The 43,147-nt window shown below is 62.5% G+C and carries 41 protein-coding genes and 1 tRNA gene; 22 read left to right on the top strand and 20 right to left on the bottom strand.

All coding sequences use genetic code 11. The features are described 5' to 3' along the window. From N3C64_RS14780 to N3C64_RS14825, 10 genes are all read right to left on the bottom strand, one after another. Positions 1 to 103, bottom strand: a 103-nt coding sequence (locus N3C64_RS14780; RefSeq protein WP_260013898.1) for an FAD-dependent oxidoreductase, incomplete at its 3' end; no start/stop codon positions are given. Positions 104 to 134: 31 nt separating this feature from the next. Continuing rightward, positions 135 to 1,934, bottom strand: a complete 1,800-nt coding sequence (locus tag N3C64_RS14785; RefSeq protein WP_260015039.1) for an acyl-CoA dehydrogenase — start codon at positions 1,932 to 1,934, stop codon at positions 135 to 137. 17 nt (positions 1,935 to 1,951) lie between these two features. Continuing rightward, positions 1,952 to 2,860, bottom strand: a complete 909-nt coding sequence (locus tag N3C64_RS14790; protein WP_260015040.1) for an electron transfer flavoprotein subunit alpha/FixB family protein — start codon at positions 2,858 to 2,860, stop codon at positions 1,952 to 1,954. After that, positions 2,860 to 3,618 (bottom strand): electron transfer flavoprotein subunit beta/FixA family protein, encoded by a 759-nt coding sequence (locus N3C64_RS14795; protein WP_218631619.1) that lies wholly within the window; start codon positions 3,616 to 3,618, stop codon positions 2,860 to 2,862. The genes N3C64_RS14790 and N3C64_RS14795 overlap by 1 nt, the downstream gene beginning before the upstream one ends. Positions 3,619 to 3,672: 54 nt before the next feature. Then, positions 3,673 to 4,596: a branched-chain amino acid ABC transporter permease gene (locus tag N3C64_RS14800; RefSeq protein ID WP_260015041.1), complete on the bottom strand. Its 924-nt coding sequence runs from the start codon at positions 4,594 to 4,596 to the stop codon at positions 3,673 to 3,675. A gap of 13 nt (positions 4,597 to 4,609) precedes the next feature. Then, positions 4,610 to 5,500: a branched-chain amino acid ABC transporter permease gene (locus N3C64_RS14805; protein ID WP_218631318.1), complete on the bottom strand. Its 891-nt coding sequence runs from the start codon at positions 5,498 to 5,500 to the stop codon at positions 4,610 to 4,612. 73 nt (positions 5,501 to 5,573) lie between these two features. Next, the gene (locus tag N3C64_RS14810) at positions 5,574 to 6,779 is read right to left on the bottom strand and encodes an ABC transporter substrate-binding protein (protein WP_218631319.1); all 1,206 of its coding nucleotides are present in this window, start codon (positions 6,777 to 6,779) and stop codon (positions 5,574 to 5,576) included. A gap of 37 nt (positions 6,780 to 6,816) precedes the next feature. After that, a complete protein-coding gene (locus N3C64_RS14815) occupies positions 6,817 to 7,515 on the bottom strand; it encodes an ABC transporter ATP-binding protein (protein ID WP_446033356.1) in 699 nt (232 codons plus the stop codon). Between the two features lie 50 nt (positions 7,516 to 7,565). Beyond that, a complete protein-coding gene (locus tag N3C64_RS14820) occupies positions 7,566 to 8,324 on the bottom strand; it encodes an ABC transporter ATP-binding protein (protein ID WP_218631321.1) in 759 nt (252 codons plus the stop codon). A 67-nt stretch (positions 8,325 to 8,391) separates the two neighbouring features. Continuing rightward, complete coding sequence (locus tag N3C64_RS14825) at positions 8,392 to 10,032, bottom strand: acyl-CoA synthetase (protein ID WP_260015042.1); 1,641 nt, start codon at positions 10,030 to 10,032, stop codon at positions 8,392 to 8,394. A gap of 189 nt (positions 10,033 to 10,221) precedes the next feature. Between N3C64_RS14825 and N3C64_RS14830 the strand changes: the two genes are divergently transcribed. The 5 genes from N3C64_RS14830 (at position 10,222) to N3C64_RS14850 (ending at position 16,683) form a co-directional block, all read left to right on the top strand. After that, positions 10,222 to 12,213: a hybrid sensor histidine kinase/response regulator gene (locus N3C64_RS14830; protein ID WP_260015043.1), complete on the top strand. Its 1,992-nt coding sequence runs from the start codon at positions 10,222 to 10,224 to the stop codon at positions 12,211 to 12,213. Further along, a complete protein-coding gene (locus N3C64_RS14835) occupies positions 12,210 to 12,926 on the top strand; it encodes a response regulator (protein ID WP_218631324.1) in 717 nt (238 codons plus the stop codon). The genes N3C64_RS14830 and N3C64_RS14835 overlap by 4 nt, the downstream gene beginning before the upstream one ends. 127 nt (positions 12,927 to 13,053) lie before the next feature. Then, complete coding sequence (locus tag N3C64_RS14840) at positions 13,054 to 13,785, top strand: hypothetical protein (RefSeq protein ID WP_218631325.1); 732 nt, start codon at positions 13,054 to 13,056, stop codon at positions 13,783 to 13,785. Between the two features lie 49 nt (positions 13,786 to 13,834). After that, on the top strand, positions 13,835 to 15,694 hold the full coding sequence (locus tag N3C64_RS14845; RefSeq protein WP_260015044.1) for an MFS transporter: 1,860 nt from the start codon (positions 13,835 to 13,837) through the stop codon (positions 15,692 to 15,694). After that, positions 15,691 to 16,683, top strand: a complete 993-nt coding sequence (locus N3C64_RS14850) for an ABC transporter substrate-binding protein (protein ID WP_260015045.1) — start codon at positions 15,691 to 15,693, stop codon at positions 16,681 to 16,683. Before N3C64_RS14845 ends, N3C64_RS14850 begins: the two co-directional genes overlap by 4 nt. Positions 16,684 to 16,687: 4 nt before the next feature. Here N3C64_RS14850 and N3C64_RS14855 read toward each other — a convergent pair whose 3' ends face one another. Beyond that, the gene (locus N3C64_RS14855; protein ID WP_260015046.1) at positions 16,688 to 17,863 is read right to left on the bottom strand and encodes an aminotransferase class I/II-fold pyridoxal phosphate-dependent enzyme; all 1,176 of its coding nucleotides are present in this window, start codon (positions 17,861 to 17,863) and stop codon (positions 16,688 to 16,690) included. Between the two features lie 253 nt (positions 17,864 to 18,116). On the opposite strand from N3C64_RS14855, the gene N3C64_RS14860 reads away from it, so the two are divergent. Both N3C64_RS14860 and N3C64_RS14865 read left to right on the top strand, forming a co-directional pair. After that, positions 18,117 to 19,268, top strand: coding sequence for an aminodeoxychorismate synthase component I (locus N3C64_RS14860; RefSeq protein ID WP_260015047.1), 1,152 nt, complete (start codon positions 18,117 to 18,119; stop codon positions 19,266 to 19,268). Continuing rightward, on the top strand, positions 19,223 to 19,879 hold the full coding sequence (locus N3C64_RS14865) for an aminotransferase class IV family protein (protein ID WP_260015048.1): 657 nt from the start codon (positions 19,223 to 19,225) through the stop codon (positions 19,877 to 19,879). Before N3C64_RS14860 ends, N3C64_RS14865 begins: the two co-directional genes overlap by 46 nt. A 161-nt stretch (positions 19,880 to 20,040) precedes the next feature. Here N3C64_RS14865 and N3C64_RS14870 read toward each other — a convergent pair whose 3' ends face one another. Then, positions 20,041 to 21,072 (bottom strand): AraC family transcriptional regulator, encoded by a 1,032-nt coding sequence (locus N3C64_RS14870; RefSeq protein ID WP_260015049.1) that lies wholly within the window; start codon positions 21,070 to 21,072, stop codon positions 20,041 to 20,043. A 115-nt stretch (positions 21,073 to 21,187) separates the two neighbouring features. On the opposite strand from N3C64_RS14870, the gene N3C64_RS14875 reads away from it, so the two are divergent. Together N3C64_RS14875 and dmdD are read left to right on the top strand one after the other, a co-directional pair. Beyond that, positions 21,188 to 22,954: an acyl-CoA dehydrogenase family protein gene (locus N3C64_RS14875; protein ID WP_260015050.1), complete on the top strand. Its 1,767-nt coding sequence runs from the start codon at positions 21,188 to 21,190 to the stop codon at positions 22,952 to 22,954. A 51-nt stretch (positions 22,955 to 23,005) separates the two neighbouring features. Then, complete coding sequence (gene dmdD, locus N3C64_RS14880; RefSeq protein ID WP_260015063.1) at positions 23,006 to 23,806, top strand: methylthioacryloyl-CoA hydratase; 801 nt, start codon at positions 23,006 to 23,008, stop codon at positions 23,804 to 23,806. Positions 23,807 to 23,988: 182 nt separating this feature from the next. Here dmdD and N3C64_RS14885 read toward each other — a convergent pair whose 3' ends face one another. Beyond that, on the bottom strand, positions 23,989 to 24,414 hold the full coding sequence (locus tag N3C64_RS14885) for a MarR family winged helix-turn-helix transcriptional regulator (protein ID WP_218631332.1): 426 nt from the start codon (positions 24,412 to 24,414) through the stop codon (positions 23,989 to 23,991). 76 nt (positions 24,415 to 24,490) lie between these two features. On the opposite strand from N3C64_RS14885, the gene N3C64_RS14890 reads away from it, so the two are divergent. Further along, positions 24,491 to 24,946 carry a hypothetical protein gene (locus N3C64_RS14890; RefSeq protein ID WP_260015051.1) on the top strand — a complete coding sequence of 152 codons (456 nt, stop codon included), beginning with the start codon at positions 24,491 to 24,493 and terminating at the stop codon, positions 24,944 to 24,946. Between the two features lie 78 nt (positions 24,947 to 25,024). On the opposite strand, the gene N3C64_RS14895 is transcribed toward N3C64_RS14890, so the two are convergent. From N3C64_RS14895 to N3C64_RS14910, 4 genes are all read right to left on the bottom strand, one after another. Beyond that, positions 25,025 to 27,406 carry a thiamine pyrophosphate-binding protein gene (locus N3C64_RS14895; RefSeq protein WP_260015052.1) on the bottom strand — a complete coding sequence of 794 codons (2,382 nt, stop codon included), beginning with the start codon at positions 27,404 to 27,406 and terminating at the stop codon, positions 25,025 to 25,027. A gap of 47 nt (positions 27,407 to 27,453) precedes the next feature. Beyond that, positions 27,454 to 28,005: an OsmC family protein gene (locus tag N3C64_RS14900; protein ID WP_218631335.1), complete on the bottom strand. Its 552-nt coding sequence runs from the start codon at positions 28,003 to 28,005 to the stop codon at positions 27,454 to 27,456. After that, positions 27,998 to 29,320 carry a trans-sulfuration enzyme family protein gene (locus tag N3C64_RS14905; protein ID WP_218631336.1) on the bottom strand — a complete coding sequence of 441 codons (1,323 nt, stop codon included), beginning with the start codon at positions 29,318 to 29,320 and terminating at the stop codon, positions 27,998 to 28,000. The genes N3C64_RS14900 and N3C64_RS14905 overlap by 8 nt, the downstream gene beginning before the upstream one ends. A 71-nt stretch (positions 29,321 to 29,391) precedes the next feature. Beyond that, positions 29,392 to 30,594 (bottom strand): methionine gamma-lyase, encoded by a 1,203-nt coding sequence (locus N3C64_RS14910; RefSeq protein WP_260015053.1) that lies wholly within the window; start codon positions 30,592 to 30,594, stop codon positions 29,392 to 29,394. 95 nt (positions 30,595 to 30,689) lie between these two features. Between N3C64_RS14910 and N3C64_RS14915 the strand changes: the two genes are divergently transcribed. Then, the gene (locus tag N3C64_RS14915) at positions 30,690 to 31,169 is read left to right on the top strand and encodes an Lrp/AsnC family transcriptional regulator (RefSeq protein ID WP_218631338.1); all 480 of its coding nucleotides are present in this window, start codon (positions 30,690 to 30,692) and stop codon (positions 31,167 to 31,169) included. An 80-nt stretch (positions 31,170 to 31,249) separates the two neighbouring features. Beyond that, positions 31,250 to 31,576: a DMT family transporter gene (locus tag N3C64_RS14920; RefSeq protein WP_218631339.1), complete on the top strand. Its 327-nt coding sequence runs from the start codon at positions 31,250 to 31,252 to the stop codon at positions 31,574 to 31,576. A 105-nt stretch (positions 31,577 to 31,681) separates the two neighbouring features. On the opposite strand, the gene N3C64_RS14925 is transcribed toward N3C64_RS14920, so the two are convergent. After that, a complete protein-coding gene (locus tag N3C64_RS14925; protein WP_218631340.1) occupies positions 31,682 to 32,374 on the bottom strand; it encodes a nitroreductase family protein in 693 nt (230 codons plus the stop codon). A gap of 311 nt (positions 32,375 to 32,685) precedes the next feature. Here N3C64_RS14925 and N3C64_RS14930 point away from each other — a divergent pair, with 311 nt between their 5' ends. The 10 genes from N3C64_RS14930 (at position 32,686) to N3C64_RS14975 (ending at position 42,110) form a co-directional block, all read left to right on the top strand. After that, positions 32,686 to 33,843, top strand: a complete 1,158-nt coding sequence (locus N3C64_RS14930) for a Gfo/Idh/MocA family protein (RefSeq protein ID WP_260015064.1) — start codon at positions 32,686 to 32,688, stop codon at positions 33,841 to 33,843. Next, a complete protein-coding gene (locus N3C64_RS14935; RefSeq protein WP_260015054.1) occupies positions 33,840 to 35,933 on the top strand; it encodes an FAD-dependent oxidoreductase in 2,094 nt (697 codons plus the stop codon). Before N3C64_RS14930 ends, N3C64_RS14935 begins: the two co-directional genes overlap by 4 nt. Then, on the top strand, positions 35,930 to 36,886 hold the full coding sequence (locus N3C64_RS14940) for a sugar kinase (protein ID WP_260015055.1): 957 nt from the start codon (positions 35,930 to 35,932) through the stop codon (positions 36,884 to 36,886). Before N3C64_RS14935 ends, N3C64_RS14940 begins: the two co-directional genes overlap by 4 nt. A 34-nt stretch (positions 36,887 to 36,920) precedes the next feature. Beyond that, entirely contained in the window at positions 36,921 to 37,478 is a 558-nt protein-coding gene (locus N3C64_RS14945; RefSeq protein WP_260015056.1) for a site-specific integrase, read from the top strand. Positions 37,479 to 37,649: 171 nt separating this feature from the next. Beyond that, positions 37,650 to 38,375 carry a hypothetical protein gene (locus N3C64_RS14950; RefSeq protein ID WP_260015057.1) on the top strand — a complete coding sequence of 242 codons (726 nt, stop codon included), beginning with the start codon at positions 37,650 to 37,652 and terminating at the stop codon, positions 38,373 to 38,375. An 84-nt stretch (positions 38,376 to 38,459) separates the two neighbouring features. Continuing rightward, positions 38,460 to 38,705: a helix-turn-helix domain-containing protein gene (locus N3C64_RS14955; protein WP_233677866.1), complete on the top strand. Its 246-nt coding sequence runs from the start codon at positions 38,460 to 38,462 to the stop codon at positions 38,703 to 38,705. Positions 38,706 to 38,827: 122 nt separating this feature from the next. After that, positions 38,828 to 39,061, top strand: coding sequence for a hypothetical protein (locus tag N3C64_RS14960; RefSeq protein ID WP_260015058.1), 234 nt, complete (start codon positions 38,828 to 38,830; stop codon positions 39,059 to 39,061). 186 nt (positions 39,062 to 39,247) lie between these two features. After that, the gene (locus tag N3C64_RS14965; protein WP_260015059.1) at positions 39,248 to 40,396 is read left to right on the top strand and encodes a hypothetical protein; all 1,149 of its coding nucleotides are present in this window, start codon (positions 39,248 to 39,250) and stop codon (positions 40,394 to 40,396) included. Positions 40,397 to 40,671: 275 nt separating this feature from the next. Then, the gene (locus tag N3C64_RS14970) at positions 40,672 to 41,904 is read left to right on the top strand and encodes a hypothetical protein (RefSeq protein WP_260015060.1); all 1,233 of its coding nucleotides are present in this window, start codon (positions 40,672 to 40,674) and stop codon (positions 41,902 to 41,904) included. Between the two features lie 11 nt (positions 41,905 to 41,915). After that, positions 41,916 to 42,110, top strand: a complete 195-nt coding sequence (locus N3C64_RS14975) for a hypothetical protein (RefSeq protein WP_260015061.1) — start codon at positions 41,916 to 41,918, stop codon at positions 42,108 to 42,110. Positions 42,111 to 42,328: 218 nt separating this feature from the next. Here the strand turns inward: N3C64_RS14975 and N3C64_RS14980 are convergent, their stop codons facing one another. Next, positions 42,329 to 42,838 (bottom strand): hypothetical protein, encoded by a 510-nt coding sequence (locus N3C64_RS14980; RefSeq protein WP_260015062.1) that lies wholly within the window; start codon positions 42,836 to 42,838, stop codon positions 42,329 to 42,331. 190 nt (positions 42,839 to 43,028) lie between these two features. Next, positions 43,029 to 43,105: transfer RNA gene (locus N3C64_RS14985), tRNA-Met, on the bottom strand. Positions 43,106 to 43,147 lie beyond the last annotated feature (42 nt).

The following is a 43,147-nucleotide window of genomic DNA, read 5'->3' on the forward strand; positions in this document are numbered from 1 at the left end:
CCGGGTCGATCTGCTTGAGACGGATCGCCGCCGAAAGACCCGCAGGACCCCCGCCAACGATCACTACATCATATTCCATCGACTCGCGGACGATCTCTGACATCAATGCGCTCCTTAAGGCTGGAGGTGGGGCCTCAGGCAGAGACCCCCAGATCGGCGGCATCAAACGCCATTACTGCGTCGGCCCCAAGCGTGACCTGCGCCAGAAGCGACGGCGCCTGTGCGGCGATCTGCGTGCGGTAGAACTCGGCGATGCGCAACTTGCTGCGCAGGAAGGCAGCACTGTCGCCGGCGGCGATGCGCGCCGAGGCTGCCAGCACGCTGTCGGCCATCGCCCAAGCGCCAAGGCAAACACCGGCGAGGTCAAGCATGGCACAGGCCGAAGCCTGCGGCAGTTCCGAATGGCTTGCGGCCTGATCGACGATCCAGTTGGTCGCGGCGCGCAGGGCGGCGGTCGCCTCGGTCAGCGACTTGGCATAGCCTTCCCAGTTCACGCCCGCGCCCGAGGCGGCGCCAAGGCGCGCGGCGGTATCGTCCATATCCGCCAGCAGCTCGGCCATTGCATAGCCCTTGTCGCGGCTGATCTTGCGTCCGATCAGGTCAAGCGCCTGGATGCCCGTCGTGCCTTCATAGATCGTGGTGATCCGCGCATCGCGGAAATGCTGCGCGGCGCCGGTTTCCTCGATGAAGCCCATACCGCCATGCACCTGCACGCCCAGCGAGGCCGAGACATTGCCCATCTCGGTCGACCAGCCCTTGACGACCGGGATCAGCAGATCGAGACGGCGCTGCGCCTTGGCAGCCACATCGGCATCCGTGCTGCGCGACGCGATGTCCGAGGCCGCCGCGGCGCGATAGGCCAGAACCCGCGCGGCCTGCGTGCGCGCCTGGATCAGACCGAGCATCCGCTTGACGTCGGGATGTTCGATGATCGCGACCGAGCCCGCGCTGCCCGGACGGCCGCCCTGCTTGCGCTCGGCGGCATAGGCCGCAGCGTGCTGGCCCGCGTGCTCGGCGATACCGATGCCTTGCAGGCCAACGCCAAGACGCGCCGAGTTCATCATCGCGAACATATAGGTCAGGCCCTGGTTCGGCTCCCCCACCAGATAGCCGATCGCGCCGCCGTCGTCGCCGAAGCTCAGCGTGCAGGTCGGCGAGGCATGGATGCCCAGCTTGTGCTCGATCGACACGCAGCGCACGTCATTGCGCGCGCCAAGCGAACCATCGGCATTCACCATGAATTTCGGCACGACGAAAAGCGAGATCCCCTTCACCCCCGCCGGGGCGTCGGGCAGACGCGCCAGCACGAGATGGACGATGTTCTCGGTCATCTCATGCTCGCCATAGGTGATGAAGATCTTCTGCCCCGAGACACGGTAGTGATCGCCCTCGGGCGCAGCCTTCGAGCGGATCGCGGCAAGGTCCGAGCCCGCCTGCGGTTCGGTCAGGTTCATCGTGCCGGTCCACTCACCGGTCACCAACTTGGGCAGGTAGGTTTCCTGAAGATCGCCCGAGGCGTAATGCGCGATGGCCTCGATCGCGCCCTGGGTCAGCAGCGGGCATAGCTGAAACGCCGTGTTCGCGCCGTTGAACATCTCCTGGATTGCGGCGTTGACCGCGAAGGGCAGGCCCATGCCGCCATGCTCGGGCGAGGCAGCGGGGCTGTTCCAGCCCATCTCGACGATCTGGTCATAGGCTTCTTGCCAGCCTTCGGGAACGATCACGCGCCCGTTGTCAAACCCAAGCCCCGCTTCATCGCCGGACCTGTTCAATGGAGCAAGAACCTGTCCGGCGAATTTCCCGGCCTCCTCCAGGATCGCCTCGACCGTTTCGGGCGTGGCGTCTTCCAGACCGGGCAACTGCGACAATTCGGCCAGCCCGCACAGGTCGGTCAGCACGAAGGTCATATCCTGAAGCGGGGCTTGGTAGCTCATCTCATTCTCTCCTGAGATCAGATTGTCTGGGTGAACGCGGGAACCGCGTCGAACAAATCGGCGACGAGTCCGAAGTCTGCGACCTGGAAGATCGGGGCTTCTTCGTCCTTGTTGATGGCGACGATGATCTTGCTGTCCTTCATGCCCGCGAGGTGCTGGATCGCGCCCGAGATGCCGACGGCCACATACAGTTCCGGCGCCACGACCTTGCCGGTCTGGCCGACCTGCCAGTCGTTCGGGGCAAAGCCAGAGTCCACCGCAGCGCGGCTTGCGCCGACAGCAGCGCCGAGCTTGTCGGCAAGCGCCGTGATCAGTGCGAAGTCGGCTTCCGAGCCCACGCCACGGCCACCCGAGACCACGATCTTGGCCGAGGTCAGCTCGGGGCGATCCGAGGCCGCCACCTTGTCCTCGACCCAAGCCGACAGGCCCTTGTCACCGGCGCTTGCCGCGGCCTCGATCGGGGCCGAACCACCCGCGCCCGCGGCTTCGAACGCCGTCGCGCGGATCGTGGCCACCTTGACCTTGTCCGACGATTTCACCGTCTGGATCGCGTTGCCCGCGTAGATCGGGCGCTCGAAAGTGTCTGCGTCAACCACGCCGACCACATCCGAGATCACCATCACATCCAGAAGTGCCGCAACGCGCGGCAGGACGTTCTTGGCCTCGGCCGTGGCAGGCGCCACGATATGGGTGACGCCACCGGCGAGCGAGACGACCAGATCGGCCAGCGGCTCGGCCAGGCCATGCGCATAGGCTGCGTCATCGGCGGTCAGCACCTTGGCCACACCGTCGAGCGCCGCGAACGGTGCCGCATCCACGCCCGCACCGGCCACGAGCACCGTCACCGGGCCCATCTTCTTGGCCGCGCTCAGCGCTTTCGAGGTCGCGTCGAGGCTGTTCACCTCAGCAATCAGAAGAACCGACATCACAGAACCCCCGCATCTTTCAGTTTCGCCACCAGCTCGTCGACCGAGCCCACCTTGATGCCAGCCGAACGGCCCGCCGGCTCTGCGGTCTTCACGACGCTCAGGCGCGGGGTCACGTCGACGCCGTAATCGGCGGCGGTCTTCTCATCGAGCGGCTTCTTCTTCGCCTTCATGATGTTCGGCAGCGAGGCATAGCGCGGCTCATTGAGACGCAGGTCGGCGGTCACGATCGCCGGCAGCTTGACCGAGATGGTCTGCAAGCCGCCATCGACCTCGCGCGTCACTTTCGCGCTGTCGCCGGCAATCTCGATCTCCGAGGCGAAGGTCGCCTGACCCCAGCCGAGCAGCGCCGCCAGCATCTGGCCGGTCGCGTTCATGTCGTTGTCGATCGCCTGCTTGCCCGCGATCACCAGACCCGGGGCCTCTTCCGCGACCACTTTGGCCAGGATCTTGGCCACGGCCAGCGGCTCGATGTCCTGATGCACGTCATCGGCGGCAACAACCAGGATCGCGCGGTCCGCGCCCATCGCCAGCGCCGTGCGCAGCGTCTCTTGCGCCTGCTTCACGCCGATCGAGACCACGACGATCTCGCTCGCCGCGCCCTTCTCCTTCAGACGGATCGCCTCTTCCACCGCGATCTCGTCAAACGGGTTCATCGACATCTTCACATTCGCAAGATCGACACCGCTTCCGTCCGCCTTCACGCGAACCTTCACGTTGTAGTCAATCACCCGCTTAACAGGCACCAATACCTTCATGGGAACACTCCTGTGGGCAGAAGAGGCCGGGGCCCCGATGGGCCCCGGACAGGATCAGAACGAGCGGCGCAGGAACTCACGCAATTCGCCGACGACACCGCGGCGGAACGAGAGCACGCAGGCCACGAAGATCACGCCAAGCACCACCGGCACCCAGGCGGCCAGCGGCCCCGAGGCAAGGTAGTTTTGCAGCGTCACGATGATACCCGCGCCCACGGCCGGACCGGCAATGGTGCCAAGGCCACCGAGCAGCGTCATCAGCACCACCTCGCCCGACATGTGCCAATGCGCGTCGGTCAGCGAGGCCAGCTGGAACACCACCGTCTTGGTCGCACCGGCCAGACCCGCCAGCGTCGCCGAAAGCACGAAGGCCAGCAGCTTGTAACGCTCAATGTCATAGCCAAGCGAACGGGCGCGGTCTTCGTTGTCGCGAATGGCGCTGAGCACCTGGCCGAAGGGCGAATGCACGGCGCGCGCGATCAGCAGGAAGCCGGCCAGGCAGATCGCCAACACGAAGTAATACATCGAGCGGTCATTCGTCAGGTCGATCATCCCGAGCGCCATGCCACGCGGCACGCCCTGAAGACCGTTCTCGCCGCCGGTGAAGGGCGAGGAGATGAAGACGAAGTAAGCCATCTGCGCCATGGCCAGCGTGATCATGGCGAAGTAGATGCCCTGACGACGGATCGCCAGCGTGCCGATCGCAAGCCCGAGGACACCGGCAGAAAGCGCGCCGACAAGGATGCCCAGTTCAGTCGGCAGGCCCCAGACCTTGAGCGCATGGCCCGAGATATAGGCTGCGCCACCGAAGAAGGCCGCGTGACCGAAGCTGAGCAGACCGCCATAGCCCAGGATCAGGTTGAAGGCCGAGGCGAAGAGTGCAAAGCACAGCAGCTTCATCAGGAAGACGGGGTAGATGAAGAGCGGCGCTGCCAGCGCGATGGCCAGAACGATGAGATAGCCGAGAAACTTGTTCATTGTCAGTATCCTCTCACGCGGGCTTGCCGAACAGCCCTGCCGGGCGCAGCACCAGAACGATGGCCATGACAACGAAGATCACGGTCGAAGACGCCTCGGGCCAGAACACCTTGGTCAGGCCTTCGATGACGCCCATGCTCAGACCGGTCACCACCGCGCCCATGATCGAGCCCATGCCGCCGATCACGACCACGGCGAAGACGACGATGATCAGGTTCGAGCCCATCAGCGGGTTGACCTGGGTGATCGGCGCGGCGAGCACACCGGCGAAGGCGGCAAGTGCGACGCCATAGCCATAGGCCAGCGTGGTCAGCAGCGGCACGTTCACACCGAAGGCCTGCAGCAGGCGCGGGTTTTCCGTGCCGGCGCGCAGATAGGCACCGATCTTGGTGCGCTCGAACAGATACCAGGTCGCCACACAGACCGCGAGCGAAGCCACCACGACCCAGCCGCGATAGAAGGGCAGGAACATGAAGCCGAGGTTCACGCCGCCTTGCAGCGCTTCCGGCGTGGGATAGGGAATGCCCGAGGCGCCAAAGAGTTTGACGAAGGTTCCCTCGATCACCAGCGCAAGACCGAAGGTCAGCAGCAGGCCGTAGAGGTGGTCGATGCCCGACAGGCGGCGCAGCAGCACGCGCTCAAGCCCGACACCGATGGCACCGACGATCAGCGGCGCAAAGATCAGCGCGCCCCAGTAGCCGATGCCCAGATATTGCGTCAGCCCCAGCGTGGCGAAAGCGCCCAGCATGTAAAGCGCGCCATGAGCGAAGTTGACGATATTGAGAAGGCCAAAGATGACGGCCAGGCCGAGCGAAAGCACCGCGTAGAACGCGCCGTTGATGAGGCCCAGAAGCAATTGGCCGAAAAGCACTTGCGGGGGAAAGCCCAGCAGATCCGTCAGCATAGGTTATGTCCTTGTTTGCATTGCCGGATGCTCCACCGGATGCCACGAAGGCACCCGGTGGTCGCATCTCGCATTACTTCGTGGGGCAGGTGCTTTCGGAAAGAGGGCCGAAAGCCTCTTCACCCGGAATGGTCCGCACGATTTTGAGGTAGTCCCAGGGCCCGGAGGAGTCGGCCGGAGATTTGACCTCTGCGAGATACATGTCGTGCACCATGCGGCCGTCGGTGCGCAGCACGCCACCGTTGGCAAACATGTCCTCGACCGGCATTTCGCGCATCTTGGCCAGAACGGTATCGGTGTCATCCGAGCCGGTGGCTTCGATGGCCTTCAGGTAGTGACGCACGGCCGAGTAGGTGCCAGCCTGGATGCCCGTCGGCATCTTGCCGGTCTTCTCGAAGAAGCGTTTCGACCACTCGCGGGTCTCGTCGTTCATGTCCCAGTAGAAGCTCACGGTCATCTGCAGGCCCTGCGCGGTGTCGAGGCCAAGCGCGTGGACGTCCGACAGGAAGACCAGCAGACCGGCGATCTTCTGACCGGCTTCGACGATACCGAATTCCTTGGCGGCCTTGATCGCGTTGATGGTGTCGCCACCCGCGTTGGCCAGGCCGATGACCTTCGCGCCCGAGGCCTGCGCCTGCAGCATGAAGGACGAGAAGTCAGACGCCGGGAACGGATGCTTGACCGAGCCCAGAACCTTGCCGCCAGCGGCCTCGACCACTTTCGACACGTCGCCCTGAAGCGCCTCGCCAAAGGCGTAGTCGGCGGTCAGGAAGAACCAGCTGTCGCCGCCCTCGGCCACAACGGCCGAACCGGTGCCGACGCCGAGCGCGCGGGTGTTATAGGTCCAGTGCAGGCCAGTCGGGATGCAGGCGTCGTTGGTCAGCGGCGAGGAGGCCGCACCCGACACGAGCGCGATCTTGTTCTGCTGCTTGGCCACTTCGAAGACCGCCATGGCAACCGAGGTGGTCACGAGTTCCGCGAAGGCGTCGACCTTCTCGGTGTCGCCCCACTGGCGCGCCTTGTTGGCCGAGATGTCGGCCTTGTTCTGGTGGTCGGCCGAGACCAGCTCGATCGGTGCGCCGGCGACGGTGCCGCCGAATTCCTCGATCGCCATTTCGGCTGCGGTGATGGTGCCCGGGCCCGCCACGTCCGAATAGGTGCCCGACATGTCGGTCAGCAGGCCGATCTTGACGACCCCATCGCTGATTTCGGCGCTTGCACCGCTGGCGAGCATCGCCAGAACCGAGGCGCTGGCCGCGAGTTTCTTGAACAGTTTCATTAAGTTCCTCCTCCTAGGATGATTTCCGGCGTCCTCCTCAGACGCTCAGATATTGGTCGAAAATGTGCTGCTTGCTCTCCAGCTCGTCGGCCTTGATGGTCGCGACGATCTTGCCGTGATCCATCACGAAGTGACGGTCGGCGAGCGGGGCTGCGAAGCGGAAGTTCTGCTCGACGAGAACGACGGTGTAGCCGCGCGTCTTCAGCTCAAGCAGCACCTCGCCCAGCTTGTCCACGATGACCGGGGCAAGGCCCTCGGTGATCTCATCGAGCAGCAGGATATTGGCGCCGGTGCGCAGGATGCGGGCCATGGCCAGCATCTGTTGCTCGCCGCCCGACAGGCGGGTGCCCTGGCTGCGGCGACGTTCGGCAAGGTTGGGGAACATCTCGTAGAGTTCCTCGACCGACATGCCGCCATCGGCCACGCGCGGCGGCAGCATCAGGTTTTCCTCGACCGAGAGGCGCGAGAAGATGCCGCGCTCTTCGGGGCAGTAGCCAACGCCCAGATGCGCGATGGAATGGGGGGTCGCGTGGATCACCTCTTCGCCCTTGAGCATGATCGAGCCGGTGCGGTGGCCGATCAGACCCATGATCGAGCGCAGCGTGGTGGTGCGCCCCGAGCCGTTGCGGCCCAGAAGCGTGACCAGTTCGCCCTGATAGACCTTCATGTCGATGCCGTGCAGCGCATGGCTTTCGCCATAGAAGGCGTGCAGGTCCTGGATGCGCAGCTCCTCGATATGCTCCGAGACGTGCTGGCCGCCGATGTCGTGGTTCTCGATCACGTCGCTCATGCCGCTTTCCCCATATAGGCTTCCTTCACGCGCGGATCGGCCGAGACCTCGGCATAGGTGCCCTCGGTCAGAACGGCGCCGCGCTGCAGGACGGTGATCTGGTCGCAAAGCGTCGAAACGACGCCCAGGTTGTGCTCGACCATCAGGATCGTGCGGTTCTTCGAGACCTTGCGGATCAACTGGGTGATCAGTTCGACATCCTCGCGGCCCATGCCCTGGGTCGGTTCGTCGAGCAGCATCATCTCGGGTTCAAGCGCGAGGGTCGTGGCGATCTCCAGCGCACGCTTGCGGCCATAGGGCAGATCGCCGACCATCGCGTCGCAGAAGCGCTCAAGCCCCACCATGCCGAGCAATTCGTCGGCGCGGTCATTGAGCTTGTGCAGCGTCTTTTCCGAGCGCCAGAAGTGGAACGAGGTGCCCAGCTTGCGTTGCAGCGCCACGCGGACGTTTTCGCGCGCGGTCATATGCGGGAAGACGGCCGAGATCTGGAACGAACGCACCACGCCCATGCGCGAGATTTCTGCGGGCTTGGCATTGGTGATGTCGCGCCCGTTGAACGCGATTGAGCCGCGCGTCGGGATCAGGAACTTGGTCAACAGGTTGAAGACCGTGGTCTTGCCCGCACCGTTCGGCCCGATCAGGGCGTGGATGGTGTGGCGGCGGATACGAAGGTCAACCTCGCTCACGGCGGTGAAGCCCTTGAACTCCTTGGTCAACCCGCGGGTTTCCAGAATGAAATCGTCGGATTTGCTCATGACACTCGCTTTGCAGAAAGAGGGCGGCGTGCGGGGCAAGCCCCGCAACGCCTCCAGTTCAGGGGGGTCATTTTGACGTGTTCAGCGCCTTGGCCTGCTCGCGCAGGACGAACTTCTGAACCTTGCCGGTCGAGGTTTTCGGGAGAGACCCGTAAACGATCGTCTTGGGCACCTTGAAATGCGCCATGTTCTGGCGGCAGAAGGCGATCAGGGCGGCCTCGGGCAGCTCTTGCCCGGTTTTCAGCTCGACGAAGGCGCAAGGCGTCTCGCCCCATTTCGGGTCGGGGCGGGCGACAACGGCCGCCTCCATCACCGCGGGATGCTTGTAAAGCACGTCCTCGACCTCGACCGACGAGATATTCTCGCCACCCGAGATGATGATGTCCTTCGAGCGGTCCTTGAGCTCGACATAGCCATCGGGATGCATCACGCCGAGATCGCCCGAGGCGAACCAGCCGCCGTTGAACGACTCGTCCGTGGCCGAGGGGTTTTTGAGATACCCCTTCATCACGTTGTTGCCGCGCATGAAGATCTCGCCCATCGTCACGCCATCCGAGGGAACCGGCTCGAGCGTGCTCGGATCGGCGACCATCAGCCCCGACAGCGCCACGTTCTTGACGCCCTGACGGGCCTTGAGGCGCGCGCGCTCTTCGGGCTTGCGATCGTCCCAATGGCCTTTCCAGGCGCAGACGACCGAGGGGCCGTAGGTTTCGGTCAGACCGTAAACATGGGTGACCTCGACGCCCATGGCTTCCATCTTCTCGATCACGGCGGCCGGCGGCGAGGCCCCGGCGGTCATCACCTTGACCTTGTGCGAGAAGTCTTTCAGTTCATCAGGCGCGTTCGCCAGCATATTCAGAACGATCGGCGCGCCGCAGAAATGGGTGACCTTCTCGGTGCGGATCGCCTCGTAGATCGGCTCGACACGGACCGAGCGCAGGCAGACGCAGACACCGGCATTGGCCGCGATGGTCCAGGGGAAGCACCAGCCGTTGCAATGGAACATCGGCAGCGTCCAGAGGTAGCGCGAATGATGAGCCATGCCCCAGGTCATGATGTTCGACATCGCGTTCAGCGCGGCGCCCCGGTGGTGATAGACCACGCCCTTGGGATTGCCCGTTGTGCCCGAGGTGTAGTTCAGGCTGATCGCATCCCATTCGCTGGCGGGCGGATCGTAACGGAAGGCCGGATCGCCCTCGGCCAGCAACTCGTCATAGGTGACCGAGCCGATACGGTGGCCGCCCTCATAGGTGGCGTCCTCAATGTCGATCACCAGCATATCGCGGCGGCCGCTGATCTTGATCGCGCGTTCGACCACATCGCTGAATTCGGGGTCGACCATGACCGCCTTGGCCTCGGCATGGGCGAGGATGAAGGCGATGGCCTCGGCATCCAGACGGGTGTTGACGGTGTTCAGCACGGCGCCAACCATCGGCACGGCGAAATGCGCCTCGAACATCTCGGGGATGTTGGCGGCGATGACCGAGACGGTGTCGTCCTTGCCTATGCCGCGCTTGGCCAGCGCGCTGGCAACACGGCACATGCGCTCATAGGTTTCGCCCCAGTTGCGGCGCAGATCGCCGTAAACGACGGCCGTCATCTCGGGATAGACCGAGGCGGTGCGCTCTGCAAAAGACAGGGGCGTCAGCGTGGCATAATTTGCCGCATTCGCATCCAGTCCACTTTCGTAGATGCTGTGCTTGTTCATGATGTAAGTCCCTCCGCTCGACCCGGAACCCCTCCTGCTCCGAGTCAATGCGCAAAACTTACACACGGGCATATTGCCCAATTTTCCGCGAAATGTATCCAATTGTGACATGCCGGGAATTTGGCTTGGGAAACCCGGCCCGCTGTCGCATCGTAGGATGTGCCAAGCCAACGCCCAACGGACGACATGATGCGAGACGCGCCAAATGATCTCGGCCTTTCCGGCCTCGTCCTGGAGGGGCTTGGCAAGCTTGACCAGGGCATCACCATCTTCGATCAGCACCTGCGCATGATCGCGTGGAACGACCAGTTCCTTGAGATGTGCGACTACCCCGCGCATCTGGCCTTTCAGGGCGCGGATTTCGCCAGCTTCATCCATTACAATGCCGCGCGCGGTGAATATGGCCCCGGCGATCCCGATGCGCTGGTGGCCGAGCGCGTCGAGAAGGCCCGCCGGTTCGAGCGCCACCAGTTCGAGCGCGCGCGCCCCAACGGACGCGTACTGGAGGTGACCGGCTCGCCCCTTCCCGGTGGCGGCTTCGTGACGATCTACACCGACGTCACCGAGCGCCGGAACCAGGAGGCGCGACTGCAACAGTTGGTCGAAGAGCGGACCCATGCGCTGCAACTCAGCGAGGCGCGGCTCAAGCTGATCGCCGACGAGGTGCCCGCCGGCATCGCCCATATCGCCCGCGACATGAAGGTGCTGTACGCCAATCGTCGCTTTGCCGGGGCCTATGGGCGCACGCCCGAAGAGGTGATCGGCCTCTACGCCTCGGACATCCTGCATCCGCGTACCCTGAGCGAGTCTGCGCGGTTCTTCGAACAATCGCGGCGCGGTGCGCTTGTGGACTTCGAGATGCGCATCGAGCTGCCCGATGGTCGTTTCAAGGATATTCGCACCCTGTTGCGCCCCGAGACGCCCTCGTCGGGCGAGGTGATCGGGTTCTACCTTCTGTCGATCGACGTGACGCGCCGCAAGGCCACCATGTCGGCGCTGATGGGTTCGCAGAAGATGGATGCGCTTGGTCGTATGGCCAGCGGCATCTCGCATGATTTCAACAACCTGCTGACGATCATCCTGGGCAACCTCGTGCCGTTGGCCGAGGAATTGGGCGAGGGGGAACTGGTCGCGGATTACCTTGCCCCGGCGATCTCGGCGGCCCGGCGCGGCTCGGCGCTGACGCAGCGGCTGCTGACCTTGGCGCGGCGCGAGCAATTCGCCCCCGAACCCACCGATATTGTCGGCGCCGTGGAAGAGATCCACACGCTGCTGCGCTCATCCCTGCCGCGCAGCCTAGAGATCGTGCAGGAGTATCGCACCGATGTACCCTCGGCCCTTGTCGACCGGGCGCAGCTGGAGATGGCACTGCTGAACCTTGCGATCAATGCCAAGGATGCGACCGGTGGCGTCGGGCGGATCGAGATCGAGGTGGCACCCTACGACCTGCCCCCCGAAGAGGCCGAACTGCTGCACCTTCCGGTGGGCCATTACGTGCGCATCCGCTTCTCGGATGACGGCTGCGGCATGTCGGCCGAACAGACCGAGCGGGTGTTCGAACCCTTCTACACCTCGAAGGCCGCGGGGGCAGGGTCGGGCCTCGGGCTGTCGATGGTCTATGGTTTCGTCAAACAGTCGAACGGCGCGATTGCGGTGGACAGCGCACCGGGGCAAGGCGCGCGCTTCACCATCCTGCTGCCGGGGGTGGAACTGCGTGCGCCGGCCGAACCCACCCCCACCGCAGAGACCATCCCCGAGGCGGGTGCGGCCGAGTTGCTTCTGCTGGTCGAGGATGACATGCAGGTGCGGCGCACCATCCGCCGTCAGATCGCGGCGCTTGGCTATCCGCTGATCGAGGCCGAAACCGGGGACGAGGCATTGAACCTGCTGGATCATATCGAAGAGGTCGGCATCGTACTGACCGATATCGACATGCCAGGCAAGACCGACGGCTTCGCGCTGGCCCAGCATCTGGCCGCCACCCGCCCCGAAATCGCCGTCCTGCTGATGAGCGGTCAGGCCAGCCTGACCCAGCCCGATGATGGCGCGCTGTCCGATATTCCCGCATTACGCAAACCCTTTACCGATGCGCAGCTGACCGACGCGCTTTCCAAGGCGCGCCAGCGCGCGCGCCGCGATATTTCCCGTGGAATGTCCATTGCAGAGAGATCGAGCAAATGAGCACGCTTGTGTACCTTCTCGAGGATGATCTGGATATCAGCCGGTTGATCGAACGCAGCCTCGTGCAGCAGGGCTTCACCATGCGCAGCTTCCGCCGCCTGGCCGAGTTCGAGCGCGAATTGCGCCGCCAGACACCGGACCTTTGCCTGATCGACCTGTCGCTGCCCGATGGCGACGGGCTGAGCCTGATCAACGGCAATACCCTGCCCGAGAACATGCCGCGCGTGATCGTAACCGGGCGCGGTTCGGTCACCGACAAGGTCGTCGGGCTTGAGATCGGCGCGGATGACTACATCGTCAAACCCTTCGAGCCGCGCGAACTGGTAGCCCGCCTGCGCGCCGTCCTGCGCCGCAGCCGCAAGAGCCGCGAGGCCGCCGAGAGCGATCCGCATTCGGTGGCCAGCTTTGGCGGCTGGACCGCGAACCTCAAGGCCTGCACCCTGACGCATACCGATGGCCACCAGGTCACGCTCAGCTCGTCGGAGAACAGCCTGCTCGAGGCCTTCCTGCGCGCACCGGGCCGTGTGCTGAGCCGCTCGAACCTGCTCGATGCGACGCAGGGGCGCTCGAACGAGCCCTTCGATCGCAGCATGGACGCCCGCGTCTGCCGCCTGCGTCGCAAGATCGCGCGCGCGCCCGACGATGGCGAAGTCATCCGCACGGTCTATGGCGCGGGCTACATCTTCAGCGCCGAGGTGGACTGGAGCGACTGAAGCCGCTCACGGTTTTTTTCGAAATCGCTACGCGTTATGGCATGCTGTGTGTCGGAATCCGTAATCGAACGAGAGATCACTCCGTGCCAGTCCCGACCCCAACCATCGCTAGCCGGAGCCGGGGCTAGTGGCGGTCTTCCTCCGGCTCTGGGCCGTTGCGGTGGCCACGCTGGCGCTGGTGCTGGCGCTGTTCGTCGGGCTTGCGATCCTGAACTTCAAGCAGATCCAGACCGACCTGCTCAGCGGGCGGCTGGCGGTTCTGGCCGAGATGACGGCAGAACCCTTCGAGGCGGCGGCGCGGATCGGGTTGCCGTTGGCCAGCGTCCGCAATTCCGCCGCACTCCTTGAACGCGCGCGCCAAAGTGACGATGCCATCGCGGGCGTCTATGTCATTGACGCAGACGGGGCGGTGATCCGCGCCACGGGTGGGGCAGGTCTGCAGATGCCCGCGCGCCGGGCCGAGGACACCCGCTGGAACTGGTCGGATGGCGCGCACCTGTTCAGTGCCGTGCAGATCGTCGGCGCGACGGGGCACCCCTTGGGAGCCGTGGTGGTCGAGATCGACCGGCGCGAAAGCACCATCCTCGTGCGCGCGATGGCGGCGGAACTGCTGACCTCGGCACTGGCGATCTGGGCAGTGATGTCGGCCCTGTCCGGCGCCGGGATCTGGCTGTGGCTGCGCCCGCAGATCGCGGCCTTTAGCAGCGCCGAGGCACAGATCGAAGCGTTCGAACAGGATGTCTGGTCTGGCCGCGTGACGGCCGGAGTGGCAAGCACGAACGGTCTCGGCCAGGCGCTGAGGGCGGTCTTTGCGGGTTACCGGCAGGCCCTGCGCGACCGGGGTGACGAGCATGGCTGAGGGGGCGGATATTACAGGAACGCAGCGGATCCGGGGCCGGATGCTTACCATGCTGGCACTGCTGATCGCTGCAACCGTGCTTGCCTTCAGCTTCGTCACGCTGGTTTCGTTCGACCGCGCCGTCGCCCCCGAACTGCACCAGCGCACCCGGCTGATCGGCGAGATCATCCGCTCCAAGGTCGAGCAAAGCGTCGCATCGGGCATCCCGATCGACTCCATCGCCGGGCTTGAGGGCTATCTCGCCGCCACCATCGCCCAATTCCCCGAGGTTCAGCGCGTGTCGCTGGAAACCCGGCGCGGCGAGACCATCGCCGAGGCCGCGAATGAGGTCAGCCTGACACTGCTGAGCCGCACCGGCCTTGACGTCCGGCTAGGCGTCGAGGCGACGGGTTTTGCCCTGCCGATCCTCGTGCGCAACGACATGGTGGGTACCGTTCGGGTCGAAAGCTCGGCGCAGTTTGCCGAGACGAAGCTGCGCGGTGTACTGCTTGACGTATCGGTGCTGGCCATCGCGCTTCTGCTGATCGGGGTCGAACTGGCGCTGGCGGTCGTAGCCGCATCGATCTGGAAACCCCTGCGCCGTATTCAGGGGCTGCTCGCGCTGCAACAGGCCAGAGATTATTCGCGCGCCATCCGACCCACTGGCATCGCGCTGTTCCGCCGGCTTGCGCGGTGCCTCAATGCATTCTCGGCGGCGGTTACCCGTCAGGCGGCAGACGCGCTTCCCCGCCTGCGCTATGCCGAGATCATCGACATCCGCTTTGCCCTCTTCGTCTTCGTCGCGGGGACCGAGGTCTCGGCCTCGTTCCTGCCGGTCTTTGCCCGCGCCGAGGGGCGGCCCGAGTGGCTTTCGGCCAATCTGGCAGCAGCCCTGCCGTTGTTGTTCTACCTGCTGGCGGTGATGACCCTGTCGCCCTTCGGCGGGCGCATGGCCGAGCGGTTCGGCGCGCGGCGGCTGTTCGTGGCCTCGGCGCTCCCGGCGGCGCTTTCACTTCTGGTCATGGCCGTGGCGCGCGATGTCTTCGTGATCGCCCTGGCACGCGCGGGCGTCGGCATCAGCTACGCGCTGGCCTCGATCGCCTGCCAGGAATATGCGCTGCGCGCCGAGCGCGGGGCCGCACTGTCGCGCACCTCGGGTACCTTCATCGCGATGATCTTCGGCGGAACCTTCTGTGGCTCGGTTCTGGGCGGGGTCATGGCACAGCATTTCGGCTACGGCTTCGCCCTGGCGGTCGGTGCCGCGCTTGTCCTCGGAGCGGCGATGATGGGCCAGCTAACCATGGCGTCCGACACCCCGGCCGACACCGCCTCGGTGGCAACGGCGCCGGGAAGACGAGAACCTCTGGCACCTCTGCGCTACGCCGCGCTGACAGTTGGCATCGCGATCCCCCTCAACCTCGTGACGGCGGTCTTTGTATGGTTTCTGGCGCCGATGCAGCTTGCGGCGCTTGGGGCGGACACCTCGGAAACCGCACGGGTCGTCATGCTCTACTACCTCGCGCAGATCCTGCTGGGCGGCACCCTGAGCGGCCTGGCACGCGGCCGATGGGCCGCCGTGACGCTTGGGGCGATGGTCACTGCCGCAGCGCTTGTCGCGCTGTCGCGCGATATGGGGTTCGTGACCATGATCCTTGCGACCGCTGGCATCGGGATCGGCCACGCGCTGATCCGCGGGCCGCTTCTGGCCCTGATCACCGAAATCGCGCAGGCGGCGGGCCTGAGCCTTTCCGGCCTGCGCATCGCCGAGCGCCTCGGCGCGCTGGCAGGGCTGGCGCTGACAACGCTGGCCATGAGAACACTGCCCACGGGATCGATTTTGGAAATGCTTGCACTGTTGGTAGTCTTGGGAGTCGTGGGCGCGGGCGGCATCGCATGGGCTGGCCGCGAGAAGGGAGAGCGCAGGCCATGAGATCGAAGATTGCCACCGCCGCACTGGCTGTCGCTCTGGGGGTCGGGACGGCGACTGCCGAGACCGCGAATATCATGATCGTGACATGGCGTGGCTGCGAAGAGGCTTGCGCGGGCTTTCAGGATTACCTCGCAGCCAGCGGGCACGACGTCACCTTCACCCTGCGCGACGCCGCACAGGACAAGACCCGCCTGCCCGGCTTCCTCGACGAGGCGCGCCAGAGCGGGACCGGGTTGATCCTGACCTGGGGCACCAGCGCCACCATCGGCATCGCCGGAACGCTGGCCGATCTGGAGGCACCGCAGTTCAACCACACGATCCCGCAGATCTTCATGATCGTGGCCGACCCGGTCGGCGCGGGCGTCGTGCAATCGCTTGAGGAGACCGGCCGTGCGAATATCACTGGCACCTACAACCGGATGCCCGAGACTGTCACCCTCCAGACCATCCGCAGCTACATGCCCGCCTTCGCCCATCTGGGCCTTCTGTTCAACGCGGATGAAAAAAACTCGGTCGTGAAGCGCGATGAGATGGCCGCGCTTGCCGCCGACCAGGGGATCGCCTTCACCGCCGTCGAACTGCCGCTTGGCGAGGATGGCCACCCCCGCGCGCAGGATATCGAGGCCGGCATGGCCGCCCTGAAAGCGGTTGGCGCCGAGTTTGTCTATGTCGGAAGCTCGTCCTTTCTACAGGCCGAAAGCGAGGCGCTCCACGCGGCGGCCCTTGCCACGAAGATGCCCGTCATCAGCCCCTATGAAGATATGGTGCGCAAGGGCCACGCGCTGATCTCGGTCGCGGCGCGTTACGGCGACGTGGGCAGGCTTGCAGGCCGACTGGCCGAGCAGATCCTGTTTGAGGGCGCCCTGCCCGGCAGCCTGCCCGTAGCGCGGATGCAGGATTTTGCCATCACCATCGACACGAACATGGCGCGCAAGATCGGAGTCTACCCACCGCTGGAACTGCTCGACATCGCTGAAACGGTCGAGTGACGCCCTAGACCTGCGCGGCCGCCTGAAACGCGGGCAGTGCCGCTGTAATCATGTCATCGGTCGCGGTCAGGCAGATGCGGAAATCCGTGGGCCGGTCGAAGATGGTTCCGGGCATCACGTAGATCCCGCTCTGGGCCAATACCTCGGCAAAGGCCCCGCTATCGTCGCCGGGTGCGCGGCCCCAAAGATAGAAGGTGCCCTCGGGTCGGGTCATCCGGTAGCCCCAGTCCGACAGCGCCCCCAGCATATGGTCGCGCCGACGCGCAAGCGCGCCAAGGTCGATGCTGAGTGTTTCCAGATCGGGCAGCGCATAGATCAGCGGCGCGTCCGGCACGTTCCAGCCATCGGCCATCTGCACGGCAAAGCGTAACGCGCGCAGCTCATTGCGCTCCTCGGCGGGAAGGGTGGGCGTGATCGCCAGATAGCCAAGGCGCAGCCCCGGCGCCAAGAGGATCTTGCCGTAGGAATAGTCGATCAGCGTATGCGGATAGACCGCCGCCGGAGAAGTAAAGCCGATGCCGTCAAAGCGGATACGCCGGTAGGGTTCATCCGAGAGGATCCAGATCCGCCGCCCGATCTCGCGCGACTTGGCGTTCAGCAAATCGGCAAGCGCCTCAAGCTCTGCGCGGGAATAGATTCGCCCGGTCGGGTTGTGGGGCGTATTGACGACAACGATGCGGGTCTTCGGCGTAATCGCCCCGGCAATCGCCGCCAGATCCAGATCGAACGTCTCCGACGCCAGCGGCACCTGCACCTCAACCGCCCCCGCCGCAGCCAGCATCGAGCCATAGCAGAACCAGCCGGGCAGCGGCACGATGCATTCGTCGCCCGCCTCCAGCAGCATGGTGAAGGCCATCTTGATCGCGCCGAAAGCGCCCTTCGTCAGGGCGATATCCTCTTCCTCATAGGGCAGTCCGAGTTCCTCCGAGAGCACCCCGGCAAGGAAGGCGCAGGCCTCGCTTTCGTTGGATTTATAGGCGTACCAGTTGACGTCCTGTGGCTCGGCGCGGGTCTTGATCGCCTGAACAAGCGGCGGCAGCGCCATCTCATGCGGGTTGCCGAAGGTGAAATCGGCAACCGCGGGGGTCTGGCTCACGGCGGCGTGGTGCGCCATGAAGAAGGTCTCGACTTTGCTGATCGATTGCGCGGCGGCATGGGCACGCGCGGCGGCGGTAGACATCGGCTTCTCCCATCAGATGGGCCGTGAACGAACCGGCGGTGAAGGGTGGATGATACCCGATCTTCGTCGATTTCGCACTTGCCGATTGCAGTCACCCCGGTGCGGCTACGGCGCCCGCTCAAGAGGCGCGCGAGCCGGTTTTTGATCGAAACCCCCGGTGCTGTTATCCCGAGAGGCAAGTTGAACCTTCGCGGGTTGTGTTCTAGGCATCGCGGACAGTACGCGTCAGAACATCTGCCGGAGGGCCGCGCGATTGGATATCCGCTTTGATGCCGGCCTGGCCCTACGCGGCGACACGGCAGGCAGCCCCTCCGCAGCCCTCTTCGCGCGCCCGAGCGCGATCATCGAGGCGCGCGAGCTATCGCAAGTCGATGCGGCCCTGCTAGCGCTCGACCGGGCGCTGGCGGACGGCCACTGGCTTGCCGGTTACGCAAGCTACGAACTTGGCTACGCGCTGGAACCCAGGCTGAACCCCTTGCTGCCAGACGGGCGGGCTTTGCCGCTGCTGCGCTTCGGCGTCTATGATGGCCCGCAAGAGGCCCCGCCCCTGCCCCCCGCGGCGCAGGCGATCTCGGCGCTTCAACCGCGCTGGACGGCAAGCAATTACGCGCAGGCCTTCGAGCGCCTGCACGCCTATATCGGCGCGGGTGATGTGTATCAGGCGAACCTGACCTTCCCGCTCGATTGCGCGGTTTCCGGCGATCCGGCGGCGCTTTATGCGGCGCTTTGCGAAGGGCACCCCGTGGGGCATGGCGCGCTGGTGTTGCAAGGCGGCGATCTGCCCGCGCTGCTTAGCCGCTCGCCCGAGCTGTTCTTCCGCACGCAAGCCGATGGCGCGATCGTCACGCGGCCGATGAAGGGCACGATCCAACGCGGCCAGACCGCTGCCGAGGATGCGGCGAACCGCGACTGGCTGCAAAACGACGCCAAGAACCGGGCCGAAAACCTGATGATCGTCGATCTGCTGCGCAACGATCTGAGCCGGATCGCCGAGCTTGGTTCAGTGCGTGTCCCCGCGCTTTACCAGATCGAGACCTACGCGACCGTCCACCAGATGACGAGCACGGTCGAGGCCCGCTTGCGCCCCGAGGTCAGCCTGTCCGGCATCCTGCGCGCGCTCTTCCCCTGCGGCTCGATCACCGGCGCCCCGAAGCTGCGCGCGATGGAGATCCTGCACGAGTTGGAGCCCTTCCCGCGTGACGCCTATTGCGGCACGATCGGTTGGGCCGCCCCGGACGGGCGCGCGGAGTTCAACGTCGCGATCCGCACGTTGATGGTGCAGGATGGGCACGGCGTTCTCAATGTGGGCGGGGGTGTCGTGTGGGACAGCACCGCCGCCGCTGAATATCAGGAGGCACTGTGGAAGAGCCGTTTCGCGCAGATATCCCCGCCGGCACGCGGCTGATCGAGACCTTTGGCTGGTGGCCCGGCGAGGGCGCAAGGCGCTGGCCGCTGCACCGCGCCCGGATGCTGCGCAGCGCGCGCAGTCTGGGGTTTCCCTGCGACACGGCGAAACTGGAACGCGCAGTTGCGGGCATCGACCCCTCCGATGTGCCGCTGCGGTGTCGCCTGACGCTGGACGCCGAGGGGCGGATCGAGTGCACGACCGCGCGCTTCGATCCGGCGCCGGTCACATGGCAGGTCGTGCTCGCGCCCGAGCGGGTCTCTTCCGTCGACCCCTGGCTTGGGGTCAAGACGACCCAGCGCGCGCTTTATGATCGGGCGCGCACCGCACTGCCGCCGGGCATCGACGAGCTTTTGTTCTGCAATGAACGCGGAGAGCTTTGCGAGGGAACCATCACCTCGATCTTCGTGATCGACCAGAACGGACGCAGGCTGACCCCGGCGCTGTCCTGCGGTTTGCTGCCGGGTGTGCTGCGCGAACAGATGCTGATGGACGGCTGGGAGGAGGCGGTGCTGACGCTTGAAGACCTAGGGCGCGCGGAAGAGGTTTTCGTAGGCAACAGCTTTCGCGGGTTGATAGGGGCACGTCTTGCCGGGCGGGACTCGCACTGAACGGCCGCGCCATCTTGAACGCCTGAACGACTGCCGGATGGCCCGCCCAGTGCAGCCTGAGTGATCGCTCATGGAGAAGGCCTGCTCCGGACGCTGCGGCTCGGTCTCATCTGGCAAGGCGTTCCCGCCGTGAAGCGTGCCTGGCGGTGTGACCACGGTCGTCACACGTCGTTTGCGGCCCCCGATTGGCGGAAGGCGCCCGGAGTGGAGCCAGTCCAGCGAAGAAAGGCCCGATGGAAATTCGCTGCAGAGGAAAACCCAAGCTCCTGCGAGATCTGCTCAATGCTCTTTTGATCGTCCGACAGATCGTGGATCGCAATGTCGCAACGCAGCCGATCCTTGATTGTCTGAAATGACACGCCTTCGGCATCGAGAAGGCGCATCAAGGTGCGCGGCGTTTTCCTGAACTCGGCAGCGGCATCGACAAGACGGCAGTCTTCCCAATTCGAGCGGCTCAGGAATTCACGAACCAGAAGCGACCAGGCATGGGTTCGATACCCTGTGAAGATCCAGTCGCGCGGGGCTCGGCTGAGAAACTCCGCCACTTCGGACTTGCTTCTCGAAACCAGACGGTCGGGGCCAGCGACCTCGAACACGATTGTCGAAGACGCCGCCGCGAAAGTGACCCTGGCCGGAAAGATAACCGCGTAGTCCACCGCGAAATCCGGCCGAGGAAACGCGAACTGGACCGAGTCGACGCGAACCTCATATCCGGCGAGCCATGACAGCAGCCCATGCGCAAGCTTCAAAGTTAGCATATGCCCAAAACGCTGAACCGGCTGACTTCCGTATGGCAGCAAACTCAGGCTCATCTTGCCCCGCTCGGCGCGCGTCTCGAAACGATAGTCGTCCAGAAGCAGGTTCCAGAAAGTGGAGAAGCGATACAGCGCCGAACCCAACGTGTCGGAAACCCGGATTGAGGTGAGCAGATGCTGAAGCGCCCGTGGACGGATCGGACGGCTCCAGAGCCCCATCATCTCGTCTCGGCTTTCCACGGCAGCGATCTGGTAGAGGCTAACGATCTGGTCAAGCGTCACGCGCGAGTCGGAATGGCTCTTATCCGGGTTTAGGCCAGCGCGCCGCAGCAGGCCTTGCAATTGTTCCTCGGTGTAGCAACCGCGCAAGGCATCAAGCCAGTCTTCGATGAAGCGCCAGGAAACGGTCGAGAGGCTGGAGCTGAAGGAGACAGACATCCGCGTTTCTTCCCGGTTTGTCACTTTATGATAATATCTTGTTCAATAATGACGTGGTTTCGCGCTGACAACCAACATATTTGTCGTTGATCAACATCACTCACCGAGTTTGCGCATGCAGTACCTGCCCCCGATCCAGGATATCACGTTCGACCTTGAGCACCTGTCGCAATGGTCCGAACTCCGGTCCCTGCCATGCTACGGCGAATTCGACCTGGCTGACTTTCGGGCGGTACTGGGCGAATTCGGCAGGTTTTGCTCCGAGGTCATCGCCCCGCTCGGCCCCTTGGGCGACGAGACCGGGTCAAAGCTGCATGAGACCGGCGTGGAGTTGCCCGAGGGTTACAAGGAGGCCTATGCGCAGTTCGCCGAAATGGGCTGGCAGAGTCTGCCTCATGCGCAGGAGCACGGCGGTATGGGCTTTCCGCGCGCCGTCGGGGCGGCCGCGACCGAGATCCTGAACGCTGCGGACATGAGCTTTGGCCTCTGCCCCCTGCTTACCGACGGTGCGATCGACGCGCTTGTGAAGAACGGCTCCGAGCAGCAGAAGGCGCTTTATCTGGAGAAACTGGTCACCGGTGAGTGGTCGGGGACGATGAACCTGACGGAACCGCAGGCCGGCAGCGATCTGGCGCGGATCCGCACCCGGGCCGAGCGCCGCGAGGACGGCAGCTACGCCATCACCGGCACCAAGATATTCATCACCTATGGCGAGCACGCGTTGAGCGGAAACATCGTGCATCTCGTTCTGGCACGGACGCCCGGCGCACCTTCGGGCCCGAAAGGGTTGAGCCTGTTTATCGTTCCCAAATATCTGCCGGATGCCGAGGGTGGCGCCGGGGCGCGCAATGCCGCCACCTGCCTCAGCCTGGAGCACAAGCTGGGCGTCCATGCCAGCCCGACAACGGTAATGGAGTTTGAGGGTGCGACCGGCTTTCTCGTGGGCGAGGAGAACCGCGGCCTCGAGTACATGTTCATCATGATGACATCCGCGCGTTTCGCCGTTGGCGTCCAAGGCGTTGCCATCGCGGAGCGTTCGTATCAGCACGCCCTGGCCTATGCGCGCGAAAGAGTGCAGAGCCGACCGGTCGACGGCAGCTCGGTGGAAAGCGTGCCGATCATTCAGCACCCCGATGTCCGGCGAATGCTGCTGCGGATGCGCGCCACTGTCGAGGGCTGCCGCGCCCTGGCGATCGCCACCGCCGGCTGGCTGGACCTTGCCGAGCACGGCGATGGCGGCGCGCGGGATGAGGCGGCTCAGATGGCTGAATTCCTCGTGCCATTGGTCAAGGGCTTTTCGACCGAACGCGCGGTCGAGGTCGCTTCGCTCGGCGTTCAGGTTCATGGCGGCATGGGTTTCATCGAGGAAACCGGTGTCGCCCGGTTCTACCGCGACGCACGAATCCTGCCGATCTACGAGGGCACGACCGCAATCCAGGCCAATGACTTGCTGGGCCGGAAAGTTCTGCGTGACCGAGGCAGTGTTGCCCGCCGTTTCGCCCTCTGCGTAACTCAGATCGAGCAGGAGCTTGCCCAAGCGGGGCCTGAAGCCAAGGCAGTCGCAGATCGGCTGGCCGCAGCCCGGTCGGATTTTGAGGCTGGTTTGGAATATCTGCTTGAGGTCGGTCGGGAGAACCCCAACCTCGCCTATGCTGGCAGTGTGCCGTTCCTGATGCTGACGGGCAATCTTGCAGCGGGCTGGCAACTGGGCCGCTCGATGCTGGCGGCAACCGAAATGCTGGCGCGTGGCGAGGATGCGGACTTCATGAGCCGCAAGATCGCCACGGCTTCCTTCTACGCCCACAATATTCTGGTGGAAACCGCGGTCGAACGCATGCGCATCCTGCACGGCGCGCACAGCCTGCTTTCCGCAAACGTCTGACCCCGACGCCCATCGACATCGCCTTATCCAAGAAAGGACACGACCTTGACCATCGACATCCGTCTCGACGACTATGCCAATCTTGCTTTCGACGTCCGCGACAACGGTGTTGTCGTCGTTACGCTGAACCGGCCCGCAAAGCGCAACGCGCTGGACGCGGCCACCATCGACGAGTTGATCCAGTTCTTCACCTTTGCGCCTCGCGGTGGGGTGCGCGCCGTGGTGCTTGCCGGCGAGGGAGATCACTTCTGCGCGGGGCTCGATCTGGTCGAGCACTGGAAGGCCGATCGCAGCCCCGACGAATTCATGCATGTCTGCCTGCGCTGGCACGAGGCATTCAACAAGATGGAATATGGCGGGGTTCCGGTGATCGCCGCTCTCAAGGGTGCGGTCGTAGGCGGCGGGCTCGAACTGGCCAGTGCGGCGCATGTGCGGGTGATGGACCAAACCACCTATTTCGCCCTGCCCGAGGGCCAGCGTGGGATCTTTACCGGCGGGGGGGCGACCATCCGGGTCAGCGACCTGATCGGCAAGGCGCGCATGATTGACATGATCCTGATGGGCCGCGTCTATCAGGGCAAGGAGGCCGTCGATCTCGGCCTGGCGCAGTACATCACCGAAGGGTCGAGCCTGGATATGGCGCTTGAGCTTGCAGACCGGGTTGCCGCGAACTTGCCGCTGACCAACTTCGCGATCTGCTCGGCGATCAGCCACCTCAACAACATGTCCGCGATGGATGCGGCCTATGCCGAATCCGTCGTCGCCGGGATCGTCAACACCCAACCCGCGGCGCGCGAGCGGCTGGAGGCTTTCGCCAGCAAGACGGCCGCGCGCGTGCGGCCCAACAGCTAACCCCTCCCCTGAGCGTCGAGGCCGCGCCCGCCGTTCCTTCCCGGCGCCGGTCCTCATGCGCAGGGCGCCGTCCCTCATGAGAGATGGCGCCCTGCGGTGAGATCGCGCGGCCTCGCGCTATTTTTTTGCATCCGATCATTCAGAGCCCATGCTCGGGCTTGTCGCCTTTCGGCCAAGCAGGGCTACCGGCTGGCCTCAATTATACGCCTCGCCAATATGAGGAACTGGCGCTGCTCGGCCAGGGAAAGCGGTGAGAGTGTCAATGCGTTCACGGTCTGCGCGGCTGCGATAGCGGCCCCACGCTTCTCCTTGGCGGCTTCGGTCAGAAAGACGTGCTGCACCCGCCCGTCCTCCTCGTTCTTTGTGCGGACGATCAGCCCGTCACGCTCCATCCGCGCAAGCGTATTGGCCATTGTTGCCTGCTTGATGCTGAGCCGCTCCACAAGCTGCCCCTGCGTCAGACCGTCCGCTTCCCAAAGCTCCAGAAGAACAGGGAACGCGCCGATACTGAGCCCCAGCGGCTTGATCCGCTCCGAAAGCCCGTGAGCAAAGAGTCGCGCCACATGGTTTACGAGATAGCCAGCGGACCGGTTCTTATCGAAATCCATTGATCATTCCCCTCTTCATAGCTAGCTATTCATTATTATATAGCTAGCTATATAACGTCATTATCGGAGGTGTTCCATGTCCAAAGTAATCCACCCGATCGCCGGCGCGGTAGCTTTGCTGATGATCGCCAGCTTCTGGCTTTCTACCGTTATTGTCGAACTGAGTGGTCGCGCGGCGACCATAGCAACTGTCAAATCGATGATCCCCTGGGGCTTTAGCGTTCTGATACCGGCTCTGATCGTGGCGGCCATCTCGGGCCGCAGTCTTGCGAAAAAGCGAGGCGGCCCGATTCTGGCGCGAAAGCAGAAACGTATGCCCTTCATCGCCGCCAATGGCATCCTCATCCTCGTACCGTCTGCCTTCTATCTATCCTTCAAGGCGCAGGCCGGGGATATGGATGTCGGGTTCTACCTCGTACAGGCCCTCGAACTGATTGCCGGTGCAGTCAACATTACCCTTCTTGGGCTCAACACAGCGGACGGACTACGGCTGTCGGGCAAGTTGCGCCGCCCGCCGGTGTCACGAGGCTGACGGCCTGCCCGGAGCCACGCGCGGCTCCGGGCGGGTCGCTCTGCTGCGCCGGTCGAACACCGGCTCAGCGGCCACGTCTCAGCCCGCCACAACCGACACCGGCCGCCCTTGGGTCAGCCCCTGCACCTTCTCGACGATCGCACGGGCGTCGATCCCGTGATGACGGTAGAGGTCGCCGATGGTGCCGGTCTGGCCGAAATGCTCGACCCCGAGCGGGATGGTCCGGTGCCCCTGGACCGAGCCGAGCCAGGCCAGCGTCGCCGGATGGCCGTCGATGACGGTCACCAGCTTGCAATGCGTCGGCAGGTCGCGCAGCAGAGTTTCGATATGGCTCTCGGCATTCGCATTGCCGCGCGAGCGGGCACGTTGTGCCGCCGTCCAGCCAGCGTTCAGCCGGTCGGCCGAGGTGACCGCCAGAACGCCGACATCGCGCCGCCCCTCGCCGATCATGCCGGCGGCGTTGATCGCCTCGGGCGCGACGGCGCCCTGATAGGCGATGACCACGTCGCAGTTCGGCCCCGGCTTGCGCAGCCAGTAGGCCCCGTCGATCGCACCTTGGTGGAACGCGTCGTCCACGCGTTTTCCCGGCTGCTCGATCGGGTTGGTCGTCAGCCTCAGATAGACGCTGCCACCGGTTTCATCGCGAAGCCAGGTCCGCTCGTCGGGATCGCCGTCGCCATCGCGCTGCATGTAGTCGAAGGCCCATTCCATGATCACCGCCAGCTCGTCCGCGAAGGCGGGTTCGAACGCAGCCAGCCCGTCCTGGCTCATGCCGATCAAAGGCGTCCCCACCGACTGGTGTGCACCACCTTCGGGGGCCAGCGTCACACCCGAGGGCGTACCAACCAGCAAGAAGCGAGCATCCTGATAGCAGGCATAGTTCAGCGCATCGAGACCGCGCACGACAAAGGGATCATAGACCGTGCCGATCGGGATCAGCCTCTTCCCGAACAGGCTGTGGCTCAGCCCTGCCGCCGCAAGCAGCAGCATCAGGTTCATCTCGGCGATGCCCAGTTCGATATGCTGACCCTCGGGCGTGAACTCCCATTTCGCGGTGGAAGGAATACGGTGCTCGATGAAAGCATCGGCCTGCTCGGTGCGGGCGAAAAGCTTGCGCCGATTCACCCAGGGGCCGAGGTTCGTGGTGCCGGTCACATCGGGTGAGGTGGTGACGATCCGCTCGGCAAGCTGGCTGTCACCCTTGGAAAGGGTGTCAAGGATCTTGCCAAAGGCCATTTGGGTCGAGGTTTCCTTGGCGGTATCGATCTCGATCGCCGGAACTTCGATCACCTCATCGCTATAGCGGCGGCGCCCTTTAGCGAAGAACGGCACCTGATCCAGGAACTTCTGCAGCGCGGCGACATCCTGCACCGTGGCGAACTTGTCCCACTCCTGGCCCGCAGGCACGCCCATCTGGACCTGCCATTCCGCCATCTGCGTGGAGTTCATCAGCCCGCCGTGATTGTCCTTGTGCCCGGCAATCGGCGTACCCCAACCCTTGACGGTATAGGCCAGGAAACAGACCGGACGGTCATGGTCGATCGCATCGAAGCTTTCGGCCATGGTCTGCACGCAGTTGCCGCCCAGGTTTTCCATCAGCGCGGCCAGTTCTTCATCCGACCGTTTCTCGATCAGCGCGGTCACGTCGCCCTGGTCGCCCAGATCGTCCATCAGCCGCTTGCGCCAAACCGCCCCCCCCATGAAGGTCAGCGCGGAGTAAAGCTGGTTGGGACAGCTGTCGATCCACGCACGCAGCTTCTCGCCACCCGGCTCCTGGAAGGCCGCGCGCTGCAAGGCGCCGTATTTGATCTTGACCACATCCCATCCGAACGCGTCGAAGATCTGCTCAATCCGCTTGAACAGCCCCTCGCGCACCACGCCATCAAGCGACTGGCGATTGTAGTCGATGATCCACCAAGTGTTGCGCAGATCGTTCTTCCAACCTTCCTGCAAGGCCTCGTAGATATTGCCTTCGTCCAGTTCGGCATCGCCGACCAGCGCCACCATACGGCCCATCGGCGCACCCTGCCCCCAGGCCTTCGCCGAGATATAGTCCTGCACGATCGAGGCGAAGGAGGTGATCGCGACGCCAAGCCCGACCGAGCCGGTCGAGAAATCGACATCGTCGATATCCTTGGTCCGGCTGGGATAGGACTGCACCCCGTGGAACCCACGGAAGTTCTCCATCTTCTCACGCGTCTGGTTGCCCATCAGGTATTGGATCGCGTGGAAGACCGGGCTGGCATGCGGCTTGACCGCGACCCGGTCCTCGGGGCGCAGACTGTGGAAGTAGAGCGCCGTCATGATCGACACCATCGAGGCCGAAGACGCCTGATGCCCGCCAATCTTGATCCCGTCGACCTTGGGCCGAATGTGGTTGGCGTTATGGATCATCCAATGCGACAGCCAAAGGAGCCGCTGCTCGATGGTTTTCAGATGGGTCTGGCGGGTCGGGGTCATGGCGATCCTCTTGTTATCTTGGCATGGGGGCGATCAGGCGGCGCTGCTCAGCCTTCGATACGGGTGCTGACGATGGCCCCGTTCAGCTTGACCGGGTTCAGGATCGTCTGGGCGTTGGGGCTATGAGCAACCGACTTGCGGTGCAATTCGGCGAACTCTTCTTCGCTCGCGTCACCGGTGGCATGGATCGTGTAGCGGATCTCGGGGAAGCCCACGGTCGCATTCGAGCCGATCCCGAGGAAGCCACGCAGATCGAGCGTCGCGTCAAAATCGATCCGAACCGATTCAAGCTGGATGCCCGCAGCGGTTGCCCCGGCGATAAAGCTGACCATCATGCACGAGCCAAGGCCCGACAGAAGCAGTTCCTGCGGATTGGCGCCATGGTTGTTACCCATCAGCTGGCGCGGCTCGTCGGACTTCCAGCTGAACGAGCGGCTGACCTGATGCGGGCCAACCTTCATCGCCTTGGTCTCGGTCCGCGAGCGCGTGCCGCTTTCCCAGTTGATCTCGATGCCATACTCCATCACCGCCTCTTCGGGGGTGTTCTGGACTTCGTTGACGAATTCGCTGAGCGCAGCGGTGGGGATGCTGTTACGCATATGCGGGTTCCTTCTTTGCGTAGATGGCGGCAAGAGCCTGTTCAAAATCAGCGATCAGATCGGCGGCATCCTCGATCCCGACCGAAAGTCGTACACAGCCGGGGTCAATGCCGACATCGGCGCGCTGGCGCGAGGTGAACGTCGCCTGCGAGGTGTTGAACGGCAGGCTGATCAGGCTTTCCACCCCGCCGAGGCTGGTGGCCTGCTTGGGGATACGCAGCGCGTTCACAAGCCGCAGCGCGGCGGCGTCACCGCCCTCGATCACGAAGGTGATGTTGCCGGTGCCGTTCTTCAGCAGTCGGCGTGCCGTGGCATAATCCGGGTGGCTTTCGAGGAAGGGGTAGAAGACCTTCTTCACCCGCGGATGGCCCTCAAGGTATTTGGCCAGCGCCGTCGCGCTTTCCTCATGCGCGCGCATCCGCACCGCAAGCGTCTTCAGTCCGCGCTCCAGCAGGAAACAGGCATGGGGATCGAGCGAGCCGCCGTAGTTCAGCAGGCGCGGCCAGATCATGTCGATCAGCTTGCGCGGACCAGCCGCAACCCCGGCGATCAGATCGCTGTGGCCGTTGAGGTACTTCGAGGCCGAATGCACGACCACGTCGACGCCGTGTTCCAGCGTCCGCATCGCCACCGGCGGCGCGAAGGTCGCATCGATCACCAGACGCACCTTGCGCCGCTTGGCAATCTCGGCCAGGCGCGGAATGTCGATGATCTTCAGAAGCGGATTGGTGATCGCCTCAAAGTACATCAGCTGCGTATTGGGCTGGATCGCCGCCTCGATCGCGTCGAAATCGTAGGAATCGACCATCGTGCAGGACATGCCCATGGTCGGGAATTCCTGGTTGAACAGGTTATAGGTGCCGCCATAGAGGTCGCTTGAGGCCACCACATGCGCGCCCTTGTCGACCAGCGCCATCACCGTGCTGGTGATCGCCGCCATGCCCGAGCTGAAGACGATCGCCGATTCCGCACCTTCGAGAGCCGCCAGCTTTTCCTGAACGGCCCATTGCGACGGGTTGCCATAGCGCGAATAGATGAACCGGTCGCGCGCGAAACCCTCTTCCACCGATTGATACTGATTGTCGTTCAGCACAAAGGTCGAGGCCTGATAGATCGGCGTACCGACCGCGCCTGTGCGCGGATCGTCATGGGTGCCCGCATGGACTGAGACGGTCGACATGCCGGAACCGGGCGCCGCGTGATCGGCCAGGAACGGGCCCGGCTTGCGCGCGCGATCAAGAGTATTGAGCCAGTCGTCCGCTGTATGACGGGGCGACTTGCTGGACGGATCACCAAGAATCTTCTCGTTGGACACGTATTGCTCCTGTGCTGATGAAAGGAGACGCGGGCAACTCCCACGTCCGTCGCCGAATTTCGTCGAAAGGGTCAGGCGGCCTGCATGTTGTGCGCGCCAAGCGCGTCATAGAGATCGTCGATGATGTCATCGACCGCTTCGAGCCCCACCGAGAGACGGATCAGCCCTTCGGCGATGCCATGCGCGGCGCGCTCTTGAGGCGTATAGGTCGAATGGGTCATCGAGGCGGGATGCTGGATCAGGCTTTCGGCATCGCCCAGACTGACCGCGCGCTGGATCAGATTGAGCCGATTCATGACCGCGATACCGCCCGCCTTGCCACCCTTGACCTCAAAGGGGATCATCCCGCCGAAGGCAGCCATCTGCCGACCGGCAAGATCGCGCTGCGCGAAGCTGTCAAGGCCCGGATAGGCCACGCGGAGCACGGCCGGATGCGACTCGAGCGCCAGAGCCACCTTCATCGCACTCTGACAGTGCCGCTCGACGCGCAGCTCCAGCGTCTTGATCCCGCGCAAAAGCAGCATCGCCGTCATCGGCGACATGACCGCACCGGTCATATCCTTGACGCCGACAAGCCGGATCTGGGCAATATCTTCCGCGCGGCCAACCACGAGGCCGGCGATCACATCGCCATGGCCCCCAAGAAACTTGGTCGCGGAATGCACAACGATATCGGCGCCATGCTCGATCGGCCGGGTCAGCACCGGGGTGGCATAGGTGTTGTCGACCACCACCTTGGCACCATGCCGATGCGCGATCTCAGCCACCGCCGCAATATCGACCAGATGGTTGTTCGGGTTGGCCGGGGTTTCGAAATAGACGATCTTGGTCTTGCGGCTGATCGCGGCGGCCAGGTTCGCCGGATCGGTCAGGTCGACCAGCGTGACCTTGACGCCAAAGCGCGGCAGGCCATGGGTCATGAAGGCGAAGGTGCAGCCGTAAAGCGTCTTGTCGATGATCACCTCATCGCCTGCCTCCAGGAAAGACCACAGGGTCGAGGTGATCGCCCCCATGCCCGAGGCAGTGCACAGCCCGGCCTCGGCACCTTCGAGATCGGCGATACGCTCTTCCAGATGGCTGAGCGTCGGATTCGAGATGCGGGTATAGAAGTGCCCGGCTTTCTCGCCAGCAAACATCGCGCCGCCGGCCTCGGCCGTATCGAACGTGAAGGTCGAGGTCATATAGATGGGCGGGTTCAGGGCGCCTTGCTCCGACCGGGCATCATAGCCGTGATGAATGGCGCGGGTGGCGAATCCCTTTCCGGCGGTGTTCATGTCGATACTCCCCATTGAATTGAGGGCAGTATACGCTGGTCAGATTGCGTATTGATTGCTATATTAGCCAATGCTAGCGCAATTTTTGGAATAATATGCCAACATCACCCAAATTAGACGCCACAGACAGGCGCATCGTCCGCGCCCTTCAGCGGAATGGGCGCATGACCAACCTGGAGCTTGCGTCGGAGATCAACTTGTCGCCGTCGCCCTGCCTGCGGCGGCTGCGTATCCTTGAGAAAAGCGGTGCGATCACCGGCTATAGCGCGAATGTCGATGCGCAGGCTTATGGTCTTCCGGTTCTGGCCATCGTGCGGATCAGCCTGGAAAAGCACACCGAGGAAACCGTGAATCGCTTCGAGGCGCGGATCAGAACGACACCCGAAGTGCTGGAATGCCTTCTCGTGACAGGGGTATCTGACTATCTGCTGCGGGTCGTGGTCAGCGATCTGGAGGATTATGAGCGGTTCGTGCGCGAACGCCTGCATCCCATCGGCGGGATCAGCTCCATCGACACCAACTTCGTTTACAGTATCGTCAAGCACACACATGTCTTTCCCGAAACCCGGGATTGAGACGAAGCGCTGCGCGCTAGGCCGATCCAGCAGATGCGCGCCACACCCAAATTCATCGCCAACCCAAGAGAGACCAAGACATGAATACTGCGTGGTTGATGCTTATCCTCGCCGGCCTGTTCGAGATCGGCTGGCCACTGGGGCTCAAGAACGGATACTCCGACCAGGGCGCCAACTGGCCCTGGATCGGCTTCGCGGTGCTCTGCATGGCGATCAGCGGCGTGCTCTTGTTGCTTGCACAGCGAACGATCCCCATTGGCACCGCCTATGCGGTCTGGACGGGAATCGGGGCGGCCGGAACCTTCTTGGTCGGCGTATTCCTGTTCGGAGACGCCTTGAGTCTGGCGCGCGCGCTGTCGGTGCTGCTGATCATTGCAGGCGTCGTCGGACTCAAGCTCGCGGCCTAACGGAAGCGTCGCGATCGGGCCGGGCCGCAGTTTTGAGGGCCGAAGGTTCTCCGCCGCCCAGACCCTCGGGCTGAGCGACGGATGATCGGTTGAAGCGGTCGCCCCTTACTCGAAGACCGACATCACCTCTTCGAGCGGCTTCTTCATCTTTGCGACGGCGGGAACCGTGGCTTCCTCTGCCGGCCATCCGACGGGGATGATCATAACGCCCTTTTCATGCGCAGGCCGGCCGCAGAGCGCGGGAAGAAACTTCATGGGGTTCGGGGTATGCTCAAGGCAGACCAACCCCGCATGATGGATTGCCGTGATCAACATGCCGGTCGCAATGCCGACGCTTTCGGGGACGTAGTAATTCTTGTAGCGCTCCTGATCGCCGGTCAGACCATAGCGCTGCGCGAAGACGACGATCAGCCAGGGGGCTGTGGTGAGGTGGGGCTTGGAAACGCCGGTTCCGATAGGCTCCAGGGCCGCCAGCCATTCATCCCCCGCGCCTCCCGCGTAGAAGTCGCGCTCTTCTTCTTCCGCCGCCTCCCGGATGCGGGCTTTCATCTCTGGGTTTGCAATCGCCACGAAATGCCACGGCTGGTGGTTCGCGCCGGAGGGGGCGGTCGCGGCGGCCTCAATGCAGGCAGTGATGATCTCTTTCGGGACCGGCCGGTCGGAGTAGTCGCGCACGGAGTGCCGTTTGCGCATATAGTCCCGAAACGCTTCTACCGCCTTCAGGGCTTCGGCGTCGGGCAGCTGAACCCGATCCGGCAGGGGAAGCGGTTTGTAGGAAACCTCGCCTTTCTTGAACATGCTCAAATCCTCGCATTTGTATCAGGGGGACAATAGGGCCTGCGCCGGAAAGGACCAACAAAGAGATCGCTTCGTGATCCGGGGGCGTGGCGTCTCTGCACAACGGCGGCGCGATGCCGCGGGCACAGAGCAGGCCACGGCAAGATGATCGCGCGGCTTCACGGACCGCCCCCCCGGCAGCACTACTTGATTGATGCATCGCCGAACGCGCGTTGACAGATTTGGAACGTTCCACTAAAAGAACTGGAACGTTCCATACGCTGACAATAACTAGCGCAGCCGTTTTCTGCGGTACGAGGAGAGCCAAGTTGATGACGGAAGTCAGAGTTGCCGTTCTGGGGGCGTCGGGTTGGATGGGGCGGGTCCATACGATGGCCTATCAGACCTTCCCGCATTTCTTCGGGGCCAGTGACGGGACGGCCCGTGTCGTGGCGCTTGTCGCAGCGGACGCCCAAGAAGATCTCGCATTTCGAGCACCCGGCGCCCGGATCCTACAGGATTGGAAAGCTGCCGTCGCAGACCCCGAGATCGACCTGATCGACATCTGCCTGCCCGACAACATGCACTACGAGGTCGCCAAGGCAGCCTTGCTTGCTGGAAAGCACGTCTATTGCGAGAAACCATTGGCCGACACTGCGGCCGAGGCGCGGGAACTGGCCGATATCGCCCGCCAGAAGGGACTGATCACACGGGTTGGCCACGCCTTTCCCCGAAACCCAGTTCATGACCTCGCCAAGGAGATCATCGACTCGGGGGAAATCGGCGAGATCAAGCTATTCAAAGGCTGCCAGCACATCGATGTGTTCGCTGATCCGCTCGCACCATACATGTGGCGCGCGGATGGCAACCTGGCGCCAACCGGTATCGTCGGAGATACCGGCAGCCATATTTTCAGTTTCATGAATTTCCTTGTCGGACGCGTCAGTTCGCTGATTGCGGACAACTTCATTGTCACCCCCACGCGCCCGGTCGTTCGAGATCTCGCCATGGGCGAGCAGGCCACCCTGAGCGGCGAAGAAAAATGGTCCGAAGTGACCAACCCGGATGGCACCAACATGCTGTGCCGCTTTGCCAACGGTGCGCGCGGGGTCGTCGATTTCAGCCGGATCGCGACCGGGCGGAAATTCGTCCAGACCTACGAGGTCTATGGCACCAAAGGGAGCCTTCTCTATAACTACGATGAGGTAAACCGACTGCGGTTCTACAGCAGTGACGACAAGACAGGCCGTCGTGGCTTTCGAGCGATCGACGTCGGGCCGGAGAACGACACCTATAGGTCCTTCCTGCCGCTTCCGAACTTCGCGCTCGGCTACAACGAGAGCAAGATCATCGAGGCCGCAGAGGTCATCCGCTCCATCGTCGCGAACCGCCAGATGTGGCCAACATTCGAAACGGGTCACCACCTTTGTCAGATTGTTGATGCCTGCATGGAGTCATCGCGCCAGCAACGGTGGGTCGAGATCGAATGACCCAGAAAATCCCTCAACACATCCTTGATGCTCTGACCGATGTCGAAATGCCACGCCTTGGCCAAGAGCCTGGCTTCCCCGAGAACGTCGAAATCGCGGGTTGGCACATTCCTGTTCGCAGATCTGCTGCAATCGTCGTGGGTAGCGGCGCCGCAGGGCTGCGAGCGGCAGTCGAATTGAAACGCCGGAACGTCGATGTGAGCATCGTCAGCCAGAGCGCCTGGGGAGGAACATCCGCCTGTTCCGGCTCCGACAAGCAGACGCTGCACACGGCGAATACAGCCGACCGGGGTGACAACTTCAAGGAAATGGCGCGTGCGATCAGGTCGGGCGGCGCGATGGACGAAGACACCGCCTATATCGAAGCGGTTGGTTCCGTCCGCGCCATGGCATCACTGCAATTCCTTGGTCTGCCTTTGCCGCAGGATACTCTGGGCGGGACACTTCGCTATCAGACGGACCATGACGAGGTTGGCCGCGCGACGAGTTGCGGGCCGCGAACGTCGCGCCTGATGGTCAAGGTTCTGGCGCAGGAGGCCATCCGGCTTGAGGTTCCCTTCTTCAACCAGACGACGGTCATTCGGATCCTGACCGAATGCCGCGATGGCGCGTCCCGCGTGACGGGTCTCCTTGCGGTCAGGTCCAGAAACCAGAGCGACGAGAACCCGCTTGGGCTGGTGCTCTTCTCATGCCCCACGGTGGTATTGGCGGCGGGCGGACCCGGAGAGCTTTATCGCGACAGTGTTTTCCCGAATGGCTGCTTTGGCTCACTCGGCCTCGCGCTGGAGGCGGGCCTGGAAGTCGTGAACATTACGGAAAGCCAGTTCGGCATCGGGACTCGGCGCGAGGGCTTTCCCTGGAACCTGTCCGGCACCTATGTTCAGGTCATTCCGCATATCTATTCGGTCGATGCGGATGGAAGCGAGCACCATTTCCTTTCGGATTACTATCGGACGACGCAGGAACTGGCGTCGAACGTTTTCCGGAAAGGGTATCAATGGCCCTTTCACGCGACGCGCATGCTGGACTTCCAATCGAGCCTCGTCGACCTCGCGGTCTTCCGCGAAACGCAGAAAGGCCGGCGGGTCTACATGGACTTCAACCGCAATCCGGAGCCGGTGCCGGGCGATGAGCCGTTCAGCCTGTCGCGGCTTGACGACGATGTTCGGACCTATCTGACAAATGCAGGGGCGAACCAGAGCACGCCGATCGACCGTTTGCGGCACATGAACCCGCTCGCGATTGAACTCTATCGTCGCTACAAGATCGATATCGCCGCCGAGCCACTGGAGTTCGCCGTCAACAATCAACACATGAACGGCGGAATAGCGGTCGATATCTGGGGCCGCACGAACATCCACGGCATCTACGCGATCGGAGAGGCCGCTGGCACGCACGGGATCACAAGGCCCGGCGGCGCGGCTTTGAACGCGGGTCAGGTCTTTGGGACGCGCGTGGCGGAACACATTGCCGCAGCTTCTCGCACAGCCATTCAGCATTCGGAATGCAGCACTGTCGCGATTTCGGTCGAGATCGACCGGATCAAGCAGATGCTGAAGACCGACACCGGCCTGCCGATCAAGACGATCCGGCACGAAGTTCAAGCCCGGATGAGCGATAGCGCCGGCATTCTATGCCGGTCAGACGAGGTGGCCGAAGCGCTCTCTGCCGCGCGCGCATTGAACCGGTCGATCCGTACCGCTGGCGTGGCTTGCAGTCGTCCCGGAGAGGTCGCCCGGGCCGTGCAATGGCAGCAGATGGCGCTGGTTTCGGAGGCTGTGCTGGCTGCGCTCGACTTCTACATTCGTCAGGGCGGCGGCAGCCGCGGCGCCCGCGCGATTTGCGACCCCGCGGGCGAGGCGCTGCCGATGTCGGCTCGGGGGCCACTTTCGGACATGAGGTTCCGCGTCGAGCGCGAACAAGACAAGTCTGAGCAGATCCTGGTCCGATTGACGGGGGACCAGATGGCGATCACCACGCGCCCCAATCGTTCGTTTGATGAAACCGCAAAGGCATTCTTTGAGCGGGACTGGCCCGCTTGGCTCACCGGCACGATCTTCGATCTGGACAATGGGATGGTGGGATCATGATCACGTTCAACTCAACGAAAGCCATTGCCATCGGGGAAGCGATGATCGAGATGGCCCCTGTGCAAGACGGGCTTTATCGTCGGGGCTTTGCGGGCGACACTTTCAATACTGCATGGCACCTTGCACAGGCGCTTGGTTCCCGGGGCAGGGTCGGATTTGCCACAAGGGTCGGAACGGATCGGCTCTCCGACGCCTTTGTCGCGGAGCTGGACAGTGACGGGCTCGACACGTCGTCGATTGGCCGCGACGCCGAGCGTACCATGGGGCTTTACCTGATCGAGCTTGATGGGGTTGAGCGGAGTTTTCACTATTGGCGAAAGAACTCCGCCGCACGTCTGATCGCCGATGACCGCGAATGGTTGGAGCAAGCGTTCGTCGGGCAAGGCCTTATTCATCTGTCCGGCATCACGGTAGCTATCCTGCCCGACTCCGCCCGAACTCACCTGATCGATGCGCTATCGAGCGCGCGTGCGCGCGGTACCCGAGTGTCTTTCGACCCCAATATTCGACCTCAGCTGTGGTCATCGAACGAAGAGATCCGCTCGACGATACCTCGTTTTCTTGAAGTCGCCGATATTGCGCTTCCAAGCTTTGACGACGAGCAGACAATCTGGGGAGACGCGACACCGCGCGACACGGTTGCGCGGTTTTCCGCGTCAGGCGTAACCGAAATCATCGTTAAGAACGGCGCCGGTCAGGTCGCCATGCTGATCGATGGCCACGAAGCTCAGATCGATACGCCGGCCGTCTCGGAGATTTGCGACACAACGGGCGCTGGCGATGCCTTCAATGCCGGATACCTCGCCGCGCGCTTGATCGGAAAGCAGCCGCGAGCGGCCGTTGCCTTCGGACAGCAAATGTCAGCCGAAGTCATTCGACATTTTGGCGCACGGATACCGAAAGCCTCGGTTCCGCCCATTGCGCGCAGCCTGATCTTGTCGTGCCCCCACTGAAGTGGTTCACCAACTGGGATAGCTTTATCCCGTTTTGAGGAGGTGCTGTGAGGCCGAGCGGGACGGCTCTGAGAGCGTCCACGTTATCGCGGCCTTCCGGCTTCTGATCCTGACCGGATGCCGACTGCGGGAGATTCAGACGCTCCGGTGGGACTACATCACCGATACCGGGATGGAGCTGCCCGACACCAAGACCGGGGCGCGGCGCATCCCGCTCCCGGCAGCGGCGCGGGCTGTGCTCTCCACCCTGCCCCGCACCTTCGGCAATCCCTACGTGATCGAAGGCAAGCTGGAAGGCAGTCATATCACCGACCTGCAACACCCTTGGCGGCGTCTCCGCGCGCGGGCCGGTCTGGACGATGTGCGCATCCACGACCTGCGCCATACCTATGCGTCCAACGCGGTCTCTTCGGGGATGCCTATTCAAATGGTCGGGCGGCTATTAGGCCATAGCCAGATCCAGACCACCATGCGTTACGCGCATCTGGCAGACGATCCCGTAAAGCGCGCGGCGGAAGAGAATGCGAACCGGCTGAGCGCCCTTGTCTCGGGTGGACCTCGGGGAGCGACCCCATTAAGGGTTATAAGATAACGCATCCTGAAATGGCTTAGGGAAGGCGTCGCGCCGCCCGGCCCTAGGCTAGACTAACTTAGGCTAAGCTAGCCAACCTACGCGCCGAAGGAGCGCTTAATTAGGCCGCCTGCGCCACGAACTGCGGCCCGCATGAACCCTCGCCCCTAATTAAGAGAACTGACCGCACCAATGCTGCCACCCAGATTCTACGAAAACACCTATACCGAAGCGGACACCAAGCGCCTGTGTGATGCATCCGGGCTAAAACCGGCTGATCTCGGAGCTTTCCGCAAAACGCTCGAAGATTGCGCTGCGATCTATCGTTGGGAGGCTGCAAAACACAAAGACATCCCGCGCCACACCGATCTTAGACGGGAACTCGCTGTCCCTCAGACGCGCCTGAGAAGTCTTCGTGCGGCGCTGGCTGGACTTTCGAACGAGGCCCGTTCTGAACTTGATCTCGGGGTGTTTCGCAAAGCAGATCAGGACGCGATGCGGCATATAACGGGCAATCTGGATGCGGATGCTCCGGCTCTTGTCCTTCCGTTACTCAACCCCGATCAATCGGTTAGTCTGGACTTAGCCGACCTCGAGAAGCTTCTGGGCGGTTTGGAGGAAGCGCTATCGCGAGCCGTGGATCGCCTTCCCAACCAACGACGCGGCCAAAGCCGCGATTATGGCTTGCGCCTCTGGATCACCAACATACGCGACCTCTGGCAGAGCACGACCAGCACGCCATTCACGCGAGACGCCACGGCAGACAATGAGCCGATCACACCCGCTGCGGATTTCTGTGTGAATGCCTTCAAGATGATCGAGCCAAAATATCCGAACTCGCGCATCCTAAGAGAGCTAAAGGACTGTATCGCAAGGCAAAAAATCACTGGACGAATTGTTGCACAAAACGAGCAATAATTCGTCCAGTGCTTTCGCTCGAAAAGAGCAACGGATCGCATCTAGGTTCGCCTCATAGCAGTTCGCAGAAAGAGGCAGATCAGAATGCAACATCAGACGGCAGCACAAACGCGCCCCACCCCGACCTCGCAGTACTGGGATGGGTTCATTACCGAGACCGACGCGGCGGACTATCTCTGCCAGAGCGTGCGCACCTTGCAGAAATGGCGGGTCACGGGCTTTGGCCCGCAATTCTACAAGCCCGGACGCTCCGTGCGTTATCGCCGCCGGGACTTGCGGGAATGGGCTGAGGCCCGTCGCCACGCCAACACGAGCCAGTACACCAGCTGAGTTTTGCCCGTGTGGGGTTGGCAGCGCCATGCGGGATTTTGGGGCCGGAAGGCTCTTCGCGGGCGCGGGGCAAAAGGTTCTCGCGCCCGTTTCCTCTCTCACATTCCAACAGGACTTCCACCATGTCGAAACAACCTGCCCACAAGGTCAAACTCGGCCTTATCACCGCAACCGTCTGGGATAATGACGGCTTCTATTCCGTCGATCTGTCCCGTTCCTACAAGACCAATCAGGGCGAATGGCAATCGACGCCGAGCTTCGCCCAGGGCGATCTTTTGAACGTCGCCAAATGCGCCGAGCGCGCCGAAATCTGGATCGCGCGCCAAGTGTCGAAAGACGCCATCCAGCGCACTTAAAGCATCCAACAAGATCGGAGCCGGGCAGCCCTGCCCGGCCCCAAAACAAAAGCTGCCCCGCCGGAGGCACAGAGCCCATCCCGCTTGATCCGGTTCCCTCAATTCAGACGGTCACGATCCGCCGATCGACAAAGGGGGGGCATGTAACACCCCCCTCCACGAATACGAAAGCGAAGATCAGAGCAGATGAAGGCACAAATCCTCCATAGCGGTTTTGACGGCCTCAGGTTCACCGTACAGGCAGAGATCGGCCCGGAGCTGCGCAAGGAAGTGGCCCTTGCGAAAGCCCATGCCAAAGAACACCGGCACGATATCGAGCTGCGCTTTGGCGACGTGCTTCTGTCCGTTACGCAAGCCGGGGGACGGACCTTCAACACCCACACGGGCGAGCTGGGCGCAGTCTGGATGTTCCAAGACCCCGAAGACCGTATCCCGAACAATCCCGGCGTCACCGTGGACTTCCGCGCTTTGGGTCTCGCCACTGGCGGCTTGGGTCACGCCGAACGGCATTTCCGGGCAGTCATGGAAGCGCTGGCCATTCCCTACAGCGAACACCAGCTCCGCGTCTCGCGCGTGGACTTTGCGGTGGATCTTCTGGCCCCTTGGTTTGAGCCGGAGCGGATCGCACTTGTCGCCCCACCGGGAACGAAGGTCACAGAATACACCGGGCCGGATGAGACCGTCACACAGGCCACGGGAAGCCGGGTCACGGGCCTTCGGGCGGGCAATGTCGATAACCGCCAGCTTGCCATCTATGACAAGCGCACAGAGGTCATGCAGAAGGCCAAGGACGGCTGGTTGGCCATCTGGAACGCCGAGCGCGCCGCATGCGGGCAAGCCCCTCTGGACCTCTCAGATAGGCTTACCAGCCAAGTCTGGCGCTTCGAGCTGCGCCTTGGGTCAAAGCAGCTCCGGGGCCGCTTCGAGATGCATTCCTGGGCCGATCTGTGGGAGAGACTCGGAGACGCCTACCACGACGCCTTGCAGCGCCTGCGCTACTGCATCCCCACCAGTGACAGCAACCGCGCTCGCTGGCCCGTACATGAGCTGTGGCGGCTATTTGAAGACACCATCGGCAATGACCTCTCCGTCTATTGCAGCGGCATCCAGCCCTCGGACGTGATCTTTGCCAATCGCACCGCGAAGATGCGGGAGCTGGATCGGCAGATTCTGGGCCTCTTCGTCACCCGTGCGGCAATCTCGGATGTGCCGCCGGGGGAATTCTATGACTTCATGGAGCAGCACACCGAAGCCTTACGCCGGTATAGCGAAGAGCACCCGAGGACGCTGGAAGAGCGCTTGCAGAAAGCGGGCGGGAAGTATCGGTGGGAGTGAGGGTCAAATCCCCGAAGCTGACACGGTCGAATTAGTTCGTCCATCGGCTCGGTTCTGTAGGGAGGACCGGAAACCGACTTTCCTTGAAGGTCCAACTAACGGCACGCCAACTGTGGGAGATGCCCATCAACGCTAGAACCGAATGTGTGGTCAAAACCTGACCACGGGCCAACATTCTATTCGCTATTTGGCTGAGACTTCGGCATATTGCTAGATGTTACCTGTGTGACCCAAAATGTAGTAGGCGGAATTGAATGACCTCAGAGGTGTGTCTGATGAACAGCCTTTCGGTGGTGCTGGCCGCCGATAGCGCCACAACCGTTGAATATTACGGGCAAAACGGAGCCGAAAGGCGCTACTTCAAAGGCGCGAACAAAATATTTCAGCTCTCCGAGGCCCATCCGGTTGGCTTAATGATTTACAATTCGGCTAGCCTCTTGAGTGTCCCTTGGGAAGTCACAATCAAAGAGTTCCGCAAAGAACTTGGCGACAAGTCCTTTAATACCGTTGAGGGATTTGCTGACGAGTTCATCGCATGGGTAGACGCTTCGCAAAGATTATTTCCTGACGATATTCGGAGGTCAGGCTTTGTCAAACAGGTTAGCAACTCGCTGGTACAAATTACTTTAGACTTCAATCGCTCGCGCCAGGAAGACGATACGCTAGATTTTTCAACATTCATGGCCACCTACGTTGAAAACAGAGGAACCGTCGTTCAAAACTCAGAGCTTAACGATGATGAGATTGGGGAGCTCACAGCGTCTACCAAGAATGATCTAATAAATGAGTTAGATGAATGGCTAGACTTTATCCAAGTTACTGACGTTGACGAAGCTACTCGTGATATGGTCATTGATGAAGCCACAAAACAATCGCTCAATATGTTGGCTCTGGAAAACAATTATTCCGGCTTAATATTTGCGGGCTTTGGAGATCACTCAGTATTCCCTGAATTAGTATCGTATTCGCGATGCAAGCTTTGGGGCACCAAATTTGTCGCATCCAAAAAGAAAGTGGAGAAAGTCACCCATGACATCCCGGCCGTTCTGTCTGCCTTTGCTCAGAGCTCCATGACCGACACGTTTGAGGTAGGCCTCAGCTTTGAAGTCTTCGCCAAGATGCAAGAAACGTTCGCTGGGGAACTGAAGGCTATTGCGGACAGCTTGAACGAGTTGTCCGGCGGCACCATTCCAGAAGCAAGAATCAATGAGCTAATCGGCGAACGGCTTAAGAGTTCCAAGGATAAAATTTTCCAATATGCAAGAGCTGAACACTCCCTTCCGCTGCGTCGGGTTCTGGGTGTTTTGCCCGTCGATGAGATGGCAGAGCTTGCTGAAACCCTGATAAACTTGCAATCATTGAAAGAAAAGGTAACCAAACCTTCGGAAACTGTAGGTGGCCCGGTTGATGTGGCGGCCATCACACGAAGTGAAGGGTTGGTCTGGATAAAACGCAAACACTTCTTTGATCCGAGCTTGAACAGCCGTTTCTTTGAACGTAGGCGATAGGGGAGGAACGAATGGCGGATATGACATTGCAATCAGATCGCGATAAGCAACTGACACGCGACGAACTGGAAAGCCTGCTTGAGAAACTAGGCGTGTCAGTAGAGACGGCCAAGGATGAGTATCGAAGCAGGGTCGAAAGCTTCAACAAGCTCACTTTGTGGCAAGACCAACATAACAACCAAATCGCACAACTAAGCGTGTCGTAGTAATCTTAGGGCAGCCCCCACTGTCAGTCGGCGCTTTCAGCGGCGATTTTGTAAAGCTGTCCTCCTCGCCGAATGCAGCAAATGACCACTTTCCGTCGCTCAAATAGGCCCCATTTATGATGCTCACCGCGTGAACGTCATAAATGGGGCTGGCCCCCTGCCATTCACCGCGCTTGCGTTGCATGGCGGTTCAGGGCCGAAAGACAAGACTTCCCACTTTAACGCTCACCATGCAGATGTAAGGCCTCAACAGCAAGTTCGAGCGCCGTCGCCATTCTTTCGGCGGCTTCCCGGAACTGCGGCAAGGCGTCCGGGGAAATAAGGAACCGCGTTTCCAAGCTGTGCTGACATAGGTTTTCGAGGTGATGGTCGAAGCCGTCCAGGCTGATTAGCGCGTTGACCACGATGTCAATTTCGTCCGGTTCCAGCAGCCCCAGGTCGGCAGTGAGGCTGTCCGACAAAAGTCTTCGCACCTTGCCAACCGAGAACAGCTCCCCTTCGGGAGGCGCTGCGTCGAGATTCTGCTTGAGCCCGAGGGAATAGTTTCGGAACTCGGCGACCAAGATTCGACGCAAAGTGGCCTGCCTCGTGCTCAGTTGCCTCGAATGTTCCGCTCTGGAATGCCGGGCATTTGCGCTAAGCGTCCAGATCACGCCAAGGAAACCCACTACGCCGACAATGGTTGTTTGGAAGCGTTCAAGGAGGTCTAGGACGTCGGGAGTTATCATGGGGTTATTTGACCAATTTATGTGTAGCTCAATACCTTCACCGTATGATTCCAAGAGACTTGACGTGTTGCGGATTTGCAAGGGTGTTGAGTGCGCCCCACTTGCTTCCGTGTTGCTTCCAGCGCCCATGTCGAAACGCCAAAAGCCCCGCGAGTTGCGAGGCTAAGCATATGTTCTAACTTAGATTTTTTGGTTGCGGGGGTAGGATTTGAACCTACGACCTTCAGGTTATGAGCCTGACGAGCTACCGGGCTGCTCCACCCCGCGAGAGTATTGCGTTTTTTGCGCGGTGCAATGATCCGCTTTGGC

Origin of the sequence: Sedimentimonas flavescens (assembly GCF_025154035.1) — a bacterium.
GTDB classification, from domain to species: domain Bacteria; phylum Pseudomonadota; class Alphaproteobacteria; order Rhodobacterales; family Rhodobacteraceae; genus Rhodobacter; species Rhodobacter flavescens.

What these genes read in the sequence shown, in the direction of transcription:
- N3C64_RS14800 (WP_260015041.1), bottom strand. Translation starts at nt 4,596, where the DNA reads ATGAACAAGTTTCTCGGCTATCTCATCGTTCTGGCCATCGCGCTGGCA.
- N3C64_RS14955 (WP_233677866.1), top strand. Translation starts at nt 38,460, where the DNA reads ATGCAACATCAGACGGCAGCACAAACGCGCCCCACCCCGACCTCGCAG.
- N3C64_RS14785 (WP_260015039.1), bottom strand. Translation starts at nt 1,934, where the DNA reads ATGAGCTACCAAGCCCCGCTTCAGGATATGACCTTCGTGCTGACCGAC.
- N3C64_RS14900 (WP_218631335.1), bottom strand. Translation starts at nt 28,005, where the DNA reads ATGCGTAACAGCATCCCCACCGCTGCGCTCAGCGAATTCGTCAACGAA.
- N3C64_RS14980 (WP_260015062.1), bottom strand. Translation starts at nt 42,838, where the DNA reads ATGATAACTCCCGACGTCCTAGACCTCCTTGAACGCTTCCAAACAACC.
- N3C64_RS14960 (WP_260015058.1), top strand. Translation starts at nt 38,828, where the DNA reads ATGTCGAAACAACCTGCCCACAAGGTCAAACTCGGCCTTATCACCGCA.
- N3C64_RS14910 (WP_260015053.1), bottom strand. Translation starts at nt 30,594, where the DNA reads ATGAACACCGCCGGAAAGGGATTCGCCACCCGCGCCATTCATCACGGC.
- N3C64_RS14975 (WP_260015061.1), top strand. Translation starts at nt 41,916, where the DNA reads ATGGCGGATATGACATTGCAATCAGATCGCGATAAGCAACTGACACGC.
- N3C64_RS14890 (WP_260015051.1), top strand. Translation starts at nt 24,491, where the DNA reads ATGTCCAAAGTAATCCACCCGATCGCCGGCGCGGTAGCTTTGCTGATG.
- N3C64_RS14970 (WP_260015060.1), top strand. Translation starts at nt 40,672, where the DNA reads ATGAACAGCCTTTCGGTGGTGCTGGCCGCCGATAGCGCCACAACCGTT.
- N3C64_RS14795 (WP_218631619.1), bottom strand. Translation starts at nt 3,618, where the DNA reads ATGAAGGTATTGGTGCCTGTTAAGCGGGTGATTGACTACAACGTGAAG.
- N3C64_RS14790 (WP_260015040.1), bottom strand. Translation starts at nt 2,860, where the DNA reads ATGTCGGTTCTTCTGATTGCTGAGGTGAACAGCCTCGACGCGACCTCG.
- N3C64_RS14850 (WP_260015045.1), top strand. Translation starts at nt 15,691, where the DNA reads ATGAGATCGAAGATTGCCACCGCCGCACTGGCTGTCGCTCTGGGGGTC.
- N3C64_RS14930 (WP_260015064.1), top strand. Translation starts at nt 32,686, where the DNA reads ATGACGGAAGTCAGAGTTGCCGTTCTGGGGGCGTCGGGTTGGATGGGG.
- N3C64_RS14965 (WP_260015059.1), top strand. Translation starts at nt 39,248, where the DNA reads ATGAAGGCACAAATCCTCCATAGCGGTTTTGACGGCCTCAGGTTCACC.
- N3C64_RS14825 (WP_260015042.1), bottom strand. Translation starts at nt 10,032, where the DNA reads ATGAACAAGCACAGCATCTACGAAAGTGGACTGGATGCGAATGCGGCA.
- N3C64_RS14940 (WP_260015055.1), top strand. Translation starts at nt 35,930, where the DNA reads ATGATCACGTTCAACTCAACGAAAGCCATTGCCATCGGGGAAGCGATG.
- N3C64_RS14950 (WP_260015057.1), top strand. Translation starts at nt 37,650, where the DNA reads ATGCTGCCACCCAGATTCTACGAAAACACCTATACCGAAGCGGACACC.
- N3C64_RS14925 (WP_218631340.1), bottom strand. Translation starts at nt 32,374, where the DNA reads ATGTTCAAGAAAGGCGAGGTTTCCTACAAACCGCTTCCCCTGCCGGAT.
- N3C64_RS14855 (WP_260015046.1), bottom strand. Translation starts at nt 17,863, where the DNA reads ATGTCTACCGCCGCCGCGCGTGCCCATGCCGCCGCGCAATCGATCAGC.
- N3C64_RS14805 (WP_218631318.1), bottom strand. Translation starts at nt 5,500, where the DNA reads ATGCTGACGGATCTGCTGGGCTTTCCCCCGCAAGTGCTTTTCGGCCAA.
- N3C64_RS14845 (WP_260015044.1), top strand. Translation starts at nt 13,835, where the DNA reads ATGCTGGCACTGCTGATCGCTGCAACCGTGCTTGCCTTCAGCTTCGTC.
- N3C64_RS14830 (WP_260015043.1), top strand. Translation starts at nt 10,222, where the DNA reads ATGCGAGACGCGCCAAATGATCTCGGCCTTTCCGGCCTCGTCCTGGAG.
- N3C64_RS14935 (WP_260015054.1), top strand. Translation starts at nt 33,840, where the DNA reads ATGACCCAGAAAATCCCTCAACACATCCTTGATGCTCTGACCGATGTC.
- N3C64_RS14885 (WP_218631332.1), bottom strand. Translation starts at nt 24,414, where the DNA reads ATGGATTTCGATAAGAACCGGTCCGCTGGCTATCTCGTAAACCATGTG.
- N3C64_RS14820 (WP_218631321.1), bottom strand. Translation starts at nt 8,324, where the DNA reads ATGAGCAAATCCGACGATTTCATTCTGGAAACCCGCGGGTTGACCAAG.
- N3C64_RS14895 (WP_260015052.1), bottom strand. Translation starts at nt 27,406, where the DNA reads ATGACCCCGACCCGCCAGACCCATCTGAAAACCATCGAGCAGCGGCTC.
- N3C64_RS14870 (WP_260015049.1), bottom strand. Translation starts at nt 21,072, where the DNA reads ATGTCTGTCTCCTTCAGCTCCAGCCTCTCGACCGTTTCCTGGCGCTTC.
- N3C64_RS14810 (WP_218631319.1), bottom strand. Translation starts at nt 6,779, where the DNA reads ATGAAACTGTTCAAGAAACTCGCGGCCAGCGCCTCGGTTCTGGCGATG.
- N3C64_RS14835 (WP_218631324.1), top strand. Translation starts at nt 12,210, where the DNA reads ATGAGCACGCTTGTGTACCTTCTCGAGGATGATCTGGATATCAGCCGG.
- N3C64_RS14875 (WP_260015050.1), top strand. Translation starts at nt 21,188, where the DNA reads ATGCAGTACCTGCCCCCGATCCAGGATATCACGTTCGACCTTGAGCAC.
- N3C64_RS14920 (WP_218631339.1), top strand. Translation starts at nt 31,250, where the DNA reads ATGAATACTGCGTGGTTGATGCTTATCCTCGCCGGCCTGTTCGAGATC.
- N3C64_RS14915 (WP_218631338.1), top strand. Translation starts at nt 30,690, where the DNA reads ATGCCAACATCACCCAAATTAGACGCCACAGACAGGCGCATCGTCCGC.